This window comes from Sphingomonas gilva, from assembly GCF_003515075.1.
GTDB lineage: Bacteria > Pseudomonadota > Alphaproteobacteria > Sphingomonadales > Sphingomonadaceae > Sphingomonas > Sphingomonas gilva.
Genome location: NZ_QWLV01000003.1, coordinates 57,672 through 115,342 on the forward strand (window position 1 = coordinate 57,672; position 57,671 = coordinate 115,342).

Consider the following 57,671-nt stretch of genomic DNA (forward strand, 5'->3'; position numbering starts at 1 on the left):
CCGATTTCGGCGAATCGCTCAAATGGCTGGGCGACGGCTTCATCAAGCTGGTGAAGATGATCATCGCGCCGGTGATCTTCCTGACCGTGGTCACCGGAATCGCCGGCATGAAGGAGATCGCCTCTGTCGGCCGCGTCGCCGGAAAGGCGTTCGCCTATTTCCTCACCTTTTCGACACTGGCGCTGATCGTCGGGCTGGTCGTCGCCAATCTCGTTCAGCCGGGCGCGGGGCTGAACATCGATCCCGCGACGCTGGATGCCGGATCGGTCGCCAGCTACAGCGCGCAGGCGCATGAAAGCACGCTGACGGGCTTCCTACTGTCGATCATCCCGACGACGATGGTGTCGGCGCTGACCGACGGATCGATCCTCCAGACGCTGTTCATCGCCATTCTGTTCGGCATCACGCTGTCGCTGGTCGGCAAGCCGGCCGAGCCGGTGTTCGACATGCTCGAGCGGATCGCGCTCGTGGTCTTCCGCCTGGTCGGCATCCTGATGCGCGCCGCGCCGATCGGCGCGTTCGGCGCGATCGCCTTCACCATCGGCGCGTTCGGCATCGGCGCGCTAGCCAATCTCGGCGCGCTGGTCGCGACCTTCTACGTCACCTCGCTGATCTTCGTCATCGGCGTGCTCGGCATCGTCGCGCGCCTGAGCGGTTTTTCGATCTTCGCGCTCATACGCTATCTGAAGGCGGAGCTGCTGCTGGTGCTCGGCACCTCCTCCTCGGAAGCCGCGCTGCCCAGCCTGATCGACAAGATGGAGCGCGCCGGGGTCGAGAAACAGGTCGTCGGCCTCGTCGTGCCCACCGGCTATTCGTTCAATCTCGACGGCACCAACATCTACATGACGCTGGCGGCCTTGTTCATCGCGCAGGCGTGCAATGTCGATCTGTCGCTGGGCGACCAGATCGCGCTGCTGCTGGTGGCGATGATCAGTTCGAAGGGCGCGGCGGGCGTCACCGGATCGGGCTTCATCACCCTTGCCGCGACGCTGTCGATCGTCCCCAGCGTGCCCGTCGCCGGCATGGCGCTGATCCTGGGCATCGACCGCTTCATGAGCGAGTGCCGCAGCCTCACCAACTTCATGGGCAACGCCGTCGCGACGATCGTCGTCGGGCGCTGGGACGGCGCGCTCGACCGCGAGGCGCTCGACCGCGCGCTGGCGAGCACACCCGCCGACCGGCCGGCGCGGCCGGCAATCGAACAGGACATGGATTGAACGCGGAACACCGCGCGCATCAGGGGAGAGGACGATGACGATCAAGACGTTGCTGCTGGCGAGCGTGTTCGCCGCGCTGCCGTTGCCTGCTTTGGCGCAGGAGACGCCGGCGGGAGAGACGCCCCCTGCGGGGACCGATTCGGCGGCCGAAGGCGATATCGTCGTCACCGGCAGCCGCATCGTGCGCGAAACCTACGACACGCCCGCCCCGACGATCACCGTATCGAGCGCGGACCTGACCGAATCGGGCGATTCCGAGCTGAGCGAGACGCTGGCCGATCTGCCCCAGCTCTCATCGACGCTCAACGATGCGAGCGTCACCGGCAACACGCAGAATTCGGGCCTGTCGTCGATCCAGCTCCGCAATCTCGGCGACAACCGCACATTGGTGCTGATCGACGGGCGGCGGACGGTGTCCAACTCGGCCATCGGCAACCGCGTCAGCCTGTCGACCATCCCGAGCGACTTCGTCGACCGGGTGGAGATCATCACCGGCGGCACGTCGTCGGTCTACGGATCGGACGCCGTCGCGGGCGTGGTCAACATCATCACCGAAAGCAGGACGCGCGGTCTGCTGCTGCGCGGCCGCACGGGCATCACCGAATATGGCGACGGGCGCGAGCTGACGCTGGGCGCGACCTATGGCGCGCGCTTCGCCGACCGGCGCGGCTATTTCCTGGTGAGCGGCACCTATGACCAGGATTGGGGCATCCGCGCCACCGACCGCGAATGGGCGGTCCGCCCGGTATCCTACGATTATGATTTCGAAGAGGGCGTGAACCTGTTCGAGACGGTCTATCTGAACGCCAGCGGGGCTCCGACCAGCGGATCGCAGCCCGCCTCCACCTTCCCGCCCAATGCGATGAGCGACCTGAGCTCGTTCATTCCCGGCGGCGTCTTTTCCGGCGGCAATTCCTCGCGCGACCGCTTCTATCGCAATGGCGTGCTCGTTCCCCTCGGCCCCGATGTCCAGACGGGCCGGCCGATCGACGTGGGCACGACCGACAACGGCAACACCGGCTATTTCCTGCCCAACAGGGACGGTTACAACCAGCGCACCGGCCGATCGCTGATCCTGCCGCGCGAACGCTATCTCGCCGCCGCCAAGATCGATTACGAATTCTCCGACACGGTCGAAGGCTTCGCCCAGGTGCAATATTCGCGGATCATATCCGGCGAAACGCGCGAATCGGTCGGCATCGGCTGGGATTCCACCTTTCCGATCACCGATCCGGTCACCGGCGAGACGGTGGAGCGCGAATATGGCAAGATCCCGTGCCGCCGCGCGCCGGGACCGTGCAACCCCTCCGTCCCGCCCGAGTTGCGCGGGTCCGAGACGCCTTCCACCGGCGTCGGCATCGCGTGGGACCGCCGCTTCGATGAGGTCGGCGGGCAGATCACCGAAAATGAGCGCGAGACGATCCGCAGCTGGGCGGGCTTGCGCGGACGGCTGGGCGGTGATTGGCGCTGGGAGGCGAGCGCAGGCTTCGGCCAGTACCGCCAGGACCAGCTGCGCCGCAACGAGATCAACGGCGAGAATCTGATCCAGGCGCTGAATGCAGAGCTGGGCCCGGACGACCTGCCCCGCTGCGTCGACGCCGAGGCCCGCGCGGCAGGCTGCGTGCCGATCAACCTGTTCGGCGAAGGATCGATCACCCCCGAGGCCGCGGCGTGGATCCGCGCCGACCTGCGCCAGAAGCTGACGATCCGCCAATATACCGGCCAGGCCTTCGTCACCGGCAGCCTGTTCGATCTGCCCGCCGGCCCTGTGGGCGCCGCGTTCGGGGTCGATTTCCGCCGCGACAGCCAGGAGCTGCGCGGCGACGAACTGTCGCAGGCGGGCGGCACCACCGGCAACGCCATCCCCAATTTCGGCGGTTCGATCACCGCGTTCGAAGGCTATGGCGAAGTCAGCGTGCCGCTCTTGAAGAACGCGCCCGGCGCCTATCTGCTGAGCGTCGACGCATCGGCGCGGGCGGCGCATTACGATATCGAGCGGGTGGGCACGGTGTTCAGCTGGCGCGGCGGCATCCAGTATGCGCCGGTCGCCGACCTGCGCTTCCGCGCGCAATATGCCCGCGCCCAGCGCGCGCCCGACATCGCCGAGATCTTCTCGCCCCCGCGCGGCAATTTCGAGGCGGCGACCGACATATGCGACGGCGTGCGCCCCACCACGACGGGCCGCATCGCCGAGAACTGCCGCCTCGATCCCGGCATCCAGGCGCTCTACGCCCAGCAGGCGGCAGAGGGCGACACCCAGCGCTTCGACCAGATCGGCGGCAACCTGTTCAGCCCCAATGGCGGCAATCCCGATCTGAAGGAGGAGACCGCCGATACGCTCACCGTCGGCGCGGTGCTCGCGCCCAGCTTCGTTCCAGGTCTGACGATCGCGGTCGATTATTACGACATCCGCATCCGCGACGCGATCGACGCCTATTCGAACCTCGACATCCAGCTGCAATGCTACGACACCGACGTGCCGCAGGCGGGAAATCCGTTCTGCGACGACATCACGCGCAACCCGAACAACGGCCAGATCGTCGAGCTGGTCCAGCGCCAGGTCAATCTGGCGAAGTTCGACACCACCGGCATCGACGTCGCGTTCAACTATCGCTTCGAGCTGGACGGCGTGATCCCCGGCCGTTTCGACCTGCGCTACGACGGCACGCACATCCTGAAGCAGAAGGTGACCTTCCAGGGCGTCGAAGAGATCGTCACCAACGACCTGGCCGGCGATCTCGCCAATGGCAGCTTCAAATACCGTGCGCGCGGCTCGCTGGGATGGACGCTCGACGATTTCCGCATCCGCTGGACCAGCACCTATTACGGCAAGATCAACGACAGCAACCAGCTGCGCGACCGCTATCTGGAGCTGCTGGAGACCAACCCGCAAGCCGAAGTGCCGACCTTCCTCTATATCGGCGACGTGTGGGAGCATGATCTGTTCGTCTCGTTCGACGTCGACAGCGGCGACGGGCCCGAGTTCCGCCTCTATGGCGGGGTCAACAACCTGTTCGATTCGACCAGCCCGTTCCTGCCGAGCGGCACCGAAAGCGGACGGCTGACCAATCAGAACGGCATCTACGACATCGCCGGACGCCGCTTCTACATCGGCGCGACGGTGAAGTTCTGATGCTGCGCTGGCTAGCCGTCCTCGCCGCGCTGATCGCCGCGCCGGCCGCGGCGCAGGAGACGATCGAGGCGGAGATCGTCAAGCTGTGGCCCGGCGCGCCGCCCGGCCACGGCCGCCCGAACGGCCCCGAGAAGGTCGGCGCGAGCGACAGCGCCAAGGGCGCGGTGACCAACGTCACCGAGCCGCGCATGGAGATCTATCGCCCGGCCAAGCCCAATGGCGCGGCGGCGCTGGTGATCGGCGGAGGCGGCTATTTCCGCATCCAGATCGGCAGCGCGGCGCGCCCGGTGGCGCGCACGCTGCTGGCCCGGGGGGTCACGGTCGCGGTGCTTTATTACCGGCTGCCCGGCGACGGGTGGAACGCCGACGCGCCCTTCCAGGACGGCCAGCGCGCGATGCGGCTGCTGCGCGCCGATGCCAAGCGGCTCGGGATCGACCCCAAGCGGATCGGCGCGATCGGCTCCTCGGCGGGCGGGCACCTCGCCGGCATCCTTGCGACACGAGGCGCGCATGACTTCTACCCGCGCATCGATACCGTCGACGCGCAACCGGCGACCCCGAACTTCGCCGGGCTGATCTACCCGGTCGTCTCGATGCGCGCGCCGATCGACACCACGCGGACCAAGCGCGAGCTGGACGAACTGCCTAACTATCGCGACGCCTATTCGGTCGAGGCGCACGTCACCGCCGATACGCCGCCGATATTCCTGGCGCATTCGGCCGACGATCCGATCGCGCACGTCGATCACAGCCTGCGCCTGTTCGCCGCGATGCAGGCCGCGAAGCGCCCGGCGGAGCTGCACGTCTTCCAGACCGGCGGCCATAGCTGGGGACTCGGCAAGCCGGGGACGCCGGTCGCCGAATGGCCGCGGCTGCTGATCAACTGGGCCGGGGCGAACGGCTGGTTCTGACGCTTTCGGCGTCGTGCTCAAACCGTCCCAAATCCGTCACCCCTGCGAAAGCAGGGGCCTATCTGACACCGGCCACAGCGGACGAACGCTGTTGACAGGTCGGATAGGCCCTGCCTTCGCAGGGGCGACGAATATGTGATCCGTCAAAGGCGGGAAGAGTCTGGCTATCCGGCGGCGCAAAGCCGTTCGAGCTCGCTCGCCCAGTCCCTCGCCTCCGGTATGGCAAGCTCCGCGGCCCGAAGCTTCGCCGTCAGGCCGGCAGGTCCCGCGGGCAGTGACGGAAGCACTTCGGCGCGAAGCGCCGGATCGGCGGCTGCTTCCGCCAGCGTGCCGAAGCGGAAACCCTCCTGCCGGTACATGGCGAGCAGGCGCGGCATCATCCGTGCGTCGAACGCGCCGGCGTGGAGCAGCAGGACATAGGGAATGTCGCGGCCGTGGAGCGCCCGCGCGATGATCCGGTGACCGCGCGCCGCGTCGCGCGCGGCGTCGAGGAAGCTCTGCTCCATCGAGGCGATCGCGTCATCGTCGTTCGCCGCGCGGCAACGCGCATAGGCGGTGTTCCAGCGCCAGTCCGAGAAATCCATGCTGACCGGCGCGATGCGGTAGCCGCGCCTGGCCAGCACCTCGCGGATCGCGGCGCGCTTGGCCGGATCGTCGCCCTCGGCGAGAAAGGGGTAGCGGAACCAGCGCCAGTCCCCGCCTTGCATCAACCGTTCGAGCGCCGCCTCGTTGCGGACGATCTCGGCGGTGAAATCCGCCACCGTCAGCGCGTTGAGATTGGCGTGCGACCAGCCATGGTTGCCGAGCGGGTGGCCCGCATCGCGCCATGCCTGCAGCACGCGCGCCAGCGCGGGATCGTCGGCCATTTTCTTCGCGTTGGCGAAGCCGTAGGCCTCCTCGACGCCCGCCGTCTTCAGCGCCGCGAGGATCGCCTCCGCCACCGCCTGCGGATTCGTTCCCGATGGCATCGGGCCGTGCAGGGGCAGGTCGTCGAAGGTGAGCGCGATCATCGGACGCGCGTCGAACAAGGACAGATCGACCGCGTCGCCCATCGCGCGATAACCGGCCATCGACGGATGCAGCCCGTCGCCCGAATCCATGTCCCCGCGCATATGGGCCGGGCGCGCCGGATCGCGCGTCAGCGCATCGAAATCGATCACCGCGTCGAAATTGCCCGGCGCGCGGATCCAGGCGTTGATCGCCTGGCGATCGGCCTCGTTGAGCTTGTCGGGGTGATAATATTCCGACCCGCCATAGGGCAGGATCGTCGCGCCGATCGCCTTGACGCCGCGTTCGCGCGCGCGCGCGACCATCTGGGCATAGGCGGCGATGATGCGCGCCACTTCCGCCTGGTGCTCGGCTTCGCTCACCGGCGCGTCGCGGGTGAGCGTGCCGAGATCGTTGACCCCTTCGAGCAGGATCAGGTGCGTCACGCCCGGCTGCGCCAGCACGTCGCGCTCGAACCTGGCGAGCGCGTTGGGGCCGAGCCCGTCGCGCAGGACGCGGTTGCCGCCGATACCCTGATTGATCACCGCCAGATGCCGCGTCGCCGGATCGGCCTGCAGCCGCTCCGCCAGCCGATCGGGCCAGCGCTGGTCGGTATCGGTCTTCACCCCATAGCCGTCGGTGATCGAATCGCCGAGGATGACGATCGCCCCGGCCTCCGCATCCGCCTCGACATCGACCCCGGCGATCTGGAACCAGCCGACGTGCCGGCTCGCGCCCGGCAGATCGGCGGCGGAGAGATGATCGCCCGCCAGCAGGAACGAGGTGGCGCGCGATCCCGGATGGCCGGTCTGGCGCGACGGCGCCTCGGCGAAGCGGATGCTGATGGCGGCATGACTGAGCGCGGGCATCGCGAGGGTCACCGGATCGGACACCATCTCCGCACCCGCCGGCACGAACAGCTCGGTCCGCCCTGAAAAGGTCAGCGCCCGATCGGTGCCCGCGACGATTCCCGCGGCGCCGAGCCCCGCCGATCGCGCGACATGCACGCCGCTGATCCTGAGCGGCTCGGCGCCGAAGACGTTCGACACGCGCACGCGCAGCCGGTCTCCGCCCAGGCTGAGCCGCACGACCTGCCGCACGGTCGCGCCGGCCAGCGCCTCCGCCGGCAGGCGCTGCTTCTCGTCGGGCACCATCTGCGATGAGCCCCAGCTCGCCACCCACTGCCGCTGCTGCGCGTGGAGCGGCGCCGCGACGAGCAGCGCAAGCGCGATGAGGAGGAACCGCATCAGGCCCGCTTGTGCTGCGTCGGCGCGGCGCGCAGCGCCTCGGCAATGGCCGTGCGGAGCGGCTTGGGCCGGAAATCCCTGTCGTAGGGCAGCGGGCGCTTGGGCAAGCCGTCGGGCCGCACCCAGCGGTCCTGCAGCCACGAATAGCGATCGGTGATGCCCCAGGCGACGATGTCGCCCTGCTGCGGATAGCTCAGCATCAGATCGAGATAGGCCCGCGCATAGTCCGCCACCATCCGGTCGCGCGTGGGGATGTCGGCGGGCAGGCCCTTGTCGTGAAGGTCGAACTCGGTGATCACCAGATCGTAGCCCATGCCGGTGACCTCATCGATGAAGCGGCGCCAGTCGGCCTCCTGCCGCGCGCCGAACCCGGTCGATTCGTCGCTGTTCTCGGTGCCGATATGCGACTGGACGCCAAGCGCATCGACCGGCACGCCGCGTTTCCTGAACCCCTCGAGCAACCGCAGCACGCCGGTGCGGTGGGTCTCGTTCCACGGCTCCCAGGCCATATAGTCGTTGTAGACGAGCTGCGCGTGCGGCGCCGCCTCGCGCGCGGTGCGGAAGGCGAGGTCGACCGCGGCTTCCGCGCTGCCCATCGCGCGCGAGATCGAGGTCTCGCGCATCGCGCCGGTGCCGTTGTCCACCGCCTCGTTGACGACATCATAGCTGTGGATGCGCGCGCCGTAGCGGCGGCAGACGGTCGACACATGCTCGCGCACCATGCGTTCGGCCTCGCGCGCGGGATTGGGGCCGAAGTCGTAATTGTTCACCCAATCCGGGAACCATTGCGGGTGGTGCCAGAGCAGGGTGTGGCCGCGCATCGCGATCCCGTTGGCCTCGGCGAACTCGACCAGCCGGTCGGCGGCGGTGAAGTCGAAGCCCTTGGGCCGGCGGCGCACCCAGCCCCATTTCAGCTCATTCTCATGCACCATCACGCCGCACTGCGCCGCGACGAGCGCGCGCAGCTTCGGGTCCGCGAACGAGCCGGCGACGGAGCCCGGAGGGCCGCTGCCGACCGCCGCGCCGAAACGGCGGCCGGTCCGCTGCGCGAGGGCGTTGAGCGATTCCTCGCCCGCTTGCGGGGCGGCCATGAGCCGAGCAGGCGCGCACGCCCCGGCGGCGAGGCCAAGCGTGGCGGCGAGCGTTTCGCGCCGGGTGAACCTCATGCCTTGTCTCCTCGATCGATGAGCGTCGCCTGGTCCAACCGCGGGACCAGCAGGTGGATGATCGCGAGCGCGACCAGATAGGTGAGGCCGGCGAAGGCGAGCAGCGGCACGTAGCTGCCGGTCGTCTCCAGCGTCCAGCCGGCGAACTTGGCGATGAACATGCCGCCCACCGCGCCGGCGAAACCGCCAAGGCCGACAACCGTCGCGACCGCGCGGCGCGGGAAGGTGTCGGACACGAGCGTGAACAGATTGGCCGACCAGCCCTGGTGCGCCGCCGCCGCCAGGCCGATGATCGCGATGGCGACGATCGGCGAAGGGCTGAACGCGGCGAGCGAGACGGGCGTCACCGCGACGGCGCAGACCAGCATCGCGAGCTTGCGCCCGGCATTGACCGACCAGCCGCGCGCGATCAGCCGCGACGACAGCCAGCCGCCGGCGATGCTGCCGACATCGGCCAGCAGATAGACCGCGACCAGCGCCGGCCCCAGCGTCTGCAGGAAGCCGCCGCCCGAAGGCAGCAAGGTCAGCCCCTGCGTCTTGGCGAAGAAATCGGGCAGCCAGAACAGGAACAGCCACCACACCGGATCGGTCATGAACTTGCCGACGATGAACGCCCAGGCCTGGCGCGTGGCGAGCGCCTGCCGCCAGCTCACCCTGCCGACGGGCTCGGGCGGGTCGCTTTCGATATAGGCGAGTTCCTCGGCCGAGAGGCGGGGATGCTCGCGCGGCGCGCGGTACACCAGCAGCCACAGCGCCAGCAGTATCAGCCCGCTCGCGCCGGTGATGATGAACGCGGCGCGCCAGCCGAAGGCGAGCACCAGGATCGGCACCAGCAGCGGCGTCAGCAGCGCGCCGACGTTCGAGCCGGCATTGAACAGCCCGGTGGCGAAGGCGCGCTCGCGCCTGGGGAACCATTCGGACACCGCCTTGACCGAGGCGGGGAAGCCACCCGCCTCGCCCAATCCAAGGGCGAAGCGCGCGGCGGCGAACTGGAACACCGAGCTGGCGCCGGCATGCGCCATCGCCGCGACGCTCCACACGCCGATGGCGATGGCGAGGCCCCAGCGCGTGCCGACGGTGTCGATCAGCCGTCCGACCAGCAGCAGGCCGATGGCATAGGCCGCCTGGAACCAGAAGACGATGTTGGCATAGTCGATCTCCGACCAGCCGAACTCGTCCTCGAGCAGCGGCTTCAGGACGCCGATGATCTGACGATCGACATAGTTGACGGTGATGGCGAAGAAGAGCAGCGCGCAGATCGCCCAGCGATAGCGGCCCCTGGGCTTGGCAAGCGCGGTATCGGTCATTGCTTCCCCCTTTGTCTTCGCGTTGCTCACCAGTTGAACAATGTGCCGTCTTGGAGGCGGTTCACGGGCAGGTAAGCGCGTTTGTATGGGTGTTTGGCGGCGAGGGTTTCGTCGATGCCGACGCCGAGGCCGGGTGTGTCGCCTGGGTGCATCATGCCGTCCTGGAAGCGGTAGGCGTGGGGGAAGACGGCGTCGGTCTCTGGGGTGTGGCGCATATATTCCTGGATGCCGAAATTGGGCACCGAGAGGCCGAAGTGGAGTGCTGCCGCCATCGAGACGGGCGAGAGGTCGGTGGCGCCGTGGCAGCCGGTCCTGACCTGGTAGAGATCGGCGAGCGCGGCGATCCGGCGCAAATGGGTGATGCCGCCGGCATGGACCACGGTCGCGCGGACATAGTCGATCAGCTGCTCCTGGATGAGCTGGCGGCAGTCATGGACCGAGTTGAAGATCTCGCCCACCGCAAGCGGCGTGGTGGTGTGCCGGCGGATCAGGCGGAACGCCTCCTGGTTCTCGGCCGGCGTCGCATCCTCCAGCCAGAACGGGCGGTAGGGCTCGAGGTCCCGGCCCAGCCGGCCCGCCTCGATCGGGGTCAGCCGGTGGTGGACGTCGTGGAGCAGGTGCACGTCCCAGCCGAGCGCCTCGCGGCCAGCCTCGAACAGGGGCGGGACCGAGCGGAGATACTTCTCCGTCGACCACAGATTCTCGCTCGGCAGGTCGGCATCGGCCGGCTCGTAGAAATAGCGGTCCTTGGAGACGCCGTAGGTCGAGGCCAGCCCCGGCACCCCCGATTGCAGCCGGATCGCCTTGTAGCCCTGCTCCCGATAGTCGAGCGCCGCCTCGATCGTCGCCTCGATATCCGCGCCATTGGCGTGGCCGTAGACCATGCAGCCCTCGCGCGAGGCCCCGCCCAGCAGCTGATAGACCGGAAGCCCCGCGACCTTGCCCTTGATGTCCCACAAGGCCATGTCGACCGCGGCGATCGCGGTCATCGTCACCGGCCCGCGCCGCCAATAGGCGCCCTTGTAGAGATACTGCCAGATATCCTCGATCCGGTGCGCATCGCGCCCGATCAGGCACGGAATGACATGATCGCCAAGATAGCTCGCCACCGAAAGCTCGCGGCCGTTCAAGGTCGCATCGCCCAAACCCGTCACACCATCCTTCGTGCGCACCTCCAACGTCACGAAATTACGACCAGGACTGGTCACGATCACTCGGGCCGCTTCGATTTCAGCCATCCATACTCCCCTCATCAGGCATATGATCCGCGAACAGACTTGCCCTTGTCGATGATAGCGCTACCATGACGTGCAACAGACCGGCTTGTCAACGCCGGCGACGCGGAAAAAGAGGATCGTCCATGCGCCTGATCGCCCTGCTGGCCTTCGCCATCGCCCTGCTGTTCCCCGTGAGGGTAAGCGCGGAGGACGGCTACGACCTGTGGCTGCGCTATCGCGCATTGGAAGCGGGGCAGCAGGACCGTATCCGCCCGCATGCAACCGCGCTGGTCAGCGAGGAGAGCGATCCGACGATCGATCGCATCGCCGCCGAGCTGGGCACCGCGCTGGGCGCGATGCTGGGCGCGCCGCCGCCCGCGCGTCGCGATGCGCCGGCGGGTGCGATCGTCTTCGGCACGCCCAAATCGCCGCGAATCGCCGCGCTCGGCCTGCCGCTCGGCAAGCTGGGGCGCGAGGGCTATCTAATCCGCAGCGTGGCGATCGACGGCAAGCCGGTGACGGTGATCGCGGGCAATACCAGCATCGGCGCGCTCTATGGCGCCTTCCGGTTCATCAGGCTGATCCAGCTGGGCGAGCCGATCGACCGGCTGGACATCGCCGACAGGCCCAGGCTCGACCTGCGCCTGCTCAACCATTGGGACAATCTCGATCGTCATGTCGAGCGGGGCTATGCCGGCCAATCAATCTGGGACTGGCAGAAGCTGCCCGGCTTCGCCGATCCGCGCTACACCGATTACGCCCGCGCCAACGCGTCGATCGGGATCAACGGCACCGTTCTCAACAACGTCAATTCCAACGCCGACATCCTGACCGAACCCTTCCTCAAGAAGGTCGCCAAGCTCGCCGACATCTTCCGACCCTATGGCATCCGCGTCTATCTTTCGGCGCGCTTCTCCGCCCCGATCGAGATCGGCGGATTGAAGACCGCCGATCCGCTCGACCCCGAGGTCGCCGCCTGGTGGAAGGCCAAGGCGGACGAGATCTATCGCCATGTGCCCGATTTCGGCGGCTTCCTGGTCAAGGCCAATTCGGAAGGCCAGCCGGGACCCCAGGATTACGGCCGCAGCCATGCCGAAGGCGCCAACATGCTCGCCGCCGCGGTCCGCCCGCATGGCGGCGTCGTGATGTGGCGCGCGTTCGTCTACGCCAACGAGAATCCCGACGATCGCGCCAAGCAAGCCTATTCCGAATTCCAGCCGCTCGACGGGACGTTCGCCGACAACGTCATCGTCCAGGTCAAGAACGGGCCGATCGACTTTCAGCCGCGCGAGCCCTTCCATCCGCTGTTCGGCGCGATGCCGAAGACGCCGCTGATGATGGAATTCCAGATCACCAAGGAGTATCTCGGCTTCGCCACGCACCTCGTCTATCTCGGCGGCCTGTGGGAGGAGGTGCTGCGCGCCGACACCCACCGCCCGCGCGCGGGCACCACCGTCGCCGACGTCCTCGATACGCCGGTGCGCGCGGGAGCGCCGACGGGGATCGCCGGGGTCGCCAATATCGGCAACGACCGCAACTGGTCCGGATCGCAGTTCGATCAGGCCAACTGGTACGCCTTCGGCCGCCTTGCCTGGAACCCGGACGAAAGCGGGCACGCCATCGCCGCCGACTGGTCGCGCATGACGTGGGGCGACGATCCGGCGCTGACCAGCGCGATCACCGGCATGATGCTGCGATCGCACCAGGCGGTGGTCGATTATATGACCCCGCTCGGCCTCAACCATCTGATGGCGACCGGCCATCATTACGGCCCCGGCCCATGGGTCGACGATCTGCCGCGCCGCGACTGGAACCCGACCTATTTCCATGACGCCGATGCCGCGGGGATCGGCTTCGACCGGACCAGGACAGGGAGCAACGCCGTCGCCCAATATGCCGCGCCGGTGGCCCGCCGTTTCGGATCGCTCGCGACGGTGGGCGACGATTATCTGCTATGGTTTCACCATGTGCCCTGGGACCATCGCATGGCGTCCGGCCGGACATTGTGGGACGAGCTGGTGGTGCGCTACGACCGCGGCGTGGCGGAGGTGGCGGCGATGCAGCAGGCCTGGGCCGCGCTCGCGCCCAAGATCGACGCGCGGCGCCACCGCGAGGTGAGCGACTTCCTCGCCATCCAGCGCGAGGAGGCCAAGTGGTGGCGCGACGCCTGCATCGCCTATTTCGGATCGATCGCGAAGCGGCCGCTGCCCGCCGGCCACGCCGCCCCGCCGCATGATCTGCAATATTACAAGGCGATCCGTCATCCCTATGCGCCGGGCAACTGACGCATGACGGCCGGATTCGCGCTCAACCCCGAGATCGCCGTCAGGCGGGAGATCATCGGGAACGAGCGCGAGCCGGTGCTGGCGATCGATGGCCTGCTGCGCGATCCGGCGGCGCTGGTCGAGTTCGCCGACGCCGCCGATTTCGCCCCGGCGCATGGCCCGGCCGGCGGCTATCCCGGGCTGCGCGCGCCCGCGCCGCTCGACTATGTCGGGAACGTCGTGCGCAGCCTGACGCCTTTGATTGCGCGGGCGTTCGGTCTCGGCCCGGTCGAGCCGACACGCGCCGAATGCTTCCTGTCGCTCGTCACGCTGCCGCCGGGCGACCTCCACCCCACCCAGCGCCTGCCGCATATCGACACGGTCGATCCGCTGCAGTTCGCGCTGCTCCATTATCTCTGCGGCCCGCCGCATGGCGGAACCGCCTTCTATCGCCACGAGGCGACCGGCTTCGAACGGATCACCGCCGATCGCCGGGCGGCGTTCGAGGCGGCGGTCGCGCGCGAGGCGGCCGAATCTCCGGCGGCCGGCTATCTTACCGGGAACCGCGATGGCTATGTCCAGACGGGCCGGATCGACGCCGCCTTCGACCGGCTCGTCATCTATCGCAGCCAGCTGCTCCATTCGGGCCAGATCACCGCGCCCGAGGCGCTGAGCGCGGATCCGCGCAGAGGCAGGCTGACCGCGAACATCTTCGTCGCCTTCCGCCGCGGCTGACAAAAAAAGCGCCGCCGGACGGGTCCGACGGCGCCAGAGCGAGTCCTAGGGAGGACTAGAAGCTGAACCGCGCGATCATCGAGATGCGCCGGTCGTTCATGAACCAGCCGCGCGGGATGATGCGGACGTCGTCGACGCCGTCCGGCCCCTGGACCGCGACCGAGGTCTTGGTGATCGAGTTGGTCAGGTTGACGCCCTGCACGCCGAGGCGGAACTGGGGCGTGACCTGATAGAAGATCGACGCGTCGAGCTGCCCGTAAGCCTCCTGGAACACGGGATCATAGGGCACGATCACGTCGCGGGTGGTGAGGAGATATCGCGAGCGCCAGGCATAGGAGGCGCGCATCGACAGCCCCTTGTAATCGTAGAAGGGCGTGATGTTGAAATTGTGCTTCGACAGCCCCTGCAGCGGGAAGCCCGACACATCGACATTCGACACCAGGCCGTCCGCCACCGCCGGATCGCCCGGATCGAGGATCGGCTGCGGCACGCCGGTGCTGTCGACATAGGTGTAGTTCGCCTGCAGACCGAGGCCCGAGAGGAAGCCCGGCAGGAAATCGTAGGTCTGCTGATAGGCTATCTCGACGCCCTTCACCTTGCCCGTGTCGGGCGAGTTGACCTCGCGGGTGACGACCGCCTCGAACGTCTGGCCGTTGTTGGTGAAGCTCTGGCGATCGGTCGCGAAGACCACCACGCCCTTGATCTCCTTGTAGAAGGCCGAAAGCGTAAGTGATCCGACCTCGTCAAAATACCATTCCGCCGTCAGGTCGTAGCTGTCCGCGGTCACCGGCTTGAGGTCGGGCGAGCCGACCCGGATGCCGCGGCCCTCGATGACCACCTGGTCCTCGCCCTGGATGATGCCGTCGTTGGGATCGGCGGTCGCCTCGTTCGGCACCACCGTCAGCGTCGCCCCCGGGTCGATCTGGGCGCCCAGCGTGATCGGGAAATAATTGCGGATCTGCGTCGTGTTGGGCGGCGAGATGCCCTTGAAATAGGCGGCGCGGAACTGCAGCCCGCCACCAACCTCCAGCTTGAGGTTCACGCTGGGCAGCCAGTGCTCGTAATGCAGATCAAAATCGCGCGGGACGACGGCGCCGTTCAGGAAGGCGCGGGCGTCCGCGCGCGCCTGCGGGTTGCTGTAGAGGAAGGCGCAGCCGGCGTTGATGGTGTTCCCCGGCGTGGTGCCGGGCGGGGGATTGACGATCTGCTGGATCGACGTCCGGCAGGTGTCGTCCGCGGTCAGCGGATCCGCCGTCGCGAATTGGGCGAAGCCGCTGCTCGAGCGCTTGGTCTTCGAATAGCGCAGGCCGACATTGCCGCTGAGATTCCACCCGTTGGCGAAGTCCGTGTCGAGCCTGGCCATGATATAGCCGGCATTGTTGGTCTCTTCGATCGGATTGATCTCGCCCGGCAGATAATAGCCCTCGACGACGCCCGGACGTTCGGCGAGCGGCAGCCAGCCGCCCGAGCCGCCGGTGGCGGGTGTCCCGGCCGCGAGCCATTCGTCGCGGATCGCCTTGGCGAAGGCGATGTACGAAGCATAGTCGCTCGCCGGCATACCCGAATAATAGAGCCGAGCGACGCCCGGATTGGTCGTCTGGCCGCGGAAAAAGTCGGAGAAGAAATAAGGCGCGTACTGGTTGGCTTGCGAGGTCGTGCCCTGCTGGTCGCCGCCCGGGCCGCCGATCGGCTCGTCGAGCCAGACGGGCCCGCCATTGCCCCAGATCTCCGACAACGCACCCCAATTGTAGGTCGAGTTGCGCGCGATCTGCTGGCGATTGGCGAAGCGATAGCCGGCGCGCACCGAGCGCAGGAAGCCGGCTTCGGGGAAGCTCAGCTCGCCATCGATGCGGAAGGCGTCCGAATTGCCTTCGGATTCCTCGACATGATCCATCGCACTTCGCCAGAAGCTGTTGAACGGATCGGTGAAGCTCTGGTGCTCGCCGGTATAATAGGTCGGATCGTTGCCGGTGGAGCCAGGAGCAGCGGTGCATTCCCCCTGGGCGTTGGGAGAGACGCAGCTTTGCGGCGGCCGGAAATCGACGACCGGCAGATCGCCGCCCCGCATCTCGATATAGGCGTCCTGGAAGGTCGATGACCACAGGCCGTTGTCGACAACCCTGCCGGAGGATTCGACATGGTCATAGTCGAGGCTCAGGCCGAACCGGTCGCTGACGTCCCATTTGAAGTTGAACGCGTAGTCGTCGGTCACGCCGCGCTCGACATGCTCGCGATACTGGTTGTTCGACTGCAGGCCGAACGCCGGCGTGCGCCTGCCCCACGGATTCAGGGTTACCGAACCGTCGGGATTGGTGACTACCGGCGCGGTCTGCTGGTCGGCGCGCCAGCCGGTCGGGCCGGTGATCACGCCGCGCGAGAACAGGCCGCTGTCGTCGAAATCGATGCTCGTGCCGGCGCGCGCGCGGCTGTCGCCCGCCGCGGTCACGTTATCGGTGGCGATCTCGATCGTGTGCTCGGTCCATGCCTGGCGCGCGTCCGAACGGAGGAACTCGAACGTCGCCTCCATCGAGCCGTCGTTGGAGCGCCACTGCGCCGCGGCGGCATAGCCGTAGCGCTCTCGTTCGAACTCCTGCGATCCTTGCACGGCGCCGCGCGGGAACAGCCCGCTGCCTGCCTGAGCTGCAGCAACCGCTGTCGAACCGTCAAACGGAGAAAGTTCAACTTGGCTGCCGTCCGCATTTCTATACACGTTGAAGGGAACGACATCGGTACGCGTGCCGCCCGAATAATCCGCCGAATAGACCGGGCGCGTGCGGAAGCTCGACACCTGCAGCCGGTCGTTGCGGGTGAACAGCTGCGAATAGACGAAGCTGCCGAGGATGCCGATCTCGCCGATGCCGGTGTCCCAGCGCGTGCTGCCGACGATCGAGAAGGTCGGCGCCGACTTGTCGACGAAATCGCCGTAATTGAGCTCGGCCGAGCCGGCGAGATAGGTGCCCTTCGCGTCGAAGGGCTTGCGCGTGCGCAGGTTGACGACGCCGGAGATGCCGCCCTCGATGCGGTCGGCGCTCGGCGACTTGAACACGTCGACCCCGCCGAGCAGTTCGGACGGCACGTCCTGGAAGCCGAGCGAACGGCCGTTCAAGGCGCTGAACGCCTCGCGGCCGTTGAATTCGGAGCGGACATAGGTGAGGCCGCGAACGGTCGCCTGCGAACCTTCTACCGAGAAGTGATCGGGATCGACGCCGGCGGCGAAACGGCTGATCGATACGCCCGGGATGCGCTGCAGCGCCTCCACCACCGAACGGTCGGGCAGGGCGCCGATATCTTCCGAAGTGACCGAATCGACGATCACGTCCGAATTGCGCTTCAGCTGCTGCGCGCTCTGGAGCGACTGGCGGTAACCGGTGACAACGATCTCGTCTTCGGACTGGGTTTCGTTGGAGGCGGCCTCATCGGGCGGACCCGGGCGATCTTCCTGATCCTGCGCCTGGGTGGTCGCGCTGGCGGCCGGGGGCGTCTGCTGCGCCCAGGCCGGCCCGGCGATCATCAGCCCGCACAGCGCGATGGTCGAGCACCCGCCCCGCAGGGCCGCCGCGAAGCGCGTGTGCCGGTCCAAATCCCGAATGGTCCCCATCATTCCCCTCCGTCTGGTAGCGCTAACACTCACAGGTGCACGCCTTGTTGTGGTAACGCTAACCGAACACTTGCGCCAAGATCAACCCAATTTATCGCGACGGCGGCACATTTCGATGCTGCACCGCAATGTCGCTCCATGTCTTGAGCGGCAAAGACCCGCCACGTTGACGCCGCGACAAAGGGAGCGGTAACATGCCGAAGGGAGACGGCATGCGCCAATCGGCAATTCAATCGGTCGCCATCATCGGCGGCGGCACCGCGGGATGGATGACCGCGGCGGCGCTGGCGCACAAGCTGGCGGGGCTCCCCATTTCGGTCACATTGGTCGAATCGGAAGAGATCGGCACGGTCGGCGTCGGCGAGGCGACGGTGCCGCATATCCGCCATTTCAACGCGAGCCTTGGCTTCGACGAGGCCGATTTCATGGCGCGCACCAATGCGACCTTCAAGCTGGGGATCGAGTTCCGCAACTGGGGCCGGATCGGCGACAGCTATATCCACCCCTTCGGCGCGTTCGGCCGCGATATCGACGGCGTGCCGTTCCACCATCTCTGGGCGAGGCTGCGTCGCGATGGCGCGGCGCCCGCGTTCGACTCCTTCTCGCTGCCCGTGCAGGCCGCGCGGATGGGCCGCTTCGCGCATCCGGCGGATGACCCGGCTTCACCCTTCTCGACCTATTCCTACGCCTATCAATTCGATGCCGGGCTCTACGCCGCCTATCTGCGCGCCTTCGCCGAGGCGCGGGGGACCAGGCGGATCGAAGGCAAGGTCGTCGACACCGCGCTCGACGCCCAAACCGGCTTCATCGAGGCGGTCACGCTCGACGGCGGCAAGCGCATCGCCGCCGATCTCTTCATCGATTGCTCGGGCTTTCGCGGGCTGCTGATCGAGCAGGCGCTGAAGGCGGGCTATCAGGAATGGACGCACTGGCTGCCCTGCGACCGCGCGATCGCCGTCCCTTGCGCCAATGCCGGGCCGATCGCGCCGCTCACCCGCTCCACCGCGCTGGACGCGGGTTGGGCGTGGCGCATCCCGCTGCGGCACCGCGCGGGCAACGGCCATGTCTATTCAAGCGCGTTCATCGACGACGACCGCGCCGAACAGGCGGTGCTCGCCCAGCTGGAGGCGCCGCCGCTCGCCGATTCCAGAAGGCTGCGCTTCACCACCGGCAAAAGACGGCGGCAATGGATCGGCAACTGCGTCGCGATCGGATTGTCCTCGGGCTTTCTCGAGCCGCTCGAATCGACCAGCATCCACCTGATCCAGCTCGCCATCACACATCTGATCGAGCTGTTCCCGACGACCGACTGGGATCCGATGGACGCCGCCGAGTTCAACCGCGTGATGGCGCTGGAATATGAGCGCGTCCGCGACTTCCTGATCCTGCACTATCATGCGACCGAGCGCGACGACACACCCTTCTGGACCCACTGCCGGACGATGGAGATACCCGATTCGCTGGCGCACAAGCTGGCGCTGTTCCGCGAGCGCGGCGTGGTGGTGAACTATCGCGAGGGCATGTTCCTGGAGCCGAGCTGGCTCGCCGTCTATCTCGGCCAACGCGTGATCCCGCGCCGCGGCGATCCGCTCGCCGAGCGTGGCGATTCCGCGGAGCTCGAGGCCCGAGCGGTAGCGATGGCGGCCGATTACCGCCGCGCCGCCGAGCGGCTTCCGCTGCATCAAAGCCTGCTCGCCAACGTCGCGGCGGCCGCATGACGCAGCCGCCGCCCGCCATCGTCATCGCCGGCGGCGGTGTCGCCGGATGGCTGGCCGCCGCCATCCTGGCAGGCGCCTATGGCGCGGATGCGACGCGGATTTGCGTGGTCGATGAAGGCGGCGAGGATATGAGCCTGGGCCCGTTCGGCCGCGGCGTCGTCGCGCGGCCCGAATGGCACGCCTTCGCCGCCGGGCAAGGTTGGGACGAGCCGGCGCTGATGCATGCGGCGAAGGGCGCCTTCGCGCTCGGCATCGCCTTCGACGGCTGGCGTGCGCCGCGGCACAGCTGGTTCATGCCCCTCGGCGAATGCGGCGCGGCGATGCGATCGATCGCGTTCCACCACCTCGCCGGTCGGCTGCGCCAGGAGGGACGCGAGATCCGCATCGCCGACTATGCGCTGGCCGCAATCGCCGCGCAGGCAGGCCGGTTCGCCCATCCCTCGCCCGATCCGCGCTCGCCGCTTTCAAGCTATGATTACGCGCTCCATCTCGACGGCGTGGGGCTGGCGGGGTTCCTCCGCGATGCGGCGCTGTCGCGTGGGGCCCGTGAGATTTCAAGCCGCATCGCCGGCCTGGAGCGGCGCGGGGACGGCGGCATCGCCGCGCTGATGCTCGGCGACGGCCGCCGGGTGGCGGGCGATCTGTTCATCGACTGCACCGGCGCGCCCGCGCGCCTGGTTCGCGAAATGGCCGGTGCGCGGTTCGACGGCTGGCAGCGCTGGCTGCCCTGCGACCGCGCGATCACACATCACGAGCAGCTGGCCGACGGCGCCGCGCCCTATGCCAGCCATGCGGCGCATAATGCCGGATGGGTGCGGCACGTGCCGCTGGACGGCGCGCATGCGTTGGCGCTGATCTATGCCAGCGGCGCGATGACCGACCAAGCCGCGCAAGCGAGCATGGACGGCGCGCCGATCGCCTATGAAGCAGGCCGCTGGCGTGAGCCGTGGATCGCCAATTGCGTCGCCATCGGCGCGGCGGCGGGACTGGGCGATCCGCTGCAGGGCTTCGACCTGCAGCTCGCGCTCGGCTCGGTGCTAAGACTGGTCCGCCTGCTGCCCCATGTGGACGGCGGGGACGTCGAGGCGCGGGAATATAACCGGCTGACGGCGAGCGTGCTCGATCGGGCGCGCGATGCGGCGATCCTGCCCTATCGGACCAACGGCCGCACCGGCCAGGCCTTCTGGGACGCCGCCCGCGCGGTCGATCCGCCCGAAACGCTGGCCCACAAGATCGCGCTGTGGGAAAGCCGCGGGCGCGTCGCGCTGTATGACGACGAAGCGCTGGAGGAGGATGACTGGGTGGCGATGTTCGAAGGCATGGGCGTGCGTCCGCGCCGCTACGATCCGCTTGCCGATGCGATTCCCGTCGATCGCATCGACGCGCATCTCGCCCGGCTGCGCGAGGTGCTGACCCGCGCCGCGCAGGCGATGCCGCGCCACGCCGACTATCTGCGCGGGCCGGCATGAAGGACTTCGCCGGCGAAGGCCGCATCCGCAGCATCGTCATCGTCGGCGGCGGCAGCGCCGGCTGGATGGCGGCGGCGACGCTCGCCCGTATCCTCGGCCCCGATTACGCCAGCATCACCCTGGTCGAATCGGACGAGATCGGCATCGTCGGCGTCGGCGAGGCGACCATCCCCCAGATGGCGACCTTCAACCGCATGCTCGGTATCGACGAGGACGCGTTCATCCGCAGCACCAAGGGCAGCTTCAAGCTGGGCATCCAGTTCATCGACTGGGCGCGGATCGGCCACCGCTATTTCCACCCGTTCGGCCAGATCGGGGTCAATATGGCGGGGGTTTCGTTCCACGGTTACTGGCTGCGCATGCATGCCGCCGGAGAGGCCGGACGGATCGAGGAATATTCGCTGCAGGCGCTGGCGGCCGAGCGCGACAAGTTCATGCGGCCGATCGATGCGGGCCGGTCTCCCCTCTCGGAGATCGCCTATGCCTATCATTTCGACGCCGGCCTCTATGCCCGCTTCCTGCGCAGCTATGCCGAGGCGCGCGGGGTGAAGCGGCGCGAGGGCAAGATCGTCGACGTGCGGCTGCGCGGGGGCGACGGTTTCGTCGAATCGGTGGTGATGGAGGACGGGAGCGCGCTTCCCGCAGACCTGTTCATCGACTGCTCGGGGTTCCGTTCGCTGCTGCTCGGCAAGGCGCTGGGCGTCGGCCATGTCGACTGGTCGCACTGGCTGCCGTGCGATCGCGCAGTCGCGGTGCCGTGCGAGAGCGTCGCGGCGATGACTCCCTATACGCGGTCGACCGCGCGCGCGTGCGGCTGGCAATGGCGCATCCCGCTGCAGCATCGCATCGGCAACGGCCATGTCTATGCGAGCAGCCATATGAGCGACGACGAGGCGGCGGCGGTGCTGCTCGCCAATCTCGACGGCGCGCCGCTCGCCGAGCCGCGGCTGGTCCCTTTCCGCACCGGCCATCGCGAGAGGTTCTGGGTGAAGAACTGCGTCGCGCTGGGCCTCGCCTCGGGCTTCATGGAGCCGCTCGAATCGACCAGCCTGTGGCTGATCCAGAGCGGGCTTGCGCGGCTGATGGCGATGTTCCCCGATCGCGGCTTCGCCCAGGCGGAGATCGACCGCTACAACCGCATCCTCATCACCGAATATGAGGAGATCCGCGACTTCCTGGTGCTCCATTACAAGGCGACCGAGCGCGACGACACGCCCTTCTGGGATTATTGCCGGACGATGGAGGTGCCCGAGCGGCTGGCCGAGAAGATGCGCGTGTTCGAGGCCTATGGCCGCACCTGGCGCGAGAATGAGGAGCTGTTCAACGACACCAGCTGGTTCGCGGTGATGCTGGGCCAGCTGATCCGCCCCAAAAGCCATGATCCCGTCGCCGAGGCGATGAGCCTTGAGGAAACGCGCGAGCGCATGGCGCAGATCAGAACCGCCGTCGCCAATTCGGCCGATTACATGCCCGATCACCGCGCCTTCATCGCCGAGCATTGCGCCGCCTGATCCAATCGCGCATGATATCGCTAACAAACACCGCGGGGAGAGAATGATGCGGGGTAAGGCGATAATGGCGGCGCTGGCGCTCGCCGGTTGTGCGACGATGCCGCCGGCCAGTCCCGACGGCGCGGCGCGGTTCGAATGGTTCGAATATTCGGGCGGCGATCCGGTGGACGCCCGCGCGAAGCCCGGTCCCGGCGAATACCGCAACCCGATCCTGCAGGGCTTCTATCCCGATCCCAGCATCACCCGTGCCGGCGACGATTATTATCTCGTCACCTCGACCTTCGGCTATTTCCCCGGCATCCCGGTGTTCCACAGCCGCGACCTAACCAACTGGACGCAGATCGGCAACGCGATCGACCGGCCGGACCAGCTCGATTTCGGTACGCTCGGCCTCTCGCGCGGGGTGTTTGCGCCGGCGATCGAGCATCATGCCGACACCTTCTATATCCTCAACACCTGCGTCGATTGCGGCGGCAACTTCCTGATCACCGCGACGGACCCGGCTGGGCCGTGGAGCGATCCGGTGTGGCTGCCCGAGATCGTCGGCGGGATCGATCCGTCGCTGTTCTTCGATGCAGACGGATCGGCGTGGATCGTCAACAACGGCCCGCCGGAGGGCACGCCCCGCTATGACGGCCACCGCGCGATCTGGATCCAGCGCTTCGACCCGAAGGCGAAGAAGATGGTCGGCCCGCGCAAGGTGCTGGTCGATGGCGGCGTCGATCCCGCGGCCAAGCCGATCTGGATCGAGGGGCCGCACATCATCCGGAAGGACGGCTGGTACTATCTGATCTGCGCCGAGGGCGGCACCGCGGAAGGCCATTCGCAGGTGGTGCTCCGGTCGCGCAAGGCGGATGGGCCCTATACGCCCAACCCCGCCAACCCGATCCTGACGCAGCGCGATCTGCCGCGCGGCCGGCCAGACCCGATCACCTCCGCCGGCCATGCCGATTTCGTCCAGCTGCCGAACGGAGACTGGTGGGCGACCTTCCTGGCGGTGCGCCCCTATCGCGGCGATTTCTACAATACCGGCCGCGAGACCTTCCTGATGCCGGTCGACTGGTCGGGCGAATGGCCGCGCATCACCGCGCCGGGACAGGCGATCCCCTATGTCGCCGCGCGCCCGGCGCTGCCGCCGCAGGCGAAACCGGCGGTGCCGACCAACGGGCCCTTCACCATCCGCGAGGAGTTCGACGGCGCGGCGCTCGGCCCGCACTGGATGATGATGCGCAACCCGCGCGAGACCTGGCACCGGCTGCAGGACGGCGCGCTGGTGCTGACGGCCCGCGCCGCCGGGCTGGGGGACAACGCCAATCCCTCCTTCCTCGCGCGCCGGCAGCAGCACCGTGACGTTTCCGCGAGCACGCTGGTCCGCTTCGCGCCGGCGAAGGGCGCGCAGGCCGGGCTCGCGGCGCTGCAAAGCGACGAATATTGGTTCGCGCTGGCCGTGGCGGACAGGGGCGGCGGCCGCGAGATACGCCTGACGCAGCGCGCCGGGCCGGACGATCCCAAGGCGGGGAGGATCGTCGCGCGCGCGACCGCGCCCGCCGGACCGGTGCGCCTGCGCATCCGCGCCGAGGGCGACCGCTACCATTTCGACCATGCCGGTGAGCGGGGCGCGTGGAGCACGCTCCATGCCGATGCCGACGGCAAGCTGCTCAGCACCGCGCGGGCGGGCGGCTTCGTCGGCGCGGTGTTCGGCCTTTATGCGAAAGCGGGAGACCAATGATGAAGCGCCGCCTGATCGCCGTCCTCGCGGTCGCCTCATGCACGGCGCCGCTTCGCGCCGATCCTCCTCCGCTGGTCTTCGATCTCAACCAGCTGGGATTCCTGCCCGATTCGCCGAAGCGGGCGGTCTTTCCCCATATGAGCGCGGAACCTGTGAAATGGAGCGTGATCGATGCGACGAGCGCGGTGGTCCTCAGCGGCGAGACCCAGCCTCGCCCCAAGGATGCGGCGCTCGGCTATCATCCGCACGTCATCGACCTGAGCGCCTTGCGGACGCCCGGCAAGGGCTATCGCCTGGCCGCCGGCAACTCGACGAGCAACCCCTTCGCCATCTCCGCCGATCTGTATCGTCCGCTGGCGCACGATGCGCTGTCCTATTTCTACCATAACCGCGCGGGCACGCCGATCCTCGCGCGCTTCGCCGGCGGCGAACGCTGGGCGCGCCCCGCCGGGCATCCCGAAGAGCGCGTCACCTGCTTCGCCGGCGAGGACAATCGCGGCAATCGCTGGCCCGGCTGCGGCTATACGCTCGACGTCACCGGCGGCTGGTACGACGCCGGCGATCACGGCAAATATGTCGTCAACGGCGGCATAGCGCTGTGGACCTTGCTCAATCTCCATGAGCTGCGGCAGGCGAGGGGCGGCGCGCCCGTCTTCGCCGACGGCAGCCATCCGATCCCCGAGGCAGGGAACGGCGTCAGCGACCTGCTCGACGAGGCGCGCTGGGAGATGGAGTTCCTGCTGGCGATGCAGGTGCCCGAGGGCGCAAGGCTGCGCGTGCCGGTCGGGCAGAAGACCAACCAGCGCCCGCTCGTCTTCACCGATATCGACGGCGGCGGCATGGCGCACCACAAGATCGCCGACGAACGCTGGACCGGGCTGCCGATGCGGCCCGACCGCGATCCCGAGACACGCTATCTCTATGCCCCCAGCACCGCGGCGACGCTCAACCTTGCGGCGACCGCCGCCCAGTGCGCGCGCATCTGGCGCGGCATCGATGCGGCATTTTCGGCGCGCTGCCTGGAAGCGGCTCGGCGCGCATGGGCGGCGGCGGAGCGCAACGCGCAAGTCTATGCGGTCGGCGATTTCAACGGCAGCGGCGGTTATGGCGACAGCGACGTGTCCGACGAATTCTTCTGGGCCGCGGCCGAGCTGTTCGCGACCACCGGCGAAGCGGTGTTCGAGAAGGCGCTACGCGCATCGCCGCACTTTGCCGCACCCGTCGATAAGGAACCCGGCTGGCCGAGCGTCGCCCCGCTCGGCAAGATCACGCTCGCGCTGATCGCCAATTCGCAGCCGCAGAAGCAGGCGCTGATCGATGCCGCCGATCGCTGGTCGGCGGAGGCGCGAGCTACCACCTACGGCATCCCCTATGCCTCGGACCGCTATGCCTGGGGCTCGAACAGCAACCTGCTCAACCGCGCGATCATCCTGGCGCTCGCCGCGCACTGGACCGGCGAGGCGCGCTATCGCGGCCATGTGATCGACGTGATGGACTATCTGCTCGGCCGCAATCCGCTCGGGCGGTCGTTCGTCTCGGGCTATGGCGCGCGGCCGATGCGCAACCCGCACCATCGCTTCTGGGCGCACCAGATCGATCCCGCCTATCCGCCGCCGCCGCCCGGCGCGCTGTCGGGTGGGCCAAACAACACCAGCAGCCCGCGCAGCGACGAGCCGGTCGCCCCGCCCAAGGGCTGCGCGCCGCAGACCTGCTGGGTCGACGATGCGCGCTCCTTCACCACCAACGAGGTCGCGATCAACTGGAACGCGCCGCTGGTGTGGGTCGCGACGTGGCTCGCTACTTCACCGTCAGCGTCGCGCTCTTCAGCGTCGCCGAGTCAGGCCCCGCCGAAATCGTGAAGGTGCCGGGCTCGACCACGCGCTTCATCTGAACGTTCCACAGCGACAGGTCGCGCGGCGCCAGGGTGAAGTTCACCGTGCGCTTCTCGCCCGGCTGCAGCGTCACGCGCTCGAACTTCTTCAATTCGATCACCGGGCGCGTCACCGATGCGGCGTCGTCGCGGACGTAGAGCTGCACCACCTCGTCGCCCGCGCGCGCGCCGGTGTTGGTCACATCGACGCTGACCTCGACGCTCTCCTTCACCCCGATCACCGGCTTGGCGAAGCGCGGCGCGGAGACGTCGAAGCTGGTGTAGCTCAGGCCGTAGCCGAACGGATAGAGTGGCTTGGTCGTGTCGAACAGATAGCCGCGCCGCGCGCTCGGCTTGTAGTTGTAGAAGATCGGCAGCTGGCCGACATGGCGCGCGATCGACACCGGCAGCTTGCCGCCGGGATTGACCCGGCCGAACACCACATCGGCGACGCCGTGCCCGGTCTGCTCGCCGAGATACCAGCCCTCGACCAGCGCCGGGGCGTTCTCCGCGAGATAGTTGACCGAAAGCGGCCGGCCGTTGAGCAGGATCACCACCACCGGCTTGCCCAGCGCGAAGATGCGCTTGGCCAGCTCGTTCTGCGGCCCGACCAGGTCGAGCGACGATCGGTCGCCTAGGTGATTGTCGGCCCAGGCCTCGCGGCTCAGCTGCTCGTTGCCGCCCAGCACCATGACGATCACGTCGGCCTTCCTCGCCGTCGCCACCGCCTCGTCGGCGAGCCTGGCGTTGACCTCGGGCTCGACCAGCTCGACCGGATCGGCCGACCAGGAGCGGCTCTTGGTCAGCCGCACGCCCTCGGCATAGTCGACGTCGAACTTGCCCTTGCCTTCGGTCTGCATGCCCTCGAGCACGCTCACCACATGGCGCGGCACGTCGCTATAGCCGCCGATCGGGGTGTCGCGCGCATGGGTGCCGATCACCGCCAGCCGGTCGATCTTCGCCGCGTCGAGCGGCAGCACCCCCTTGTCGTTCTTCAGGAGCACCATCGCCCGCGCCGCCGCTTCGCGCGCCAGCGCGATCGCGTCGGGCGTGTTGGTCCTGGCCTCAGCCGCGCCCGCATCGACATAGGGATTCTCGAACAGCCCCGCCTGGAACTTCATCGTCAGGATGCGGCGGACGGCGTCGTCGATCTGGCCCATGCCGACCTTGCCCGCCTTCACCAGCTCGGGAAGATGGACATAGCCCTCGCCGTCCGGCGTCTCGATATCGACACCCGCGGCCATCGCCCGCACCGCCGAATCCTTGATGTCGGTGAACATCTTGTGCCGCGTCACCATCTCGCGAATGGCGAAATAGTCGCTGACGATGACGCCGTCGAAGCCCCATTCCTTGCGCAGCACGTCGCCCAGCAGCCAGCTGTTGGCGTGGCTGGGGATGCCGTCGATCTCGTTGTACGAGGCCATCACCGCGCCGACCGGCAGCTCGGTCACCGCGCGCTCGAAGGGCGGGAAGAAATTCTCCCTGAGCGTGCGTTCGGAGATGTTGGCCGGGCCGATATTGGTGCCGTTCTCGGGCTGGCCATGGCCGGTCATGTGCTTCAGCGTGACGAACACCTTGTCGGGCTTCAAGGGCAGCGTCGTTCCCTGGAAGCCGCGGATCGCCGCCAGCCCCATCTCGCTGACGAGGTGCGGGTCCTCGCCATAGGTCTCCTCGATGCGGCCCCAGCGCGGATCGCGCGCGACGTCGACCACGGGGGCGAGCGCGAGGTTGGCGCCGCGCGCGCGCATCTCGCGCGCCGCGACCGAGAAGATGCGCTCGACCAGCGCGGGATCGAAGGTCGAGGCGAGCGCGATCGACTGGGGGAAGCTGGTCGCGCCGGGGGCGACATAGCCGTGCAGCGCCTCCTCGTGCATGATCATCGGGATGCCCAGGCGCGTCTCCTCGACCGCCCAGCGCTGCGCCGCGTTGATGTAGCGCGCGGTTTCCTCCGCGCCGCGATTGGCGACGCCCGCCGTGGCCCCGGCGGCGCCCGCGGACACGGTCACGCCGCGCCGGTCATAGGGCCGCGCGATCTGGCCAAGGCCGTGCGGGAACGCGGCCGACGCCTTTTCGGGGGAAAAGTCGCCGGTCGGCGTCTGGATGCGGTCCTTGTGCTCCCAGATCGTCACCATCTGCGCGACCTTCTCCTCGAGCGTCATGCGCTTGAGCAGATCCTCGACCCGCGCCGGAATCGGCTTCGAAGCGTCCTTGTAGAGCGGCGCCGACGCCTGGGCGCGCGGCTGTTCGGCCTGAAGCACCGCCGGGACGAGCGCCACGCTCCCCAAAAGCGCCGCCGCCAGCAACGCGCCGCGCATCCCGCCCACTTCACGACCCTGGTGAATCATCGATCTCTCCCCTCGCGCGTCGAGCGCTGGCCCGGCTTGACCGGTGCCCTGTTTGTGATAGCGCTACCATTGATAAGCCGCGTCCTTGCCGCGCGTCAACTGCCTTCGCGCGACCGCGATTGCCAAGACACGCGCGCCTTCATATGCCTGCGCCGGGGAGAATGGTTGATGCGATCGACGCGCAGGCGGCAGGGTAGCGCTACAGTTCAGGACGTCGCGCGCATGGCGGGCGTATCGGCGATGACCGTGTCGCGCGTCGTCAACGGCGGATCGAACGTGCGCGAGGCGACGCGCATCGCCGTGCGCGAGGCGATCGAGAGGCTCAACTATCGGCCCAATCCCGCCGCGCGCAACCTGGCGGCGGGCGAAGCGACGCAGATCGGCCTGCTCTATTCCAACCCCTCCGCCGCCTATCTCAGCCAGTTCCTGATCGGCGCGCTGGCCGGCGCACGCCGCGCCGGCTGCCATCTGGTGCTGGAGGCATGCGAGGGCGAAAGCGCCGACGAGCAGGCCGAGGCGACCCGCCAGTTCGCCCAGACCGAGGTGCAGGGCGTCATCCTGCCGCCGCCGCTCTCCGAATCGGCGCCGGTGCAGGCCGAGCTCGCCGCCGCCGACATTCCGGCGGTGTCGGTCGCGATGGGCCAGCCAGCGCCGGGCGTCGGCGGGCTCAACGTGCGCATCGACGATCGCGCCGCCGCCGCCGCGATGACGCGGCACCTGATCGATCTCGGCCACCGCGACATCGCCTTCATCCGCGGCCATCCCAACCAGCTGGCGAGCGCCGATCGCCATCGCGGCTTCGTCGACGCGCTCAGGGACGCCGGAATCGATCCCGCCGCGGCGGCGATCGAACAGGGCTATTTCACCTTCCGTTCGGGAATCGTCGCCGCCGAGCGGCTGCTGGCGCGCAACCCCCGCCCCACCGCGATCTTCGCGAGCAACGACGACATGGCCGCCGCCGCGGTGGGCGTCGCCCATCGCCAGGGCCTGCGCGTGCCCGAGGATGTCAGCGTCGTCGGCTTCGACGATACCGCGCTCGCGACCAATATCTGGCCCGAGCTCACCACCGTGCGCCAGCCGATCGCGCAGATGGCGGAGACAGCGGTCAGCCTGCTGCTCGCGCGACTGCGCCAGCGCGGGCCCGCGGGCCCCGAGGTGGCCGAGGAGGTGCTCGATCACGAGCTGATCGTGCGCGAATCCTCAGGGCCGCCGCCGAGAACGGCGGGCGCCAGGACGGCCTCGCGCACGCGCCGCGCCGGCTGACAGGTTCCGCTTGCATTCCGTGCGCGGATGCGATCATAGTTACCGCTAACAATATTGCCGGTGACGAATCCGGCGCAGTGGAGGGGGAGCTCGAGGGATGACGCAAACCACGTCAGAGCGCGCGAACATGGCGCTCATCATCGCCATCGTCGCGGTGGCGACGATCGGCGGCCTGTTGTTCGGCTATGACAGCGGCGCGGTGAACGGCACGCAGACCGGCCTTACCGAGGAATTCGGACTCAGTTCCGCCGGCCTTGGCTTCACCGTCGGCTCGCTCCTGATCGGTTGCGCCGTCGGCGCCTTCTTCGCAGGCCGGCTGGCGGATGTCATCGGACGCCGCACGGTCATGATCCTCGCCGCGGTGCTCTTCGTCCTCGGCGCGCTGGTCCAGGGCCTGACGGGCGTGCACGAGATATTCGTCGTCGCGCGTTTCGCGGGCGGCATGGCGGTCGGCGCGGCCAGCGTGCTGTCGCCGCTCTACATCTCGGAAGTCGCCCCCGCGAACATTCGCGGACGGCTGACGACAGTGCAGCAGGTCATGATCATTACCGGCCTGACCGCCGCGTTCGTGGTCAATTATTTCCTTGCCCAGGCCGCGGGCAACTCGCTCGGTGAGGTCGCGGGGACGCAGGCCTGGCGCTGGATGTATCTGGCGCAGGCGGCGCCCGCGCTGGTGTTTCTGGTGGCGCTGTTTTTCATTCCGGAAAGCCCGCGCTATCTCGTCAGCCGGGGCCGCGAGGATCAGGCGCGCAGGGTGCTGACCAGCCTGTTCGGCGCCGATGTGGCCGAGCGCAAGATCAGCGATATCCGCGCCAGCTTCTCCGCCGACCACCGCCCGAGCTTCCGCGACGTCGCCGCGCCGGGCACCGTATTCCGCCCGATCGTCTGGGCCGGGATCATGCTGGCGACGTTTCAGCAGTTCGTCGGCATCAACATCATCTTCTATTATGGCGAGACGCTGTGGCGACTGGCCGGCGTGTCCGAGGAAGTGGCGCTGGAGCGCAACATCATCTCCGGCCTCGTCTCCATCGCGGCGGTGTTCGCCGCGCTGCTGGTGATCGACAAGATCGGGCGCAAGCCGCTGCTCATGATCGGCTCGCTCGGCATGGCGGTGACATTGGGCGCGATGGCCTGGGCCTTCAGCGCGGCGGGGCAGGACGCGGACGGCAACCTCATGCTCGGCGCGACGCAGGGCTGGATCGCGCTGGTCGCGGCCAACCTCTACGTCATCTTCTTCAACTTCAGCTGGGGACCGGTGATGTGGGTCATGCTCGGCGAGATGTTCCCCAACCAGATGCGCGGATCGGCGCTGGCGGTGGCGGGGCTCGCGCAATGGGGCGCCAACTATCTCGTCGTGCAGAGCTTCCCCGCGATGGCCGACGGGCTGGGGCTGGCCGGCACCTACATGCTCTACACGGTGGCCGCGGTGATCAGCTTCTTCCTCGTCCGTTCATTCATCAACGAGACCAAGGGCAAGGAGCTCGAGGAGATGCAGGGCTGAGATGACCGAACGCACCCCGGCGCGGCCCTTCCGCTCGCGCGAGTGGTTCGCAGCACCCGGCCGCAGCGACATGACCGCGCTCTATCTGGAGCGCTTCATGAACTACGGCCTGACGCCGGACGAGCTCAGATCGGGCAAGCCGATCGTCGGCATCGCCCAATCGGGTTCGGACCTGTCGCCCTGCAACCGCATCCATCTCGACCTGGCCAGGCGCGTGCGCGACGGCATCCGCGACGCGGGCGGCATCCCGATGGAGTTTCCGCTCCATCCGATCTTCGAGAATTGCAGGCGGCCGACGGCGGCGCTCGACCGCAATCTCGCCTATCTCGGGCTGGTCGAGATACTGAACGGCTACCCGATCGACGCGGTCGTGCTGACGACCGGCTGCGACAAGACCACGCCGGCGCAGGTGATGGCCGCCTCCACGGTCGACATCCCGGCGATCGTGCTCTCGGGCGGGCCGATGCTCGACGGCTGGCATGAGGGGGAGCTGGTCGGATCGGGCACCGTCATCTGGCGCGCGCGGCGCGCGCTGGGCGCGGGCGACATCACCGAGGACGAGTTCCTCGACGCCGCCACCGCCTCCGCCCCTTCCGCCGGCCATTGCAACACGATGGGCACCGCATCGACGATGAACGCGATCGCCGAGGGGCTGGGCCTGTCGCTGCCCGGCTGCGCGGCGATTCCCGCACCCTATCGCGAACGCGGCCAGATCGCCTATGACACCGGCCGCCGCGCGGTGGAGATCGCCTATGACGATCTGCGCCCCTCGCGCATCCTGACGCGCGCGGCCTTCCTCAACGCGATCGCGCTGACCACCGCGATCGGCGGCTCGTCCAACGCCCAGCCGCACGTCGTCGCGATGGCGCGCCATGCCGGCGTCGAGATCACGCCCGAAGACTGGATGGACGCCTATCGCCTGCCGCTCCTCGTCAACATGCAGCCGGCGGGCAGATATCTCGGCGAGCGCTTCCACCGCGCGGGCGGCGTGCCCGCGGTGCTGCACGAGCTGCTGGGCGCGGGCAAGATCGACGGGTCTGCGCTCACCGTCACCGGCGGCAGCATCGCCGACAACATCGCCGGCCGCGAAACGCGCGATCGCGAGGTGATCTTTCCCTATGCCGCGCCGCTGCGCGAGAGCGCCGGTTTCCTCGTCCTCAAGGGCAATATGTTCGACTTCGCGATCATGAAGACCAGCGTGATCTCGCCCGAGTTCCGCGCGCGCTACCTTTCCCAGCCCGGCCGCGAAGGCGTGTTCGAGGGCCGCGCGATCGTGTTCGACGGATCGGACGATTACCATCACCGGATCAACGACCCCGCGCTCGTCATCGACGAGCATTGCATCCTCGTCATCCGCGGCTCGGGCCCGCTCGGCTGGCCGGGATCGGCGGAGGTGGTCAACATGCAGCCGCCCGATGCGCTCCTGAAACGCGGCATCATGAGCCTGCCGACGCTGGGCGACGGCCGCCAGTCGGGCACGTCGGACAGCCCGTCGATCCTCAACGCGTCGCCCGAAAGCGCGGCCGGCGGCGGGCTTGCCTGGCTGCGCACCGGCGATGCGGTCCGTATCGATCTCAACACCGGCCGATGCGACGCGCTGGTCGCGGAGGACGAGATCGCGCGCCGCCGGACCGAGCCGCCGCCCCCGATCCCGCCCAGCAACACGCCGTGGGAGGAGCTGTACCGCGAAAAGACGGGGCAGCTCGCCGAAGGCGGCGTGTTGGAGATGGCGGTCAAGTATCGCGGCACGTCGGAGACGACGCCGCGGCACAATCACTGAGCGCGTCCGCCGCTAGACGCCGACCGAGATTTCAGCCGAGGGCAGGCCCGGAACCGACACCTCGAACGCGAAGAGATCGCCGGCCTGCGGCTCGCGCTCGCGTTCCTCCGGCTTCAGATGCTTGTTCGCCGTGGTCGCATAGACGGTGGTGAGATTCGGCCCGCCAAAGGCGAGCTTCGTCACCGCGCTCACCGGAAAACACACGGTCTCCAGTAACTCACCCGAAGGCGCAAACCGCTTCGCCCCCCATCCGGCGTACAGCCCGACCCAGACGCAGCCTTCGGCATCCACCGTGGGGCCGTCCGGATAGCCCTCGGTCGAAGGGATGCGGGCGAACTCACGACGCCCGGTCAACCGGCCGTCCTCCTCCAATGCGCAGGCGTGAATGATGCCGTGGAGCGTATCGACATGATAGAGCGTGCGCCCGTCCGGGCTCACCGCCGGCCCATTGGTGATCGAGCACAGCGGGCTCGACGGCACACAGCTGCCGTCGGCGGCCAGGCGGTAGATCGCGCCGCTTTTCGCGATTTCGCCATCGTCCATGCTGCCGAACCACAGACGTCCGTTCGGATCGACCGTGGCGTCGTTCAGGCGGTTGCCGGGCTGATCGGGCTCGGGCCGGGCAAGTTCGGTGAAGCTTCCGTCGCGCTCATCGAAGCGGAACAGCCCCTCCTGCAATCCGGCCACGAAACCGCCGCCGGCGATCGGCAGCACGAAGCCGACCTGGCCGGGCGCGTCCCAGCTCCGCTTGTCGCCGCCCGCGGGATCGAACCGGTGGATGCGCCGCGACTTGATGTCGACGAACCACAAGGCCGCGTCACGCTCCACCCAGGCAGGTCCTTCGAGCAGCGGGCCGCCGAGCGACCAGACACTCTGCGGTTCGCTCCGCTGAACCGTGCCTGCGGCCTTGGATTGGGTCATGCGCGAACTCTCCGTGGTAATGCGTCACCGGCAGGCTTAATGGACTTTTCGCAACGATGCGACAGGCAGGGAGGGTGCGCTGACCGTTATTCCTGAAGGGGAAGGGCTTTGACGGCGCACGCCCCCGATGTCCTGATCGTCGGCTCGGGCGCCGCCGGCCTCACCGCGGCGCTCAACCTCGCCGATCATCTCAACGTCACGGTGCTGGCCAAGGGCAGGCTAGACGAGGGCTCGACCGCGCACGCGCAAGGCGGGATCGCCGCCGTACTGGAGGCCGGCGACAGCTTCGACAGCCATATCGAGGACACGATGATTGCCGGCGCCGGGCTCAACGACCGCGCCACGGTCGAGTTCGTCGTCGAGAATGCGCCCGCCGCGATCGCGCGGCTGGTTGAGCTGGGCGTGCCGTTCAACGAGGACGGGGAGGCGCTCCACCTGACGCGGGAGGGCGGACACAGCCATCGCCGCATCGTCCATGTCAACGATGCGACCGGCTGGGCCGTGCAGGAGGCGCTGCAGCGCGCGGCCGAGGCGCATCCCAACATCACCCTGGTGCCGGACATGGTGGCGATCGACCTCGCGACCGGCCGGCATGAGCTGCGCTATTCGGGATCGGGCCATGTCCGCGGCGTCTATGCCGTCAACCGGCGCACCGGCGGGGTCGAGCTGTTCACCGCGCGCGCGACCGTGCTCGCGACCGGCGGCGCGGGACGGACCTATCTCTTCTCCACCGCGCCGCGCGGCGCGACCGGCGACGGCATCGCCATGGCCTGGCGCGCCGGCGCGCGCGTCTCCAACATGGAGATGATGCAGTTCCACCCGACCTGCCTCTACCATCTCGACGTCAAGAACTTCCTGATCACGGAAGCCGTGCGCGGCGAAGGCGGGCATCTGAAGCTTCCCGAGACCGGCCACCGCTTCATGCCCGATTTCGATCCGCGCGCCGAGCTCGCCCCGCGCGACATCGTCGCCCGCGCGATCGACCATGAGATCAAGCGGCTCGGTCTCGATTACGTCCATCTCGACATCAGCCATCTCGACCCTGATTTCGTGCGCGGGCATTTCCCGATGATCCACGACAAGCTGCTGGGCCTCGGCATCGATATGACGCGCCAGCCGATCCCGGTGGTGCCCGCGCAGCATTACACCTGCGGCGGGGTGGTGATCGATCTCGATGGCCGCACCGATCTCCCCGGGCTCTACGCCGCCGGCGAAGTCAGCGAATCGGGGTTGCACGGCGCCAACCGCCTCGCCTCAAACTCGCTGCTCGAATGCTTCGTTTTCGGTGAGGCGGTGGCCAAGCACATCCTCGCGAACCTCGACGATCTGCCCCCGCCGCCCCTCATCCGCGCCTGGGACGAAAGCCGCGTCACCGATTCGGACGAGGAGGTGGTTATCAAGCAGAACTGGACCGAGATCAGGCGGTTCATGTGGAACTATGTCGGCATCGTCCGCACGACCAAGCGACTCGAGCGCGCGCAGCACCGCATCAAGCTGCTGACCTCGGAGGTGGAGGATTATTATGGTCATTTCCGCGTCACGCCCGACCTGATCGAGCTGAGAAACCTGCTCCAGACAGCCGAGCTGATCGTCCGATCGGCGCTGCACCGGAAGGAAAGCCGGGGCCTCCATTTTACGCTCGACTATCCGGACGCCTTGCCGGAGGCGCGCGACACCGTTCTCGTGCCGTGATTCGCGGCTCGGTTCGTCCCGCCGGACGACTCGGCTCACCGCAAAGAGCCGCCCTTACGGCATTGTGGGGTTTTCGCGCTGATTCGGAGGCTGTTAACCTCCTGTTCCGGTAAGGGGGGAGAGTATCAGCCCGTGCTGTTGGGTTCGATTCTTGCGCGTTTCGGTTGGGGCGTTCCGGCGCTGGCCGTCGCCGCCTGCGTGCCGGCAGCCGATGCCCCGATCCAGCGAGTCGCCCAGGCTCCCGCAGCGCGCGTCGCGGCCGCGGCGGTGCCGCCCGCACCTCCGCCGCAGCTTTACGTACCGCCGCCGCCCCGCCCCTCGCCCGCCTTGGTGGAGACGGTCCGCTTCCTCGGCCGCGAATTCGAAGGGCGCGTCGGCATCGCCATCCGGCGCGTCGACACGCCGGGCTGGTCGGTCGACTGGCAGGGCGACCTGCCGATGCCGCAGCAGAGCGTCAGCAAGCTGTGGGTGGCGATGACCGCGCTCGACGCGCGCGACAAGGGCATGCTGCGGCTCGACCAGCCGGTGACGGTGACGCGCAGCGACCTGACGCTGTTCCACCAGCCGATCGCCTCGCTGGTCAAGGGCGACGGTTATCAGACCGATCCCGACGAGCTGTTGCGCCGTGCGATGACGATGAGCGACAACACCGCCAACGACAAGCTCTTGAGCCTGGCGGGCGGGCCTGCGGCGGTGAACCGCTTCCTCGCCGGCAAAGGCCTCACCGGCATCAAGTTCGGACCCGGCGAGCGGCTGCTGCAGGCGAAGACAGCAGGGCTGACGTGGAAGCAATCCTATTCGCTGGGCCGCGCCTTTTATACCGCGCGCGCCAACCTGCCGATGGCGACGCGGCGCGCCGCGTTCGACGCCTATGTCGCCAATCCGCCCGACGGGGCGACCGCCAATGGCATCGCCCGCGCGCTCGCCAAGCTCCATCGCGGCGAGCTGCTCAAGCCCGATTCGACCGCATATCTCCTTCGCTACATGGAGGAATCGAAGACCGGGCGGGCGCGGCTGAAGGGCGCCATGCCGCCCGGCTGGCGGCTGGCGCACAAGACCGGCACCGGCCAGGACCTGGCCGGCGAGACCGCCGGCTTCAACGATGTCGGGCTGATCACCTCGCCCGACGGCACGACCTATGCCGTCGCGGTGCTGATCGGCCGCACCGGAAAGCCCGTGCGCGACCGGCAGAGCCTGATCCAGGCCGTCGCCACGACGCTGATCGCCAACCACAAGCCATAGGCCTTTGCCCTCCGGGCGGCATCGGCTAGGCCACGGCAATGGCTGCCAACCACCTCTATCTCGTCGACGGCTCGGGCTACATCTTCCGCGCCTATCACCGCCTGCCGCCGCTCACCAACCGGCATGGCGAGCCGGTCGGGGCGGTCTATGGCTACACCACCATGCTGTGGAAGCTCGCCGACGAGCTCAACAAGGCTGACGGGCCGACGCACCTCGCCGTGATCCTCGACAAGTCGAGCCACACCTTCCGCAACGATCTCTACGATCAGTACAAGGCTCACCGCCCGCCGCCGCCCGAAGACCTGATCCCGCAATTTCCCATGATACGCGACGCAACGCGCGCCTTTTCGCTGCCGTGCATCGAGGAGGACGGGCTGGAGGCGGACGATATCATCGCCTGCTACACCCAGGCGGCGCTGGCGCAGGGCTGGCAGGTCACCATCGTCAGTTCCGACAAGGACCTGATGCAGCTGATGACCGAGCCCAATGTCGACATGTACGACACGATGAACAACCGCCGGCTCGGCCCCGACCATGTCATGGAGAAGTTCGGCGTCGGCCCGGACCGGCTGGGCGATGTGCTGGCGCTGATGGGCGACAGCGTCGACAATGTCCCGGGCGTCACCGGCGTCGGCCCCAAGACCGCGTCGAAGCTGATCAACGAGCATGGCGATCTCGAAGGCGTGCTTACCGCCGCGCCGGCGATGAAGCCGGGCAAGCTGCGCGACAACCTGATTGAGCAGGCGGAGAATGCGCGGCTATCCAAGGTGCTGGTCACGCTCAAATGCGACGCGCCGCTGCCCGAACCGCTCGACGATCTGGCGCTCAAGGGCATTCCCGAGGCGCCCTTGCGCGCATTCCTCGAGCATCACGGCTTCCGTTCGCTGCTCGCCAAGCTTGCCGCCGTCGCCGACCCGACCCCGGCGCTGCCCTCCGCCGCGCCGATTCCGGTGCAGGAGGAGGATCCGCCCTGCGATCACGACAATTACGAAACGGTGATCGACGAGGCGGCGCTCGACCGCTGGATCCAGATCGCCCGCCATCAGGGCTGGATCGCGATCGACACCGAGACGACCGCGAAGGACCCGATGCTCGCAGAGCTGGTCGGCGTGTCGATGGCGCTCCACCCCAACCTCGCCTGCTATGTGCCGCTGGCGCACGGCGGCAGCGATATGTTCGCCGAAAGGCCGGTGCAGCTCGATCGCGAGATCGCGCTCGCGAAGCTCAAGGCGTTGTTTGAGGATCCCTCGGTCCTCAAGATCGGGCACAACCTGAAATATGATCTGATCGTGCTCGCCCGCCAGGGCATCGACGTCGCGCCCTATGACGACACCATCGTGATGAGCTTCAATCTCGACGCGGGCCTGCACGGCCACGGCATGGACGAGCTCGCCGCGACCCACCTGTCGCACAGCTGCATCGCCTACAAGGAGGTCGTCGGCACAGGAAAGAGCCAGCTCGGCTTCCACGAGGTGGATCTGAAGACCGCCACCCGCTACGCCGCCGAGGATGCCGATGTGACGCTCCGGCTATGGCGCCGGTTCAAGCCGCGGCTCGCCTGGGAAGGCGGCACGCGCGTCTACGAGATGGTCGACCGCGCTTTGCCGGCGGTGGTCGCGCGGATGGAGCGGCACGGCGTAAAGGTCGACGCGGGTGTGCTCGGCCGCCTCTCGGGCGAGTTCGCCGAGGAGATGGGTAGGCTGGAGACCGAGATTCACGGGCTCGCCGGCGGTCCTTTCACCATCGGCAGCCCCAAGCAGCTTGGCGACGTGCTGTTCGAGCGGATGGGAATCAAGGGCGGGCGCAAGGGCAAGTCCGGCGTCTATTCGACCGACGTCAATGAGCTGGAGCGCATCGCCGCCGACAAGGATTCGCCCGGCAAGGACATCGCCCGCAAGGTGCTCGACTGGCGCCAGCTGGCCAAGCTCAAATCGACCTATACCGACGCGCTGCAGCAGCAGATCCACCCGGTCACCGGCCGCGTCCACACCAGCTATTCGCTGACGGGCGCGCAAACCGGCCGTCTTTCGTCGACCGATCCGAACCTCCAGAACATCCCCATCCGCACCGAGGTCGGCCGGCAGATCCGTCACGCCTTCGTGGCCGAACCCGGCAATCTTCTGCTCGCCGCCGACTATTCGCAGATCGAGCTGCGCCTCGCCGCGCACATGGCCGACGTGCCGGCGCTGAGGGACGCGTTCGCGCGCGGCGACGACATCCACAACCTCACCGCGCAGGAGCTGTTCGGCGAGGTCAATCGCGACACGCGCGGGCGCGCCAAGACGATCAACTTCGCCATCCTTTACGGTATTTCGCGCTGGGGCCTGGCGGGGCGGCTCGACGTGACGCCCGAAGAGGCGCAGTCGATGATCGACCGCTATTTCGAGCGCTTTCCCGGCATCAACCGCTATATCGCCGAAACGCTGGAGACCGTGCGTGAGTGCGGCTTCACCACCACCTTGTTCGGCCGCAAGACGCATTTCCCGCGGATCGCCTCCAAGATCCAGCATGAGCGCCAGGGCGCAGAGCGCGCGGCGATCAACGCGCCGATCCAGGGCACCAGCGCCGACATCATCAAGCGGGCGATGGCCCGGATGGAGCCGGCGCTGCTCGCCGCCGGCCTGCCCGACGTGCGCATGCTGCTGCAGGTGCATGATGAGCTGGTGTTCGAGCTGCCCGAAGGCGATGTCGAAAAGGCCAAGCCCGTGATCGAGCGCGTCATGGCGACCGCCGCGGAGCCAGCGGCGCCGCTGTCGGTGCCGCTCGCGGTGGAGATCGGCGTCGGACCGAGCTGGGGCGCGGCGCACTGACGGGATTATGTCGCTGACCGAACTCTACCTCCCCGTGCTGTTGGGCGCGGGGCTCTTGATCCTGCTGGTCGCGTGGCTGCCGCTGGTGCTCAAGCGGCTGCCGCTCTCGCTCCCGATCATCTGCGTCGGCATCGGCGCAGGTCTGGGCAGCATGACGAACTTCGCGCGCTTCGTGCCACATCCGCTCGAGACGCCGGTGCAGGTGGAGAAGCTCGCCGAGCTGATCGTCATCGTCTCCCTGATGGGCGCGGGGCTCAAGATCGACCGGGCGTTCGGCTGGCGCAGCTGGGGGCTGACCTGGCGGCTGCTGGGCATCGCCATGCCGCTTTGCATCATCGCCTTCGCGTTGCTGGGCCATGCGATATTGGGGCTGGGGCTGGCGACCGCGCTGCTGCTGGCGGCGACGCTCGCGCCCACCGATCCGGTATTGGCCTCGGACGTGCAGATCGAGGAGCCCGAATCCGATCAGGACGATGAGGTGCGCTTCGCGCTCACCTCCGAAGCCGGGATCAACGATTCGCTCGCTTTCCCGTTCGTCCACCTGGCGATCGTCATCGCCAGCGCCGGGCTGAGCTTCAGCACATTGGGGGGCTGGGCGCTCGATGCCGTGCTGATCCGCCTCGCCGTCGGCGCGATCGTCGGATGGGCGGGCGGACGGCTGCTCGGCTGGATCATCTACCGCCTGCCAGGCACGACCAATCTCTCGCGCACTGGCGATGGGTTCGTCGCCCTGGGCGCCACGCTCGTCATCTACACCGCCACCGAGCTGCTCCATGGCTATGGCTTCCTAGCGGTGTTCGTTGCCGGGCTGATGCTGCGCCGTGCGAGCGACGGGCATGATTTCAACCGGCGGCTGCACGATTTCGCCGACGAGACCGAGCGGCTGCTGATGATGGCGCTGCTGATCGTGTTCGGTGGGATGCTGACGGCCGGCGGGTTGTTCGCGCTGATCGGCTGGGCGGAAGTGGCGTTCGCGGCCGCAGCGATCTTCCTCGTCCGGCCGATCACCGGCTGGATCGCACTGATCGGCACGAAACGGTCGAAAGGCGAGCGCTTGGTCATCGCCTTCTTCGGCATTAGGGGGTTGGGGTCGGTCTATTATCTGGCCTATGCCCTCAATCACGGCGCGTTCGAGAATCCGAACCGTCTCTGGGGAGCGGTCGGCCTGGTGATCCTGATTTCGATCCTGCTGCACGGCGTGACCGTCACGCCGGTGATGGCCTGGCTCGACCGGCGGCGCGAAGCGGCGGCATGACCGATCGTCCGCCGCCGACGCAGGACATGGCCGCGCTCGCCAAAGGCGGACGCACCAACGTCGCGGGCTTCGCGCTCCGCCTGCTCGCGCGCCTGCCCTTCCTGTTCATCGCCGGGCGGCTCTACGGGCCGGAGATCGTCGGCCGCTTCGCGCTTGCGGTGCTGATCGTCGAGCTCGCCGCGCTGCTCGCCACCCTGGGGCTCAAGCGCGGGCTCGCCCAGGCGCTTTCGACCACCGACCGGCCGCATGTCGATGTCGCATGGGACGCGATGGCGGTGGCCTTCGTCTTCTCGATCCTCGGCTCGGCTCTGCTCTTCGCCTTTCCGCAGATCATGTATCCCAACAGTCAGGTGATCGGGCTGGAGCGGCTGCTGCCGCTGATCGTCTTCGCCATCGCCTGGTCCGACGTCAGCCTCGCCGCGCTGGCCTATCGGCTGAACGTCAAGGCGGCCGTCACCGCCCGCGCGGTGGTCGAGCCGTGGACGATCAGCATCGCCGCCTGGGGTCTCTACTACGTCTCGGCGCGCGACGGGCTGATCCTCGCCTATGTGCTGTCGATGCTGGCGGCGCTGACCGCGTCGCTGATCCCGTTCGTCAGGAGCTACGGCGTTCCGCGCGGGTGGAAGCCGCGCATCCGGCCGATCGCCGCGCTCGCCAGGCGGAACATGCCGCTCGCGGGCGCCGATGCGATCGAATGGGGCACGCGCAACGTCGATCGTTTCATCCTGGGCGTCCTGTTCGGACCCGCCGTGGTCGGCATCTACTATATGGCGCAGCAGGTCGCGTCATTGCCGCAGAAGCTGAAGACCAGCTTCGACCCCGTGCTCGGTCCCGTCATCACGCAAAGCCTGGCGGCCGGCGACAAGGCGGCGGTGGCGCGACAGGTGCGCCAGGTCGGCTTCTGGATCATGGCGGCGCAGGCGGGGCTCGCCTTGATGGGATCGATCCCGGCCGAAGGCGTGATGGGCGTGGTCGGCCCCGAATTCGTCGCGGGCGCCGCGGCGCTGATCTTCCTTTTGACCGCCGAGGTGCTGGCGGCGATGGGCGCGGTCTCCGAAAGCGCGCTCGTCTATATGGCGCGTCACCGCAACCTGATGATCAGCCTCACCATGCTGGGCGTCCAGATCGCGCTGAGCTTCATCCTGGTGTTCGCCATGCGGCGGCTGGGCTGGCCGGAGGCGTGGCAGGCGGCGGGGCCGGCGGTGGCGCTCGCCGCGTCGCTCGCGGTCACCTCGGTCATCAAATCGACCTTCCTCGCGCGGCTGCTCGGTCATCCCGTCTCGGGATGGCGCTGGCCGCTGGTGCTCGCGGCGGCGGCGGCGGGGGCGGTCGGCTGGGTGGCGGTGCAGGTGCCCGAGTGGGCCGAGTTGATCATCGGCATCCCCGCGATCATCGGCACCTATGGCTATGTGCTGTTCCGCTGGGCTTTCACGCCCGAGGACCGCGCGCTGTTCCGCAAGCTGCCCAAGGCCGGAGAGGCGGAGCTGCCGGCAGACCAGCCCCGCTGACGGCTGCTGCGGCCCATACGGCGCAAGGCAGCCTTACCGGCAATCGAATCAATGCCGGAAATGGCGCATCCCGGTGAACACCATCGCCAGGCCGGCCTGGTCGGCGGCGGCGATCACCTCCTCGTCGCGGATCGATCCGCCCGGCTGGATCACCGCCGTCGCGCCCGCCTCGACCGCCGCCAATAGCCCGTCGGCGAAGGGAAAGAACGCGTCCGAGGCGACCGCCGACCCGATCGTGCGCGGCTCCGCCCAGCCCGCCTTGTCTGCGGCGTCCTTCGCCTTCCACGCGGCGATGCGCGCGGACTCGAGCCGGTTCATCTGCCCCGCGCCGATGCCCGCGGTGCTGCCGCCCTTCGCATAGACGATGGCGTTGGACTTGACGTGCTTGGCGATGGTCCAGGCGAAGCGGCAATCGGCCAGTTCCCGCGGTGTCGGCCGGCGCCTGGTCACCACCTTCAGCATATCGTCGGTGAGCCGCCCGCCATCGCGCGACTGGACGAGCAGCCCGCCCGCGATCGACTTGATCGCCAGTCCGGGCCGCGCCGGATCGGGTAGGTCGCCGGTCAGGAGCAGGCGCAGATTCTTCTTCTTCGCGAACACCGCCCGCGCCGCGTCGTCCGCATCGGGCGCCGCGACGACTTCGGTGAAGATCTCCGTCATCGCTTCCGCGGTCGGACCGTCGAGCGGCCGGTTGACCGCGATGATGCCGCCGAAAGCGGAGACGCTGTCGCAGGCGAGCGCCGCGCGATAGGCGTCGATCAGCGTATCCGCGCTCGCCACCCCGCACGGATTGGCGTGCTTGACGATGACCACCGTCGGCGGCCCGTCGCGAAACTCGCTGACGAGTTCGAGCGCCGCGTCGGCGTCGTTGAGGTTGTTGTAGCTGAGCGCCTTGCCCTGCACCTGTTCGGCCTGCGCGATGCCGCGCGCGGCGGGGCCGTTCGGCAGGTACAAGGCGGCGGCCTGGTGCGGGTTCTCGCCATAGCGCAGTTCGTCGCCGCGGGTGAAGGCGAGCGGCAGCGTCGCCGGGAAGCGCTCCGCCTGGTCGGCGAAGGCGAACCATTGGGCGATCGCCGAATCATAGGCGGCGGTCGCGGCGAACGCCTTGGCGGCGAGCATCCGCCGCTGGTCGAGCGTGGTCGAGCCGCCGGCGACCAGGGCGTAATCCGCCGGATCGGTGACGATCGCGACGAAGGCGTGGTTCTTGGCCGCCGAGCGCACCATGCTCGGCCCACCAATGTCGATATTCTCGATCACCTCGTCGCGGCCCGCACCCTTCGCGACCGTCCGCACGAACGGATAGAGGTTGACCACGACGAGATCGATCATGCCGATCGCATGGCTCTCGGCGGACGCCATATGGCCCGCATCGTCGCGCACCGCGAGCAGCCCGCCATGAACCTTGGGGTGCAGCGTCTTGACTCGGCCGTCCATCATCTCGGGAAAGCCGGTCAGCTCCGAAATGTCGCGCACCGAAAGCCCCGCGTCGCGCAGCGCCTTGGCGGTGCCGCCGGTGGAGACCAACTCCACCCCCGCATCCGCCAGCGTACGCCCCAGATCGACGATGCCCGTCTTGTCGGACACCGACAGCAGGGCGCGGCGGATCGGGATGGCGGTCATGGCTTCGGTCCTGAAAATCGAAACGCCCCGCACCTTCGCAGGCGCGGGGCGGCGTTGATCCTGATCGGCGGCGTCAGTCGCCGGCGCCTGGCTCGGGCGAGAAATATTTGTCGTATTTGCCCTCTTCGCCCTTGTGCTCGTCGGCGTCGGCGGGCGTCTGGCCATTGTTGCGCGTGACGTTGGGCCACTGGGCGGAGAAGGTGTTGTTGATCTCCAGCCACTGCTCCAGCCCGCTCTCGGTGTCGGGCAGGATCGCCTCGGCAGGGCATTCGGGCTCGCACACGCCGCAGTCGATGCACTCGCTGGGATTGATCACCAGCATGTTCTCGCCCTCGTAGAAGCAATCGACGGGGCACACCTCGACGCAGTCCATATATTTGCAGCGGATGCAGGCGTCGGTGACGACATAGGTCATGGCAGATGTTCCCTCGGGTCTTCGCCGCTCTCGCTATGTCCGGCTTTTGCGGGCGTCAACTCCGTCGCGCCTTGCTGCGAGTCGTTAGCAAGCTCGGTGACGAGCATGGCGGCCTCGGAGGCAGGTCCGCGCCGCCTGGGCAGCGCTTCGACCCGGACGATCCGCACGCGCCCGCCCCGGAAGAAGCCGATCACGCTGCCGATGCGGACCAATGCGTGCGCGCGGTCGATCCGCCGCCCGTCGAGCCTCAGATGCCCGCCTTCGGCCAGTTGCTGCGCCGCTCCCCGCGTTTTGGTGATCCGCGCCCACCACAGGAAGCGGTCGAGCCGCATGGTCGCGCCGGGATCAGCCACCGGCGCCCCAATCCGCGAGCGCGGCGAAGGCGTTCCCCGGTCGGGCGACGCGCGGCGGTTCGGCGCGACGGCGCGCGCGGCCGCGCCAGGCCCAACCTTCCTTGACCGCATGGAAGCCGAGCAGCCGCATCAGCCGTTCGAGCGTGCCCGGCCGGATGCCGATCGACGTGGCGAGCGACGGATCGGGAACGAAGGCGGCGCGGCCGGGCTTCGCGTCGTGCGCCGCGCGGGCGATGCGTTCGACCAGATCGATCCGCACCGCCTGGTCGCCGATCATGCGGAAGCCCGGCGCGGGCGCATCGGCGACGCTGGCGCCGGCGGGCGCGAGATCGGGCATCGGCCGGTCGGTACGCAGCGCCGTCAGCGCCGCCGTCCAGCGCAGCGGCTCGGGCTTGAGAAGCCGCGCGTCGTAGATGTCTAGCGTGCCGATGGCCGCTCCGGTGCGGCGCAGCCGGTGCCGCATCGCCGAATCGAGCGCGGCGAGCATCGGGTCCAGCGGCGCGCGTGGCGCGATGCCGCCCGCGTCCGCCAGAGCGGCGGCGACGGCACGCAACGGCGCGGGCGCGTCGGCGTCCTTGGCCAGCATCTCCAGCCCGGCGACAGGCTTCAGATGCCGCGCGATCGAGGCTGAAAGCCATGACGCCAACCGCTCGCGCACGCGGGTGCGGTCGATATCCTGCAGCGCGTCGAGCGCGCGGTCTGTGACGATCTGGGGGGCGAGCGGCGTCTTGCCCGCCTTCAGCCGCGCGACCTGCTGGCCCTGCCAGGCGATCGCGATCTCGCCTTCCGTCACGAGCGCGAACTCGCTGTCATCGGCCGCCGCGAGCGCGGCGGCGCGCGTGGCCAGCTCGGTCGCGAGATGGCGTTCGGCGGCCGCCAGCAGCAGCCTGGTGTCGGCCCCGCGCGCGCTGGCGTCGACCTTGAAGCGGAAGCCCGACAGCGTGCCGATCGCCTCGCCCTCGACCGCCACCTCGCCCTCCGGCCCGACGGTGACGGGCAGCGCCGCCGCGTCGCTGCCGATCTGGCGCATCAGCACCGCGGTGCGCCGATCGACGAAGCGCTGGGTCAGCCGGACGTGCAGCGCATCGGACAATTTCTCCTCGAGCGCGCGGGTGCGCTCGGCCCAGATCGCCGGTTCTGCGAGCCAGTCCTGGCGGTGCGCGACATAGGCCCAGATGCGCGCCGCGGCGATGCGGCCCGCAATCGTCTCGACATCGCCCGAGACATTGTCCAGCCGGGCGATCTCCTCGGCGAACCATGTGTGCGGGATGTGCCCCGCGCCTTCGCTCAGATGGCCGAAGATGCGCGAGACCAGGCGCGTGTGGGGTTCGGGCCCGAGCTTGCGGAAATCGGGAAGGCCGCACGCCGCCCAGAGCCGCCGCACCATCGCCGCGCCGCGCGCGCGGTCGGCGACCCAGGGCTCGTCGGCCAGCCGCTTCAACACCATGAGGTCGACCGCCTGCGGCGCGGGACGCAGCGCCTGGCTGACCGGCGGCGCTTCGAGGCTGTCGATCAGCGCGCCGACGCTCGCGAAATCAGGCTCGCCCGATCGCCAATAGAGATGGTCGAGCGCGGGAAAGGCATGCTCCTCGATCGCCAGCACCTCTTCCGAGGTCAGCGCGCCCGGTCCTTCGGCATGGAGCGTGCCGAAGGTGCCGTCGCGCTGGTGGCGCCCGGCGCGCCCGGCGATCTGCGCCATCTCGGCGACGGTCAGCCGGCGCTGACGCCGGCCGTCGAACTTGGACAGGCTGGCGAAGGCGACATGCGCCACGTCCATGTTGAGGCCCATGCCGATCGCATCGGTCGCGACGAGATAATCGACCTCGCCCGCCTGGAACATCGCCACCTGCGCGTTGCGCGTGCGCGGGGAGAGCGCGCCCATCACCACCGCGGCGCCGCCGCGCAGCCGCCTGAGCGCCTCGGCGACGGCATAGACCTCCTCCGCCGAGAAGGCGACGATGGCGGAGCGGCGCGGCAGGCGCGACAGCTTCTTCGCGCCGGCGTAGCTCAACGTCGAGAAACGCGGGCGGGTGACGATCTCCGCCTCGGGCGTCAGGCTCCTCAGCATCGGACGGAGCGCTTCGGAGCCGAGGATCATCGTCTCCTCCCGCCCGCGCGCGTTGAGCAGCCGATCGGTGAAGACATGCCCGCGCTCGGGATCGGCGCCGAGCTGCGCCTCGTCGAGGCCGACAAAGGCCAGATCATGCTCCATCGGCATCGATTCGGCGGTGCACAGGAACCAGCGGGCATTGGCCGGGGCGATCCGCTCCTCGCCGGTGATCAGCGCGACCTGGCTTTCGCCCTTCAACTTGACCACCCGGTCATAGACCTCGCGCGCCAGCAGGCGCAGCGGGAAGCCGATCATCCCGCTCGAATGCGCGCACATCCGTTCGACCGCCAGATGCGTCTTGCCGGTGTTGGTCGGCCCCAGCACCGCGGTGACCGGTGAGCGGGCATATTGGCTCATGCCTGCAATGTCGGGGCTCGCGCGCGCGCGCGCAAGCGCCGGGCGTCGTTCAGCGCAGACTCAGGCAGCTTTTTGCAGTATGACGCGTTTTCAATCCCTTCGCAGGGAGACGAGTCGTGCGTTTTCTGATTGCAGCCACCGCCGCCGCGCTGATCGCGGCCCCCGTCGCCGCGCAATATCGCGATGCGCCCCCCGAGGTTGAGTTGGCCGACCGCCTCAACGATCCGTTGCTGCAGCACGGCGTCGCCGCGTCGATGTCGGCGATGCTGGGCGCATTGCTGGATACCCAGGTCGGCGCTTTCGCCCAGTTCACCGCTCCTCATGAGGATATCCGCCCCGATGACACGCTGCGCGATCTCGCGCGGCGCGACGATCCCTATTTCGAAGAGCGCGCCTATGCCGATGCGCGCCGCTCCACCGAGCTGATGGGTCGCATGGCGGGCAGCTTCGCGGCGATGATGCCCCAGCTGCGCGCGACCGCCGACCGGATGCGCCACGAATTCGAGCGGATCGATCGTGATTACGAGCGCTACGACGATTACGGCTACGAAGATTGACGCTGGCGCTGGACGCCGCAACCTCCAGCGTTAAAGACTGGCCGCTTCATGTGGCAGCTCTTCCAATTCCCGCTTTGTCCCTTTTCGCGCAAGGTCCGGCTGCTGCTGGGCGAGAAGAGCGTCGGCTATGAGCTGGTGCGCGAAAGCCCCTGGCTCAGGCGCGACGAGTTCATCGACCTGAACCCCGCGGGGCAGACCCCGGTGATGGCCGATCCGACCAGCGGCATATTGCTGATCGATTCGACCGCGATCTGCGAATATTTCGAGGAGACGATCGACAAGGCGGCGCTGATCAACGGCACCGCGGTCAACCGCGCCGAGATCCGCCGGCTGGTCGCCTGGTTCGACACGCAATTCTACGGCGATGTCGTGGCGCCCCTGATGTACGAGCGGATGGAGAAACGCCTCGTCCACCGCATGACGCCCGACGCCAAGATCCTGCGCGAGGCGATGAAGCGCGCGATCGCGCATCTCGACTATGTCGATTTCCTGCTCGACCATCGAAACTGGATCGGCGGCGCGACGCTGAGCCTCGCCGATCTGGCGGCGGCGGCGCATATCTCGGTCGCCGATTATCTCGGCGGGATCGACTGGAAGGGGCACGAACAGACGCGCCGCTGGTATGCCGGATTGAAGTCGCGCCCCAGCTTCCGCCCGATGCTCGCCGAGCGGATGGAGGTGATCGCCCCGCCCAAGCATTACGACAAGCTCGACGAATTCTGATCGTTACCGCTGAAGGCGTATTGAACTCGTCAAGATTTGCTGCGTTAGATGTCACGAAAATGTCATCTTACGCCGCCTCGACTCCCGCCCGTGCGCCCGCCCTGCCATTGCTGCTGGCCGAGACGCCGCACGTCTTCCGCCTGCATTTCGGCCGGCATGTGCCGCGCGCGCGGGCCAAGGTCGGCGCCGGACGGCCGGTGCTCGTGCTGCCGGGCTTCCTGGCCAACGACCGCTCGACCCGCATGCTGCGCGCCGGCCTCGCCGAGGCCGGTTTCGACGCGCATGGCTGGGGCATGGGCCGCAATCTTGGCGTGCGCGCCGATACGCTCGACAGGATCGACGCGCTGGCCCGCCGCATCGCTGCGAACAACCCGGCGCCGCTGACCATCGTCGGCTGGAGCCTTGGCGGGCTGATCGCGCGCGAATATGCCAAGCGCGCGCCCGATCGCATCGCCCGCGTGGTCACGCTGGGCAGCCCGTTTTCGGGCGATCTGCGCGCCAACAACGCCTGGCGGCTGTACGAATGGGTCGCCCGCCACCCCGTCGACGCGCCGCCGATCGATTGCCGCCTCGCCGAAAAGCCGCCGGTCGAGACGATCGCCTTGTGGTCGGGCCGCGACGGCGTGGTCTGCGCAGCGTCCGCGCGCGGCGAACGCGGCGAGGTCGACCGCGAACGGGAACTGCAATGCAGCCATCTCGGCTTCGCGCTCGATCCGCAGGCGATCGACGCGGTGATCGAGACCGTCGCCGCCTGACGACAGCCGCGCCGCGCGCTGCTCGGCGGAAACGGCGCTATGGCTCGCCGCCGGCTGGGCTCATATGCCTTGGGCGGGCGTCCCCGCCGGGGTCTGGATGTGGTTCGGCTGAGGCGAGCAGCGCGTCGCTTTCGGTCTGCGGCACGCTGCCGGTCCGCGCCGCGACCGAGATGTTGACCGCGACGTCCATCGTCACGTTGCCGACAGTGCGGAACAGGTCGGGCACCGTCTCCACCGCGACCAGCAGCGCCAGCGCCTCGATCGGCAGGCCCATCGCGATCGCGACCGGCGCGGTCGAGGCGATGAAGCTGATCGTGCCGGGCAGGCTGACCGATCCCATCGTCGTGATCGCCGCGGTCGCGACGCCCGCGGCGATCTGCGCCGGACCCAGCGGGACGCCCATCAGATGCGCGACGTAGAGCGCGACCGCCAGGTTCATCGCCGGGCTGGTCGCGCGGAAGATCGCGACCGCGATCGGCAGCACGATGCCCGATACCGCCGCCGGCGCGCCGAGCTGTTCGGAAGACCGCAGCATCGCCGGCAGCGAGGCGAGCGAGGACTGGGTGGAGAGCGCCACCGCCTGCGCCGGCGCCACCGCGCGAGCGAAGCGGGCGAGCCCCACCCTGCCGCCGATCGCGCCCACCGGATAGGCCGCGATCAGCACGATCGTGCCAATCGCCGAGACGATCGCGATATAATGCGCCAGCGCGCCGAACGCGGCCGTCCCCGTGCTCGCACCGACGCCGAAGGCCAGGCAGAAGATGCCGATCGGCGCGAGCAGCAGCACCCAGCCGATGATCACGATCATCGCGTCCGCGATCGCCTGGAACAGGTTGACCAGCAGCGTCCGCGGCTCGGCCGGCAGCCGCGTGACCGCGAAGGCGAAGATCATCGTGAACACGGTGAGCGGCAGGAAGGCGTCGGCCGCCGCCGCCGCGACGACGTTGGTCGGCACGATGTTGTCGAAAAAGGCGGCGAGCCCCGGCACCGCGCCGACCGGCTCCGCCTCGCCCAGCCCCTGGCGCAGCGCCTCGGCCCATTCGGCGGGAAGCGGCCACAGCTCGAGCAGCAGCGGCACCACCGCCGCCGCCATCAGCGTCACCAGCCACAGGATGACGACGAAGGTGACGATCGCCCGTCCCGCCACCACGCCCGCGCGCGCGGCCTGGGCCGATGCGGCGATGCCGGTGACGAGCAGCGCCACCACCAGCGGGACGATGACCATCTGCAGCGCGTGCAGCCAGGCCGAGCCGATCGGGCCGGTCACCGCGACGGCCCCTTCGGCAAAGCCGGGCGCGAATCTTGCGGCAAGGATGCCGCCGATCAATCCGGCAAGCAGGGCGAGAAGAATGCGTGTCGCCTGCGACATGCTAGCCCCGCGCCTTCGTCATGGCGCGCGCCAAATGGCGTTCGTCGCTCAAGCCGTGATATTTCATGCCTCGTCCCTTTTCCGACCCTGCGCTATCAGGGCATGGGACAGGCACAATGGCAAGGCTGGCATGACGCGCACATTCTTCGGGACCGACGGAATCCGGGGCCGCACCAACGCGCCCAAGATGAATGCGGCGCTGGCGATGCGCGTCGGCACCGCGGCGGGCGCGCACTTCCGCCGCGGCGATCATCGCCACCGCGTGGTGATCGGCAAGGACACGCGGCTTTCGGGTTATATGCTCGAAAATGCGATGGTCGCGGGCTTCACCAGCGTCGGGATGGACGTGGTGCTGGTCGGTCCGATGCCGACGCCCGCGGTCGCCATGCTCACCCAGTCGATGCGCGCCGACATGGGCGTGATGATCTCCGCCAGCCACAACCCCTATGAAGACAACGGCATCAAGCTGTTCGGCCCTGACGGCTACAAGCTGTCCGACGCCGACGAGGCGGCAATCGAGGCGCTGATGGGTGAGGAGCCGGCATTGTCGCCCGCCGCCGATATCGGCCGGGCCCGCCGTGTCGAGGATGCGCGCGGCCGCTACATCCACTTCGCCAAATCGACCTTTCCCGATCATCTGCGGCTCGATGGCCTGCGCATCGTCGTCGACTGCGCGCACGGCGCCGCCTATCAGGTCGCCCCGTCCGCCTTGTGGGAGCTGGGCGCCGAGGTGATCGCCATCGGCGTCGAGCCCAACGGCAAGAACATCAACGACAATTGCGGCTCCACCCACCCGCAGGCGATGTGCGAGACGGTGGTGGCGTCGGGCGCGCATATCGGCATCGCGCTGGACGGCGACGCCGATCGCCTCATCATCGCCGACGAGACCGGCACGGTGATCGACGGCGATCAGCTGATGGCGCTGATCGGCACCAGCTGGGCGCGGCACGGCTCGCTCGCCGGCGGCGGGATCGTCGCGACGGTGATGTCCAACCTGGGGCTGGAACGGCATCTGCGATCCGAAGGGCTGGACCTGGTGCGCACCAGCGTCGGCGATCGCTATGTGCTCGAAAAGATGCGCGGCGACGGCTTCAATGTCGGCGGCGAGCAATCCGGCCATATCATCCTGAGCGATTACGCCACCACCGGCGACGGGCTCGTCGCGGCGCTCCAGGTGCTCGCCGAGCTGGTCGAGACCGGCGAGCCGGCGAGCGCGCTCCTCCACCAGTTCGATCCCGTGCCGCAGCTCTTGCGCAACGTCCGCTTCTCCGCCGGCAAGCCGCTGGAGAATGCGCGCGTGAAGGACGCTATCGCCCAGGCCGAGGCCGAGCTCGACGGGGCCGGCCGCCTCGTCATCCGCCCCTCGGGCACCGAACCGCTGATCCGCGTGATGGCCGAAGGCGACGACGCCGCGCAGGTCGAGCGCGTCGTCGCGCGCATCTGCGAGGCGGTGCAGGCGGCCGCTTGATCGTGACCCCTCAGTCTTGCCCCGCTCGTCCTGAGCCTGTCGAAGGACCGTTCTTCTTCTCCGGCGTCGCAGAGGAAGGACGGGGCTTCGACGGGCTCAGCCCGGACGGGGTTGGGTTCGGGATCAATTCATGACCCCGCGCATCCTCATCATCGCGGGTTCCGATTCGGGCGGCGGCGCGGGCATCCAGGCGGACATCAGGACCGTCACCATGCTCGGCGGCCATCCGATGACCGCGATCACCGCGCTGACCGCGCAGAACACGCTGGGCGTGTCCGACATCATGTCCGTGCCCGCCGATTTCGTGCGCGCGCAGATCGACGCGGTGGCGGGGGATATCGGCATCGATGCGGTCAAGATCGGCATGATCGGATCGGCCGAAATCGCCGAGGCGCTGATCGACTGGCTCGGTTCGCTCAATGGACGCGTCCCGGTGGTGTTCGATCCGGTGATGGTCGCGACCAGCGGCGCCGGCCTGGCCGATCGGGATACGCTGGCGCGTTTCGCCCGGCTGATGGCGCTCTCGACGGTGGTCACGCCCAATCTGCCGGAGCTGGAGGTACTGACCGGCGAGCGGATCGCCGGCAGCTATGCGCTGGCCAAGGCGGCGCGCAAGCTGGCGCGCGACGTCGGCTGCGCGGTGCTCGGCAAGGGGGGGCACGATGCCGGCGAGACCGTGACCGACCTGCTCGCGCTGCCGGCCGGCGGCCTTTCGACCTATGAGGGCGCTCGCATCGACACGCGCCACAGCCACGGCACCGGCTGCACGCTCGCCAGCGCGGTCGCGGTCGGACTGGCCGAAGGGATGGCGCTGCCCGATGCCGTGGCGCGCGCGCGCGCCTTCGTGCGGATCGCGCTGAAGGAGGCGCCGGGGCTTGGCGGGGGGCATGGCCCGATGGGACATCACAAGGTGCGGATCGATTGCGCCGGCGGCGCTCGGCCCAACCAGCTGACGCTGCCCGCCGCCGACTTCGCCGCCAGCGAGGCCTTTTACCGCGCGCTGGGGCTGACCCCGATCGTCCGGTCGGAGCCGCGCTATGCCCGTTTCGAAGCGGCCGACGGCAACACCCTGTCGATCGAATCGGCGGACGAGATCGGCGGCCGGGCGGTGGCCTATTTCGAATGTTCGGACCTCGACGGCGCGATCGCCGCGCTGGGCAAGGCCGGCTTCACCATCGACCGGCTGGCCGATGATGAGGATTGGGGCTGGCGCGAGGCGCACGTCACCGATCCCGGCGGCAATGCCGTCCGGCTGTATCAGGCTGGCGAAAATCGCCGCTTCCCGCCATGGCGGCTCACATGAAGCGCCCCTCGCTCCGCCACGAGAAGCTCTGCCTCGCCCCGGTCGCCGGGGTGGACGAGGCGGGGCGCGGGCCGCTCGCCGGGCCGGTGGTCGCTGCGGCGGTGATCCTGCCGGCGCGGGGCATCCCGCGCGGCATCGACGATTCGAAGAAGCTGCCCGCCGCGGAGCGCGCCCGGCTGTGCGCGCGGCTGCACGACTGCGCCCGGATCGGTATCGGCGTCGTCGAGCCCGAGGAGATCGACACGCTCAACATCTATTGGGCGACGATGAAGGCGATGACCCTCGCCGTGGAGGCGCTGGGCTGCGCGCCGGGTCACGTCCTCGTCGACGGCAACCGCCTGCCGCGCTGGGGCTTCGCCGCCACCGCGATCGTCTCGGGCGATGCGATCAGCCTGTCGATCGCCGCCGCCTCGATCGTCGCCAAGCACACCCGCGACACGATCATGATCGCCCATGCCGAGGCGCATCCGCATTATGGCTGGCATTCCAACAAGGGCTATGGCTGCCCCCAGCATCTGAAGGCATTGCGCGAGCACGGCCCCTCGCCGCTCCACCGCAGGAGCTTCGCCCCGGTCGCGCAGGCTTCTCTGCCCTTCTGAGTCTTTTCGGTCACACCGCTAGGGATGGTGGCGAAGTTATCCACAGGGACTCAACATCTGCCGGTCAACCCCGTTTGTCCTCCCGATTAACCATTTCGCAACCGTTATCGTTAACCAATGCGCGCTTGACCGGACGGGCGGCAATCGCGGAGCAACGCGGGCGAAACGGGCAAGGGGAACGGCATTGGGGGCGATAACAAAGGTCCGGGCACGCGCCCAGGATGCACAGGTCGGCCTGCCGCTCGACCGCATCCTGATGGACGACTGCATCGATGCGATGAAGGGCCTGCCCGACAAGTGCATCGACATGATCTTCGCCGATCCGCCCTACAACCTGCAGCTTGGCGGCGAGCTGTTCCGCCCCGACGGCAGCCATGTCGACGCGGTCACCGACGATTGGGACAAGTTCGATACCTTCGCCGCCTATGACCGTTTCACGCGGGGCTGGCTGGCCGAGGCGCGGCGCATCCTGAAGGATGACGGCACCATCTGGGTGATCGGCAGCTACCACAACATCTTCCGCGTCGGCACGGCGGTGCAGGATGCGGGCTTCTGGATCCTGAACGACGTGGTGTGGGTGAAGGCCAATCCGATGCCCAATTTCAAGGGCACGCGCTTCACCAACGCGCACGAGACGCTGATCTGGGCGTCGACCGGCGAAAAGGCCAAATACACCTTCAACTACCGCGCGATGAAGACGTTGAACGACGAACTGCAGATGCGCAGCGACTGGGCGCTCCCCATCTGCGGCGGGCCCGAGCGGCTGAAGAACGCCGACGGCCACAAGGCGCATCCGACGCAGAAGCCCGAGGCGCTGCTCTACCGGGTGCTGCTCGCTGCTACCCGTCCAGGCGACGTCGTGCTCGATCCCTTTTTCGGCACCGGCACCACCGGCGCGGTCGCGCGCCGCCTCGGCCGCCGCTTCATCGGCATCGAGCGCGAACATGCCTATGTGGAGGTGGCGAAGGAGCGCATCGCCGCCGCGCTGCCGCTCGACGAATCGGCGCTCACCATCATGCAGTCGGCCAAGAGCGCGCCGAAGGTGGCGTTCGGCCTGCTGGTAGAGACCGGCTACCTGGCGCCCGGCGCGGTGCTGACCGATGCGAAGCGGCGCTGGTCAGCGATCGTCCGCGCCGATGGATCGCTCCAGACGGGCGACCAGACGGGATCGATCCACAAGCTCGGCGCGGTGCTGCAAGGGGCGCCTTCGTGCAACGGCTGGACTTTCTGGCATCACGAGGAAGCGGGCGAATTGAAGCCGATCGACAGCCTGCGCCAGACCTACCTGCTCGCGACGCAGCCATGATCACGGGGCCGGTGGCGTGTGACGCGCGCGTTTACCTCAGGCCCGAGCGCTTCCTCGATTCGCCGATCGGACGCGACGGCGCCTTCGCGCGCCTGGCGGGCGGGCTGCAATACCATGCCGGGTACGAGCTGATCGTCGTCGAAGACGGTCGCCGGGTGCAGAGGGTCGCGCTCGATATCGCGCAATTGCCCGACGTCATCGCCGCGCTGCCCGATACGCATGCCGAAGCCGTGTCGCGAACCGCCGCGCGCCTCGCCGCGCCGCGCGCCCCGATCACCCTCGGCGAGCGCACGATCCGGTTCGACCAGCCACAGGTGATGGGCATCCTCAACCTGACGCCCGACAGCTTTTCGGACGGCGGCGCGCATCTCGGCGATCCCGACGCCGCGGCGGCGGCTGGCGTGCGCATGGCCGAGGCGGGCGCCGCGATCGTCGACGTCGGCGGCGAATCGACGCGGCCGGGCGCGGCGACGGTGTGGGAGGGCGACGAGATCGAGCGCACCGTCCCCGTCGTCGAGCGGCTGGCGCGCGCGGGCGTCGCGATCTCGATCGACACGCGCAAGGCGGCGGTGATGGAGGCGGCGCTCGCCGCGGGCGCGGGCCTCATAAACGATGTCGCCGCGCTGCTGTGGGACGATCGCGCGCTGGAGGTGGTCGTCCAAGCCCGCTGCCCGGTGGTGCTTATGCACTCGCCCAACCCGAAGTCCGGCCCCCACAGCGAAATGCCCACCGGCGACCCGCTGATCGAGACCTATGACTGGCTTGAGGCTCGGGTCGAAGCGGTGGTCGCCGCCGGTGTGTCGCGCGACCGCATCCTGATCGATCCGGGCATCGGCTTCGGCAAGCCGCTCGCCGCCAATCTCGCGATCTTGAACGGCCTCGCGCTGTTCCAGGGCTTGGGCTGTCCGCTGCTGCTCGGCGCCAGCCGCAAGCGGATGATCGGGGCGCTTTCCAGCGAGGCTCCGGCGAACGAACGTCTCGGCGGCTCGATCACGCTCGCGCTGAAGGGTGCGGAGGCGGGCGCGCAAATGCTCCGCGTCCATGACGTCGCCGACACCGTCCAGGCGCTGCGCGTCTGGCGCGGGCTGCGCGATGCGGCGTTGACCGCGGTCTAAAGCGTATAGCCCCCGTCGCTGATCAGCACCGCGCCGGTCATATAGGCGGCTTCGTCCGACAGCAGGAAGGCGATTTGCGCGGCGATCTCGATCGGCTTGGCGTAGCGGCCCATCGGCGTCGCGAGCTTGGCCATCTCGGCGAAGGCGGCGTCGCGGCCGATTTCGGCGGCGCGGGTCGCGAACATCGGCACCGTGTCCCAGACCGGCGTCTCGACCCCCGCGGGCGCGATGGCGTTGACGCGGATGCCCTGAGCCGCGCCCTCCTTCGCGGCCACCTTGGCGAGCTGGATCAGCGCCGCCTTCGACGCGCCGTAAGCGGCGACGCCCGGTTCCGCCTTGATTCCGGCGGCCGACGACACCGCGACGATCGCTCCGCCGCGTCTCGCCATCGCCCGCATCGCCGCGCGCATCGTCAGGAACGCGCCGTCGAGATTGACCGACAGGATGCGGCGCCACTCGGCGAAATCGAGATCGGCGATCGGCCCCGCCCCCGCGATGCCTGCGTTGACGACGGCGAAGTCGAGATCGGGCAGCGCGGCGGCGTCCCATAGCGCCTCGTCGGCCACGTCGCCGACGATGCGATCGACCCGGCAGCGCAGCTTGAGCGTGTCGAGCGCCGCGGCGTCGCGATCTACCAGGATGAGGTGCAGCGCCCCTTCTTCTGACAGCCATTCGGCAACCGCCCGGCCGATGCCCGATGCCGCTCCGGTGACGAGTGCGGACTTGCCTGCGAATCTGGCCATGTGCGCGAACCTAGCCGCCTAGGCGGCGTTGTCGATGCCGAGCTCGCCCAATTTCCTGTATAGCGTCGAACGCCCGATCCCCAGCCGCCGCGCGACCTCGCTCATCCGGCCGCGATAATGGCCGATGGCGAGGCGGATGACGTCGGCTTCGATGTCGTCGAGCGGGCGCAGATGCCCGTCGCTGGCGTAGAGCGTCACACCCGCCGGCCCGGCAAAGGGCGATTGCGGCGCGATACGCCCCGGCGCGGCCGAGATGCTGGCGGCGATCTGCGGAAAATCGAGCCGGGTCAGCGCATCGCCGTCCGAAAGCGCGGCGGCGCGGAACAGCGCGTCCTGCAGCTGGCGGACATTGCCCGGCCAGTCGTAGCGCATCAGCAGCTTCAACGCATCGTCGGTGATGCCCAGCTCGCGCAGGCCCGGCAGCTGGGCAATGCGGGCCAGCAGATGGCGCGCAAGCGCGGGCAGGTCGCCCGCACGCTCGC

The 57,671-nt window shown here is 68.4% G+C and carries 40 protein-coding genes (2 of these 40 cut by a window edge); 26 read left to right on the forward strand and 14 right to left on the reverse strand.

Annotation, left to right across the window (positions count from 1 at the left end):
* The 3 genes in view from D1610_RS08890 to D1610_RS08900 are tightly spaced (at most 34 nt apart) and all read left to right on the forward strand, a layout consistent with a single transcriptional unit that may run on beyond the window.
* A protein-coding gene (locus tag D1610_RS08890) for a dicarboxylate/amino acid:cation symporter (protein ID WP_118863828.1) crosses the window boundary here: on the forward strand, nucleotides 1–1,217 show its 3' portion. 124 nt of this gene lie to the left of the window's left edge; 1,217 of the gene's 1,341 nt are visible here — the last part of the coding sequence; the start codon falls outside the window, past its left edge; its stop codon occupies nucleotides 1,215–1,217.
* A 34-nt stretch (nucleotides 1,218–1,251) separates the two neighbouring features.
* Nucleotides 1,252–4,350: a TonB-dependent receptor domain-containing protein gene (locus D1610_RS08895; protein ID WP_118863829.1), complete on the forward strand. Its 3,099-nt coding sequence runs from the start codon at nucleotides 1,252–1,254 to the stop codon at nucleotides 4,348–4,350.
* Nucleotides 4,350–5,261 carry an alpha/beta hydrolase gene (locus D1610_RS08900; RefSeq protein ID WP_118863830.1) on the forward strand — a complete coding sequence of 304 codons (912 nt, stop codon included), beginning with the start codon at nucleotides 4,350–4,352 and terminating at the stop codon, nucleotides 5,259–5,261. The genes D1610_RS08895 and D1610_RS08900 overlap by 1 nt, the downstream gene beginning before the upstream one ends.
* A gap of 164 nt (nucleotides 5,262–5,425) precedes the next feature.
* Here D1610_RS08900 and D1610_RS17570 read toward each other — a convergent pair whose 3' ends face one another.
* From D1610_RS17570 to manD, 4 genes are read right to left on the reverse strand one after another with little or no spacing between them, the layout of a single operon-like run.
* A complete protein-coding gene (locus tag D1610_RS17570) occupies nucleotides 5,426–7,495 on the reverse strand; it encodes a GDSL-type esterase/lipase family protein (protein WP_118863831.1) in 2,070 nt (689 codons plus the stop codon).
* A complete protein-coding gene (locus D1610_RS08910) occupies nucleotides 7,495–8,661 on the reverse strand; it encodes an endo-1,4-beta-xylanase (RefSeq protein WP_118863832.1) in 1,167 nt (388 codons plus the stop codon). The genes D1610_RS17570 and D1610_RS08910 overlap by 1 nt, the downstream gene beginning before the upstream one ends.
* Nucleotides 8,658–9,968 (reverse strand): MFS transporter, encoded by a 1,311-nt coding sequence (locus tag D1610_RS08915; protein WP_118864043.1) that lies wholly within the window; start codon nucleotides 9,966–9,968, stop codon nucleotides 8,658–8,660. The genes D1610_RS08910 and D1610_RS08915 overlap by 4 nt, the downstream gene beginning before the upstream one ends.
* Before the next feature lie 26 nt (nucleotides 9,969–9,994).
* Nucleotides 9,995–11,206 carry a D-mannonate dehydratase ManD gene (manD, locus tag D1610_RS08920; protein ID WP_118863833.1) on the reverse strand — a complete coding sequence of 404 codons (1,212 nt, stop codon included), beginning with the start codon at nucleotides 11,204–11,206 and terminating at the stop codon, nucleotides 9,995–9,997.
* 122 nt (nucleotides 11,207–11,328) lie between these two features.
* Here manD and D1610_RS08925 point away from each other — a divergent pair, with 122 nt between their 5' ends.
* Together D1610_RS08925 and D1610_RS08930 are read left to right on the forward strand one after the other, a co-directional pair.
* On the forward strand, nucleotides 11,329–13,470 hold the full coding sequence (locus D1610_RS08925) for an alpha-glucuronidase family glycosyl hydrolase (RefSeq protein WP_118863834.1): 2,142 nt from the start codon (nucleotides 11,329–11,331) through the stop codon (nucleotides 13,468–13,470).
* 3 nt (nucleotides 13,471–13,473) lie between these two features.
* Nucleotides 13,474–14,184, forward strand: a complete 711-nt coding sequence (locus D1610_RS08930) for a DUF6445 family protein (protein WP_118863835.1) — start codon at nucleotides 13,474–13,476, stop codon at nucleotides 14,182–14,184.
* A gap of 55 nt (nucleotides 14,185–14,239) precedes the next feature.
* On the opposite strand, the gene D1610_RS08935 is transcribed toward D1610_RS08930, so the two are convergent.
* Nucleotides 14,240–17,782: a TonB-dependent receptor gene (locus D1610_RS08935; RefSeq protein ID WP_222926981.1), complete on the reverse strand. Its 3,543-nt coding sequence runs from the start codon at nucleotides 17,780–17,782 to the stop codon at nucleotides 14,240–14,242.
* A gap of 194 nt (nucleotides 17,783–17,976) precedes the next feature.
* On the opposite strand from D1610_RS08935, the gene D1610_RS08940 reads away from it, so the two are divergent.
* From D1610_RS08940 to D1610_RS08960, 5 genes are read left to right on the forward strand one after another with little or no spacing between them, the layout of a single operon-like run.
* Nucleotides 17,977–19,500 carry a tryptophan halogenase family protein gene (locus D1610_RS08940; protein WP_245942066.1) on the forward strand — a complete coding sequence of 508 codons (1,524 nt, stop codon included), beginning with the start codon at nucleotides 17,977–17,979 and terminating at the stop codon, nucleotides 19,498–19,500.
* On the forward strand, nucleotides 19,497–20,969 hold the full coding sequence (locus tag D1610_RS08945; protein ID WP_118863838.1) for a tryptophan halogenase family protein: 1,473 nt from the start codon (nucleotides 19,497–19,499) through the stop codon (nucleotides 20,967–20,969). The genes D1610_RS08940 and D1610_RS08945 overlap by 4 nt, the downstream gene beginning before the upstream one ends.
* The gene (locus tag D1610_RS08950; protein ID WP_118863839.1) at nucleotides 20,966–22,480 is read left to right on the forward strand and encodes a tryptophan halogenase family protein; all 1,515 of its coding nucleotides are present in this window, start codon (nucleotides 20,966–20,968) and stop codon (nucleotides 22,478–22,480) included. Before D1610_RS08945 ends, D1610_RS08950 begins: the two co-directional genes overlap by 4 nt.
* Before the next feature lie 43 nt (nucleotides 22,481–22,523).
* The gene (locus D1610_RS08955; protein WP_342768328.1) at nucleotides 22,524–24,209 is read left to right on the forward strand and encodes a glycoside hydrolase family 43 protein; all 1,686 of its coding nucleotides are present in this window, start codon (nucleotides 22,524–22,526) and stop codon (nucleotides 24,207–24,209) included.
* On the forward strand, nucleotides 24,209–26,068 hold the full coding sequence (locus tag D1610_RS08960) for a glycoside hydrolase family 9 protein (RefSeq protein WP_245942068.1): 1,860 nt from the start codon (nucleotides 24,209–24,211) through the stop codon (nucleotides 26,066–26,068). The genes D1610_RS08955 and D1610_RS08960 overlap by 1 nt, the downstream gene beginning before the upstream one ends.
* Here D1610_RS08960 and D1610_RS08965 read toward each other — a convergent pair.
* Nucleotides 26,007–28,424 (reverse strand): glycoside hydrolase family 3 N-terminal domain-containing protein, encoded by a 2,418-nt coding sequence (locus D1610_RS08965; protein ID WP_245942070.1) that lies wholly within the window; start codon nucleotides 28,422–28,424, stop codon nucleotides 26,007–26,009. The genes D1610_RS08960 and D1610_RS08965 overlap by 62 nt on opposite strands.
* A gap of 168 nt (nucleotides 28,425–28,592) precedes the next feature.
* Here D1610_RS08965 and D1610_RS08970 point away from each other — a divergent pair, with 168 nt between their 5' ends.
* The 3 genes from D1610_RS08970 (at nucleotide 28,593) to D1610_RS08980 (ending at nucleotide 32,968) form a co-directional block, all read left to right on the forward strand.
* A complete protein-coding gene (locus tag D1610_RS08970; protein WP_182466766.1) occupies nucleotides 28,593–29,687 on the forward strand; it encodes a substrate-binding domain-containing protein in 1,095 nt (364 codons plus the stop codon).
* Between the two features lie 97 nt (nucleotides 29,688–29,784).
* Nucleotides 29,785–31,188, forward strand: a complete 1,404-nt coding sequence (locus D1610_RS08975; protein WP_118863842.1) for a sugar porter family MFS transporter — start codon at nucleotides 29,785–29,787, stop codon at nucleotides 31,186–31,188.
* A gap of 1 nt (nucleotide 31,189) precedes the next feature.
* Complete coding sequence (locus D1610_RS08980) at nucleotides 31,190–32,968, forward strand: IlvD/Edd family dehydratase (RefSeq protein ID WP_118863843.1); 1,779 nt, start codon at nucleotides 31,190–31,192, stop codon at nucleotides 32,966–32,968.
* 12 nt (nucleotides 32,969–32,980) lie between these two features.
* On the opposite strand, the gene D1610_RS08985 is transcribed toward D1610_RS08980, so the two are convergent.
* Nucleotides 32,981–33,889 carry an SMP-30/gluconolactonase/LRE family protein gene (locus tag D1610_RS08985; RefSeq protein ID WP_118863844.1) on the reverse strand — a complete coding sequence of 303 codons (909 nt, stop codon included), beginning with the start codon at nucleotides 33,887–33,889 and terminating at the stop codon, nucleotides 32,981–32,983.
* Nucleotides 33,890–33,997: 108 nt separating this feature from the next.
* Between D1610_RS08985 and nadB the strand changes: the two genes are divergently transcribed.
* From nadB to D1610_RS09010, 5 genes are all read left to right on the forward strand, one after another.
* Entirely contained in the window at nucleotides 33,998–35,581 is a 1,584-nt protein-coding gene (gene nadB, locus D1610_RS08990; protein ID WP_118863845.1) for an L-aspartate oxidase, read from the forward strand.
* 132 nt (nucleotides 35,582–35,713) lie between these two features.
* A complete protein-coding gene (locus D1610_RS08995) occupies nucleotides 35,714–36,823 on the forward strand; it encodes a serine hydrolase (protein ID WP_342768329.1) in 1,110 nt (369 codons plus the stop codon).
* 38 nt (nucleotides 36,824–36,861) lie between these two features.
* The gene (polA, locus tag D1610_RS09000) at nucleotides 36,862–39,633 is read left to right on the forward strand and encodes a DNA polymerase I (RefSeq protein WP_118863847.1); all 2,772 of its coding nucleotides are present in this window, start codon (nucleotides 36,862–36,864) and stop codon (nucleotides 39,631–39,633) included.
* Between the two features lie 7 nt (nucleotides 39,634–39,640).
* Nucleotides 39,641–40,888 (forward strand): cation:proton antiporter, encoded by a 1,248-nt coding sequence (locus D1610_RS09005; RefSeq protein WP_118863848.1) that lies wholly within the window; start codon nucleotides 39,641–39,643, stop codon nucleotides 40,886–40,888.
* Nucleotides 40,885–42,396 (forward strand): lipopolysaccharide biosynthesis protein, encoded by a 1,512-nt coding sequence (locus tag D1610_RS09010; protein ID WP_118863849.1) that lies wholly within the window; start codon nucleotides 40,885–40,887, stop codon nucleotides 42,394–42,396. The genes D1610_RS09005 and D1610_RS09010 overlap by 4 nt, the downstream gene beginning before the upstream one ends.
* Before the next feature lie 48 nt (nucleotides 42,397–42,444).
* Here the strand turns inward: D1610_RS09010 and purH are convergent, their stop codons facing one another.
* The 4 genes from purH to D1610_RS09030 all read right to left on the reverse strand — a co-directional run bounded on the left by purH (nucleotide 42,445) and on the right by D1610_RS09030 (nucleotide 47,251).
* On the reverse strand, nucleotides 42,445–44,016 hold the full coding sequence (gene purH / locus D1610_RS09015) for a bifunctional phosphoribosylaminoimidazolecarboxamide formyltransferase/IMP cyclohydrolase (protein WP_118863850.1): 1,572 nt from the start codon (nucleotides 44,014–44,016) through the stop codon (nucleotides 42,445–42,447).
* Between the two features lie 73 nt (nucleotides 44,017–44,089).
* Complete coding sequence (gene fdxA, locus D1610_RS09020; RefSeq protein WP_118863851.1) at nucleotides 44,090–44,431, reverse strand: ferredoxin FdxA; 342 nt, start codon at nucleotides 44,429–44,431, stop codon at nucleotides 44,090–44,092.
* A complete protein-coding gene (locus D1610_RS09025; RefSeq protein WP_425453208.1) occupies nucleotides 44,428–44,784 on the reverse strand; it encodes an RNA-binding S4 domain-containing protein in 357 nt (118 codons plus the stop codon). The genes fdxA and D1610_RS09025 overlap by 4 nt, the downstream gene beginning before the upstream one ends.
* On the reverse strand, nucleotides 44,777–47,251 hold the full coding sequence (locus D1610_RS09030; RefSeq protein WP_118863852.1) for a helicase-related protein: 2,475 nt from the start codon (nucleotides 47,249–47,251) through the stop codon (nucleotides 44,777–44,779). Before D1610_RS09030 ends, D1610_RS09025 begins: the two co-directional genes overlap by 8 nt.
* Before the next feature lie 116 nt (nucleotides 47,252–47,367).
* Here D1610_RS09030 and D1610_RS09035 point away from each other — a divergent pair, with 116 nt between their 5' ends.
* The 3 genes from D1610_RS09035 to D1610_RS09045 are packed head-to-tail and all read left to right on the forward strand — an operon-like array spanning nucleotide 47,368 to nucleotide 49,286.
* On the forward strand, nucleotides 47,368–47,808 hold the full coding sequence (locus D1610_RS09035; protein ID WP_118863853.1) for a hypothetical protein: 441 nt from the start codon (nucleotides 47,368–47,370) through the stop codon (nucleotides 47,806–47,808).
* A 48-nt stretch (nucleotides 47,809–47,856) separates the two neighbouring features.
* Nucleotides 47,857–48,531 carry a glutathione S-transferase family protein gene (locus D1610_RS09040; RefSeq protein WP_118863854.1) on the forward strand — a complete coding sequence of 225 codons (675 nt, stop codon included), beginning with the start codon at nucleotides 47,857–47,859 and terminating at the stop codon, nucleotides 48,529–48,531.
* A gap of 59 nt (nucleotides 48,532–48,590) precedes the next feature.
* Nucleotides 48,591–49,286 (forward strand): esterase/lipase family protein, encoded by a 696-nt coding sequence (locus D1610_RS09045; RefSeq protein ID WP_118863855.1) that lies wholly within the window; start codon nucleotides 48,591–48,593, stop codon nucleotides 49,284–49,286.
* 37 nt (nucleotides 49,287–49,323) lie between these two features.
* On the opposite strand, the gene D1610_RS09050 is transcribed toward D1610_RS09045, so the two are convergent.
* Nucleotides 49,324–50,655, reverse strand: coding sequence for a dicarboxylate/amino acid:cation symporter (locus D1610_RS09050; RefSeq protein ID WP_118863856.1), 1,332 nt, complete (start codon nucleotides 50,653–50,655; stop codon nucleotides 49,324–49,326).
* A 130-nt stretch (nucleotides 50,656–50,785) separates the two neighbouring features.
* On the opposite strand from D1610_RS09050, the gene glmM reads away from it, so the two are divergent.
* The 5 genes from glmM to folP all read left to right on the forward strand — a co-directional run bounded on the left by glmM (nucleotide 50,786) and on the right by folP (nucleotide 56,446).
* Nucleotides 50,786–52,123 (forward strand): phosphoglucosamine mutase, encoded by a 1,338-nt coding sequence (gene glmM / locus D1610_RS09055; protein WP_118863857.1) that lies wholly within the window; start codon nucleotides 50,786–50,788, stop codon nucleotides 52,121–52,123.
* Between the two features lie 130 nt (nucleotides 52,124–52,253).
* On the forward strand, nucleotides 52,254–53,426 hold the full coding sequence (thiD, locus tag D1610_RS09060; RefSeq protein ID WP_118863858.1) for a bifunctional hydroxymethylpyrimidine kinase/phosphomethylpyrimidine kinase: 1,173 nt from the start codon (nucleotides 52,254–52,256) through the stop codon (nucleotides 53,424–53,426).
* A complete protein-coding gene (locus D1610_RS09065) occupies nucleotides 53,423–54,025 on the forward strand; it encodes a ribonuclease HII (RefSeq protein ID WP_118863859.1) in 603 nt (200 codons plus the stop codon). The genes thiD and D1610_RS09065 overlap by 4 nt, the downstream gene beginning before the upstream one ends.
* A 184-nt stretch (nucleotides 54,026–54,209) precedes the next feature.
* Nucleotides 54,210–55,331: a site-specific DNA-methyltransferase gene (locus D1610_RS09070; protein WP_118863860.1), complete on the forward strand. Its 1,122-nt coding sequence runs from the start codon at nucleotides 54,210–54,212 to the stop codon at nucleotides 55,329–55,331.
* Nucleotides 55,328–56,446: a dihydropteroate synthase gene (gene folP, locus D1610_RS09075; protein WP_118863861.1), complete on the forward strand. Its 1,119-nt coding sequence runs from the start codon at nucleotides 55,328–55,330 to the stop codon at nucleotides 56,444–56,446. The genes D1610_RS09070 and folP overlap by 4 nt, the downstream gene beginning before the upstream one ends.
* Here folP and D1610_RS09080 read toward each other — a convergent pair.
* Nucleotides 56,443–57,189: an SDR family NAD(P)-dependent oxidoreductase gene (locus tag D1610_RS09080; protein ID WP_118863862.1), complete on the reverse strand. Its 747-nt coding sequence runs from the start codon at nucleotides 57,187–57,189 to the stop codon at nucleotides 56,443–56,445. The two genes, folP and D1610_RS09080, sit on opposite strands and share 4 nt — an antisense overlap.
* Nucleotides 57,190–57,207: 18 nt before the next feature.
* Nucleotides 57,208–57,671 carry the 3' portion of a sigma-54-dependent transcriptional regulator gene (locus D1610_RS09085; protein ID WP_118863863.1) on the reverse strand. Its footprint extends 964 nt past the window's final position, so only the last 464 of its 1,428 coding nucleotides appear in the window; its start codon lies off the right edge, out of view — the gene reads right to left on this strand; it ends in the stop codon at nucleotides 57,208–57,210.

Excerpts from the sequence above, each read along its gene's own strand:
- D1610_RS08960 (WP_245942068.1), top strand. The coding sequence starts at position 24,209 with ATGAAGCGCCGCCTGATCGCCGTCCTCGCGGTCGCCTCATGCACGGCG.
- D1610_RS08935 (WP_222926981.1), bottom strand. The coding sequence starts at position 17,782 with ATGGGGACCATTCGGGATTTGGACCGGCACACGCGCTTCGCGGCGGCC.
- D1610_RS08950 (WP_118863839.1), top strand. The coding sequence starts at position 20,966 with ATGAAGGACTTCGCCGGCGAAGGCCGCATCCGCAGCATCGTCATCGTC.
- D1610_RS09005 (WP_118863848.1), top strand. The coding sequence starts at position 39,641 with ATGTCGCTGACCGAACTCTACCTCCCCGTGCTGTTGGGCGCGGGGCTC.
- D1610_RS08915 (WP_118864043.1), bottom strand. The coding sequence starts at position 9,968 with ATGACCGATACCGCGCTTGCCAAGCCCAGGGGCCGCTATCGCTGGGCG.
- D1610_RS08955 (WP_342768328.1), top strand. The coding sequence starts at position 22,524 with ATGATGCGGGGTAAGGCGATAATGGCGGCGCTGGCGCTCGCCGGTTGT.
- D1610_RS08970 (WP_182466766.1), top strand. The coding sequence starts at position 28,593 with ATGCGATCGACGCGCAGGCGGCAGGGTAGCGCTACAGTTCAGGACGTC.
- D1610_RS09050 (WP_118863856.1), bottom strand. The coding sequence starts at position 50,655 with ATGTCGCAGGCGACACGCATTCTTCTCGCCCTGCTTGCCGGATTGATC.
- D1610_RS09010 (WP_118863849.1), top strand. The coding sequence starts at position 40,885 with ATGACCGATCGTCCGCCGCCGACGCAGGACATGGCCGCGCTCGCCAAA.
- D1610_RS17570 (WP_118863831.1), bottom strand. The coding sequence starts at position 7,495 with ATGCGGTTCCTCCTCATCGCGCTTGCGCTGCTCGTCGCGGCGCCGCTC.
- fdxA (WP_118863851.1), bottom strand. The coding sequence starts at position 44,431 with ATGACCTATGTCGTCACCGACGCCTGCATCCGCTGCAAATATATGGAC.
- D1610_RS08895 (WP_118863829.1), top strand. The coding sequence starts at position 1,252 with ATGACGATCAAGACGTTGCTGCTGGCGAGCGTGTTCGCCGCGCTGCCG.
- D1610_RS08975 (WP_118863842.1), top strand. The coding sequence starts at position 29,785 with ATGACGCAAACCACGTCAGAGCGCGCGAACATGGCGCTCATCATCGCC.
- thiD (WP_118863858.1), top strand. The coding sequence starts at position 52,254 with ATGACCCCGCGCATCCTCATCATCGCGGGTTCCGATTCGGGCGGCGGC.
- D1610_RS09065 (WP_118863859.1), top strand. The coding sequence starts at position 53,423 with ATGAAGCGCCCCTCGCTCCGCCACGAGAAGCTCTGCCTCGCCCCGGTC.
- polA (WP_118863847.1), top strand. The coding sequence starts at position 36,862 with ATGGCTGCCAACCACCTCTATCTCGTCGACGGCTCGGGCTACATCTTC.
- D1610_RS08925 (WP_118863834.1), top strand. The coding sequence starts at position 11,329 with ATGCGCCTGATCGCCCTGCTGGCCTTCGCCATCGCCCTGCTGTTCCCC.
- D1610_RS08985 (WP_118863844.1), bottom strand. The coding sequence starts at position 33,889 with ATGACCCAATCCAAGGCCGCAGGCACGGTTCAGCGGAGCGAACCGCAG.
- D1610_RS09030 (WP_118863852.1), bottom strand. The coding sequence starts at position 47,251 with ATGAGCCAATATGCCCGCTCACCGGTCACCGCGGTGCTGGGGCCGACC.
- D1610_RS08900 (WP_118863830.1), top strand. The coding sequence starts at position 4,350 with ATGCTGCGCTGGCTAGCCGTCCTCGCCGCGCTGATCGCCGCGCCGGCC.
- D1610_RS09045 (WP_118863855.1), top strand. The coding sequence starts at position 48,591 with ATGTCATCTTACGCCGCCTCGACTCCCGCCCGTGCGCCCGCCCTGCCA.
- D1610_RS08910 (WP_118863832.1), bottom strand. The coding sequence starts at position 8,661 with ATGAGGTTCACCCGGCGCGAAACGCTCGCCGCCACGCTTGGCCTCGCC.
- D1610_RS08965 (WP_245942070.1), bottom strand. The coding sequence starts at position 28,424 with ATGATTCACCAGGGTCGTGAAGTGGGCGGGATGCGCGGCGCGTTGCTG.
- glmM (WP_118863857.1), top strand. The coding sequence starts at position 50,786 with ATGACGCGCACATTCTTCGGGACCGACGGAATCCGGGGCCGCACCAAC.
- D1610_RS08930 (WP_118863835.1), top strand. The coding sequence starts at position 13,474 with ATGACGGCCGGATTCGCGCTCAACCCCGAGATCGCCGTCAGGCGGGAG.
- D1610_RS09040 (WP_118863854.1), top strand. The coding sequence starts at position 47,857 with ATGTGGCAGCTCTTCCAATTCCCGCTTTGTCCCTTTTCGCGCAAGGTC.
- purH (WP_118863850.1), bottom strand. The coding sequence starts at position 44,016 with ATGACCGCCATCCCGATCCGCCGCGCCCTGCTGTCGGTGTCCGACAAG.
- D1610_RS08940 (WP_245942066.1), top strand. The coding sequence starts at position 17,977 with ATGCCGAAGGGAGACGGCATGCGCCAATCGGCAATTCAATCGGTCGCC.
- manD (WP_118863833.1), bottom strand. The coding sequence starts at position 11,206 with ATGGCTGAAATCGAAGCGGCCCGAGTGATCGTGACCAGTCCTGGTCGT.
- D1610_RS08945 (WP_118863838.1), top strand. The coding sequence starts at position 19,497 with ATGACGCAGCCGCCGCCCGCCATCGTCATCGCCGGCGGCGGTGTCGCC.
- D1610_RS08980 (WP_118863843.1), top strand. The coding sequence starts at position 31,190 with ATGACCGAACGCACCCCGGCGCGGCCCTTCCGCTCGCGCGAGTGGTTC.
- folP (WP_118863861.1), top strand. The coding sequence starts at position 55,328 with ATGATCACGGGGCCGGTGGCGTGTGACGCGCGCGTTTACCTCAGGCCC.
- D1610_RS09080 (WP_118863862.1), bottom strand. The coding sequence starts at position 57,189 with ATGGCCAGATTCGCAGGCAAGTCCGCACTCGTCACCGGAGCGGCATCG.